At 58.5% G+C, this 57,671-nt stretch carries 45 protein-coding genes and 1 other RNA gene (1 of these 46 cut by a window edge); 32 read left to right on the top strand and 14 right to left on the bottom strand.

Going from position 1 to position 57,671, the window contains the following annotated elements:
- Positions 1 to 34: 34 nt before the first annotated feature.
- From hflX to ACNAOV_RS02585, 3 genes are all read left to right on the top strand, one after another.
- Positions 35 to 1,501 (top strand): GTPase HflX, encoded by a 1,467-nt coding sequence (gene hflX, locus ACNAOV_RS02575; protein ID WP_416518124.1) that lies wholly within the window; start codon positions 35 to 37, stop codon positions 1,499 to 1,501.
- A gap of 98 nt (positions 1,502 to 1,599) precedes the next feature.
- Positions 1,600 to 2,562, top strand: a complete 963-nt coding sequence (locus tag ACNAOV_RS02580) for an L-lactate dehydrogenase (RefSeq protein ID WP_024627229.1) — start codon at positions 1,600 to 1,602, stop codon at positions 2,560 to 2,562.
- A 71-nt stretch (positions 2,563 to 2,633) separates the two neighbouring features.
- Entirely contained in the window at positions 2,634 to 3,563 is a 930-nt protein-coding gene (locus ACNAOV_RS02585; protein WP_416517846.1) for a cation diffusion facilitator family transporter, read from the top strand.
- 3 nt (positions 3,564 to 3,566) lie between these two features.
- Here the strand turns inward: ACNAOV_RS02585 and lexA are convergent, their stop codons facing one another.
- Entirely contained in the window at positions 3,567 to 4,241 is a 675-nt protein-coding gene (lexA, locus tag ACNAOV_RS02590) for a transcriptional repressor LexA (protein WP_416518125.1), read from the bottom strand.
- 412 nt (positions 4,242 to 4,653) lie between these two features.
- Between lexA and ACNAOV_RS02595 the strand changes: the two genes are divergently transcribed.
- Complete coding sequence (locus tag ACNAOV_RS02595; RefSeq protein WP_416517847.1) at positions 4,654 to 4,935, top strand: LysM peptidoglycan-binding domain-containing protein; 282 nt, start codon at positions 4,654 to 4,656, stop codon at positions 4,933 to 4,935.
- 156 nt (positions 4,936 to 5,091) lie between these two features.
- On the top strand, positions 5,092 to 5,574 hold the full coding sequence (gene nrdR, locus ACNAOV_RS02600; protein ID WP_416517848.1) for a transcriptional regulator NrdR: 483 nt from the start codon (positions 5,092 to 5,094) through the stop codon (positions 5,572 to 5,574).
- A gap of 26 nt (positions 5,575 to 5,600) precedes the next feature.
- On the opposite strand, the gene ACNAOV_RS02605 is transcribed toward nrdR, so the two are convergent.
- The gene (locus tag ACNAOV_RS02605) at positions 5,601 to 7,835 is read right to left on the bottom strand and encodes a HelD family protein (RefSeq protein WP_416517849.1); all 2,235 of its coding nucleotides are present in this window, start codon (positions 7,833 to 7,835) and stop codon (positions 5,601 to 5,603) included.
- Between the two features lie 277 nt (positions 7,836 to 8,112).
- Here ACNAOV_RS02605 and mraZ point away from each other — a divergent pair, with 277 nt between their 5' ends.
- The 12 genes from mraZ to ACNAOV_RS02665 all read left to right on the top strand — a co-directional run bounded on the left by mraZ (position 8,113) and on the right by ACNAOV_RS02665 (position 22,587).
- Positions 8,113 to 8,595, top strand: a complete 483-nt coding sequence (gene mraZ / locus ACNAOV_RS02610) for a division/cell wall cluster transcriptional repressor MraZ (RefSeq protein WP_416517850.1) — start codon at positions 8,113 to 8,115, stop codon at positions 8,593 to 8,595.
- Positions 8,596 to 8,606: 11 nt separating this feature from the next.
- A complete protein-coding gene (gene rsmH, locus ACNAOV_RS02615; protein ID WP_416517851.1) occupies positions 8,607 to 9,698 on the top strand; it encodes a 16S rRNA (cytosine(1402)-N(4))-methyltransferase RsmH in 1,092 nt (363 codons plus the stop codon).
- On the top strand, positions 9,695 to 10,186 hold the full coding sequence (locus tag ACNAOV_RS02620; protein WP_416517852.1) for a hypothetical protein: 492 nt from the start codon (positions 9,695 to 9,697) through the stop codon (positions 10,184 to 10,186). Before rsmH ends, ACNAOV_RS02620 begins: the two co-directional genes overlap by 4 nt.
- On the top strand, positions 10,183 to 11,964 hold the full coding sequence (locus ACNAOV_RS02625) for a peptidoglycan D,D-transpeptidase FtsI family protein (RefSeq protein ID WP_416517853.1): 1,782 nt from the start codon (positions 10,183 to 10,185) through the stop codon (positions 11,962 to 11,964). Before ACNAOV_RS02620 ends, ACNAOV_RS02625 begins: the two co-directional genes overlap by 4 nt.
- Before the next feature lie 46 nt (positions 11,965 to 12,010).
- Complete coding sequence (locus ACNAOV_RS02630) at positions 12,011 to 12,892, top strand: UDP-N-acetylmuramyl peptide synthase (protein WP_416517854.1); 882 nt, start codon at positions 12,011 to 12,013, stop codon at positions 12,890 to 12,892.
- A gap of 9 nt (positions 12,893 to 12,901) precedes the next feature.
- Positions 12,902 to 14,428, top strand: coding sequence for a UDP-N-acetylmuramoyl-tripeptide--D-alanyl-D-alanine ligase (locus ACNAOV_RS02635; RefSeq protein WP_416517855.1), 1,527 nt, complete (start codon positions 12,902 to 12,904; stop codon positions 14,426 to 14,428).
- A 74-nt stretch (positions 14,429 to 14,502) separates the two neighbouring features.
- Positions 14,503 to 15,606: a phospho-N-acetylmuramoyl-pentapeptide-transferase gene (gene mraY / locus ACNAOV_RS02640; RefSeq protein WP_029677929.1), complete on the top strand. Its 1,104-nt coding sequence runs from the start codon at positions 14,503 to 14,505 to the stop codon at positions 15,604 to 15,606.
- Positions 15,607 to 15,685: 79 nt separating this feature from the next.
- Positions 15,686 to 17,125: a UDP-N-acetylmuramoyl-L-alanine--D-glutamate ligase gene (gene murD, locus ACNAOV_RS02645; protein ID WP_416517856.1), complete on the top strand. Its 1,440-nt coding sequence runs from the start codon at positions 15,686 to 15,688 to the stop codon at positions 17,123 to 17,125.
- Entirely contained in the window at positions 17,109 to 18,332 is a 1,224-nt protein-coding gene (locus ACNAOV_RS02650; RefSeq protein WP_416517857.1) for a peptidoglycan glycosyltransferase FtsW, read from the top strand. The genes murD and ACNAOV_RS02650 overlap by 17 nt, the downstream gene beginning before the upstream one ends.
- A gap of 70 nt (positions 18,333 to 18,402) precedes the next feature.
- The gene (locus ACNAOV_RS02655; protein WP_416518126.1) at positions 18,403 to 19,635 is read left to right on the top strand and encodes a UDP-N-acetylglucosamine--N-acetylmuramyl-(pentapeptide) pyrophosphoryl-undecaprenol N-acetylglucosamine transferase; all 1,233 of its coding nucleotides are present in this window, start codon (positions 18,403 to 18,405) and stop codon (positions 19,633 to 19,635) included.
- A 97-nt stretch (positions 19,636 to 19,732) separates the two neighbouring features.
- Positions 19,733 to 21,343, top strand: coding sequence for a UDP-N-acetylmuramate--L-alanine ligase (gene murC, locus ACNAOV_RS02660; RefSeq protein WP_416518127.1), 1,611 nt, complete (start codon positions 19,733 to 19,735; stop codon positions 21,341 to 21,343).
- Positions 21,340 to 22,587, top strand: coding sequence for a cell division protein FtsQ/DivIB (locus ACNAOV_RS02665; protein WP_416517858.1), 1,248 nt, complete (start codon positions 21,340 to 21,342; stop codon positions 22,585 to 22,587). The genes murC and ACNAOV_RS02665 overlap by 4 nt, the downstream gene beginning before the upstream one ends.
- Here ACNAOV_RS02665 and dtd read toward each other — a convergent pair.
- Together dtd and ACNAOV_RS02675 are read right to left on the bottom strand one after the other, a co-directional pair.
- The gene (dtd, locus tag ACNAOV_RS02670) at positions 22,580 to 23,080 is read right to left on the bottom strand and encodes a D-aminoacyl-tRNA deacylase (RefSeq protein ID WP_416517859.1); all 501 of its coding nucleotides are present in this window, start codon (positions 23,078 to 23,080) and stop codon (positions 22,580 to 22,582) included. The two genes, ACNAOV_RS02665 and dtd, sit on opposite strands and share 8 nt — an antisense overlap.
- Positions 23,081 to 23,098: 18 nt before the next feature.
- The gene (locus ACNAOV_RS02675; RefSeq protein ID WP_416518128.1) at positions 23,099 to 23,860 is read right to left on the bottom strand and encodes an AraC family transcriptional regulator; all 762 of its coding nucleotides are present in this window, start codon (positions 23,858 to 23,860) and stop codon (positions 23,099 to 23,101) included.
- On the opposite strand from ACNAOV_RS02675, the gene ACNAOV_RS02680 reads away from it, so the two are divergent.
- Entirely contained in the window at positions 23,759 to 24,001 is a 243-nt protein-coding gene (locus ACNAOV_RS02680; RefSeq protein WP_416517860.1) for a hypothetical protein, read from the top strand. The two genes, ACNAOV_RS02675 and ACNAOV_RS02680, sit on opposite strands and share 102 nt — an antisense overlap.
- A 21-nt stretch (positions 24,002 to 24,022) precedes the next feature.
- Here ACNAOV_RS02680 and ACNAOV_RS02685 read toward each other — a convergent pair whose 3' ends face one another.
- A complete protein-coding gene (locus ACNAOV_RS02685) occupies positions 24,023 to 26,341 on the bottom strand; it encodes a beta-L-arabinofuranosidase domain-containing protein (RefSeq protein ID WP_416517861.1) in 2,319 nt (772 codons plus the stop codon).
- Between ACNAOV_RS02685 and ACNAOV_RS02690 the strand changes: the two genes are divergently transcribed.
- The gene (locus tag ACNAOV_RS02690) at positions 26,328 to 28,385 is read left to right on the top strand and encodes a peptide MFS transporter (RefSeq protein ID WP_416517862.1); all 2,058 of its coding nucleotides are present in this window, start codon (positions 26,328 to 26,330) and stop codon (positions 28,383 to 28,385) included. The genes ACNAOV_RS02685 and ACNAOV_RS02690 overlap by 14 nt on opposite strands.
- Before the next feature lie 163 nt (positions 28,386 to 28,548).
- Here ACNAOV_RS02690 and ACNAOV_RS02695 read toward each other — a convergent pair whose 3' ends face one another.
- Positions 28,549 to 28,695, bottom strand: coding sequence for a hypothetical protein (locus ACNAOV_RS02695; protein ID WP_416517863.1), 147 nt, complete (start codon positions 28,693 to 28,695; stop codon positions 28,549 to 28,551).
- A gap of 271 nt (positions 28,696 to 28,966) precedes the next feature.
- On the opposite strand from ACNAOV_RS02695, the gene ACNAOV_RS02700 reads away from it, so the two are divergent.
- Positions 28,967 to 30,406 (top strand): FtsX-like permease family protein, encoded by a 1,440-nt coding sequence (locus ACNAOV_RS02700; RefSeq protein ID WP_416517864.1) that lies wholly within the window; start codon positions 28,967 to 28,969, stop codon positions 30,404 to 30,406.
- 322 nt (positions 30,407 to 30,728) lie between these two features.
- Here the strand turns inward: ACNAOV_RS02700 and ACNAOV_RS02705 are convergent, their stop codons facing one another.
- The 5 genes from ACNAOV_RS02705 to ACNAOV_RS02725 all read right to left on the bottom strand — a co-directional run bounded on the left by ACNAOV_RS02705 (position 30,729) and on the right by ACNAOV_RS02725 (position 34,824).
- Positions 30,729 to 31,007: a type II toxin-antitoxin system YafQ family toxin gene (locus ACNAOV_RS02705; RefSeq protein ID WP_416517865.1), complete on the bottom strand. Its 279-nt coding sequence runs from the start codon at positions 31,005 to 31,007 to the stop codon at positions 30,729 to 30,731.
- Positions 31,000 to 31,254 (bottom strand): type II toxin-antitoxin system RelB/DinJ family antitoxin, encoded by a 255-nt coding sequence (locus ACNAOV_RS02710; RefSeq protein WP_416517866.1) that lies wholly within the window; start codon positions 31,252 to 31,254, stop codon positions 31,000 to 31,002. Before ACNAOV_RS02710 ends, ACNAOV_RS02705 begins: the two co-directional genes overlap by 8 nt.
- A 250-nt stretch (positions 31,255 to 31,504) precedes the next feature.
- Positions 31,505 to 31,903, bottom strand: a transfer-messenger RNA (tmRNA) gene (gene ssrA, locus ACNAOV_RS02715).
- A 111-nt stretch (positions 31,904 to 32,014) separates the two neighbouring features.
- Positions 32,015 to 32,959: a LysR family transcriptional regulator gene (locus ACNAOV_RS02720; protein ID WP_416517867.1), complete on the bottom strand. Its 945-nt coding sequence runs from the start codon at positions 32,957 to 32,959 to the stop codon at positions 32,015 to 32,017.
- 242 nt (positions 32,960 to 33,201) lie between these two features.
- Positions 33,202 to 34,824 carry an NAD-dependent malic enzyme gene (locus ACNAOV_RS02725; protein WP_416517868.1) on the bottom strand — a complete coding sequence of 541 codons (1,623 nt, stop codon included), beginning with the start codon at positions 34,822 to 34,824 and terminating at the stop codon, positions 33,202 to 33,204.
- 301 nt (positions 34,825 to 35,125) lie between these two features.
- On the opposite strand from ACNAOV_RS02725, the gene ACNAOV_RS02730 reads away from it, so the two are divergent.
- On the top strand, positions 35,126 to 36,601 hold the full coding sequence (locus ACNAOV_RS02730; protein WP_416517869.1) for a DASS family sodium-coupled anion symporter: 1,476 nt from the start codon (positions 35,126 to 35,128) through the stop codon (positions 36,599 to 36,601).
- Between the two features lie 102 nt (positions 36,602 to 36,703).
- On the opposite strand, the gene ACNAOV_RS02735 is transcribed toward ACNAOV_RS02730, so the two are convergent.
- The gene (locus tag ACNAOV_RS02735) at positions 36,704 to 37,603 is read right to left on the bottom strand and encodes a carbohydrate kinase family protein (RefSeq protein WP_416517870.1); all 900 of its coding nucleotides are present in this window, start codon (positions 37,601 to 37,603) and stop codon (positions 36,704 to 36,706) included.
- Complete coding sequence (locus ACNAOV_RS02740) at positions 37,593 to 38,870, bottom strand: ROK family protein (RefSeq protein WP_416518129.1); 1,278 nt, start codon at positions 38,868 to 38,870, stop codon at positions 37,593 to 37,595. The genes ACNAOV_RS02735 and ACNAOV_RS02740 overlap by 11 nt, the downstream gene beginning before the upstream one ends.
- Before the next feature lie 420 nt (positions 38,871 to 39,290).
- Here ACNAOV_RS02740 and ACNAOV_RS02745 point away from each other — a divergent pair, with 420 nt between their 5' ends.
- Positions 39,291 to 41,294, top strand: a complete 2,004-nt coding sequence (locus tag ACNAOV_RS02745; protein WP_416517871.1) for a family 20 glycosylhydrolase — start codon at positions 39,291 to 39,293, stop codon at positions 41,292 to 41,294.
- Positions 41,295 to 41,757: 463 nt separating this feature from the next.
- Positions 41,758 to 43,101 carry a xylose isomerase gene (gene xylA / locus ACNAOV_RS02750; RefSeq protein ID WP_416517872.1) on the top strand — a complete coding sequence of 448 codons (1,344 nt, stop codon included), beginning with the start codon at positions 41,758 to 41,760 and terminating at the stop codon, positions 43,099 to 43,101.
- Positions 43,102 to 43,276: 175 nt separating this feature from the next.
- On the opposite strand, the gene ACNAOV_RS02755 is transcribed toward xylA, so the two are convergent.
- Positions 43,277 to 44,305 carry a LacI family DNA-binding transcriptional regulator gene (locus ACNAOV_RS02755; RefSeq protein ID WP_416518130.1) on the bottom strand — a complete coding sequence of 343 codons (1,029 nt, stop codon included), beginning with the start codon at positions 44,303 to 44,305 and terminating at the stop codon, positions 43,277 to 43,279.
- A 287-nt stretch (positions 44,306 to 44,592) separates the two neighbouring features.
- Here ACNAOV_RS02755 and ACNAOV_RS02760 point away from each other — a divergent pair, with 287 nt between their 5' ends.
- From ACNAOV_RS02760 to ACNAOV_RS02800, 9 genes are all read left to right on the top strand, one after another.
- On the top strand, positions 44,593 to 46,785 hold the full coding sequence (locus tag ACNAOV_RS02760) for a glycoside hydrolase family 3 N-terminal domain-containing protein (RefSeq protein ID WP_416517873.1): 2,193 nt from the start codon (positions 44,593 to 44,595) through the stop codon (positions 46,783 to 46,785).
- Between the two features lies 1 nt (position 46,786).
- Entirely contained in the window at positions 46,787 to 48,631 is a 1,845-nt protein-coding gene (locus ACNAOV_RS02765; protein ID WP_416517874.1) for a sialate O-acetylesterase, read from the top strand.
- A 330-nt stretch (positions 48,632 to 48,961) separates the two neighbouring features.
- The gene (locus ACNAOV_RS02770) at positions 48,962 to 50,644 is read left to right on the top strand and encodes an ABC transporter substrate-binding protein (protein ID WP_198205956.1); all 1,683 of its coding nucleotides are present in this window, start codon (positions 48,962 to 48,964) and stop codon (positions 50,642 to 50,644) included.
- A 29-nt stretch (positions 50,645 to 50,673) separates the two neighbouring features.
- Positions 50,674 to 51,708, top strand: coding sequence for an ABC transporter permease (locus tag ACNAOV_RS02775; RefSeq protein ID WP_229281668.1), 1,035 nt, complete (start codon positions 50,674 to 50,676; stop codon positions 51,706 to 51,708).
- Positions 51,709 to 51,717: 9 nt separating this feature from the next.
- Positions 51,718 to 52,731, top strand: a complete 1,014-nt coding sequence (locus ACNAOV_RS02780; protein ID WP_416517875.1) for an ABC transporter permease — start codon at positions 51,718 to 51,720, stop codon at positions 52,729 to 52,731.
- Positions 52,728 to 53,630 (top strand): ABC transporter ATP-binding protein, encoded by a 903-nt coding sequence (locus ACNAOV_RS02785; RefSeq protein WP_416517876.1) that lies wholly within the window; start codon positions 52,728 to 52,730, stop codon positions 53,628 to 53,630. Before ACNAOV_RS02780 ends, ACNAOV_RS02785 begins: the two co-directional genes overlap by 4 nt.
- 5 nt (positions 53,631 to 53,635) lie before the next feature.
- Entirely contained in the window at positions 53,636 to 54,481 is an 846-nt protein-coding gene (locus ACNAOV_RS02790) for an ABC transporter ATP-binding protein (protein WP_416517877.1), read from the top strand.
- Positions 54,482 to 54,504: 23 nt separating this feature from the next.
- Positions 54,505 to 56,880, top strand: coding sequence for a glycoside hydrolase family 2 TIM barrel-domain containing protein (locus tag ACNAOV_RS02795; protein WP_416518131.1), 2,376 nt, complete (start codon positions 54,505 to 54,507; stop codon positions 56,878 to 56,880).
- A gap of 499 nt (positions 56,881 to 57,379) precedes the next feature.
- A protein-coding gene (locus ACNAOV_RS02800; protein ID WP_416518132.1) for a glycoside hydrolase family 2 TIM barrel-domain containing protein crosses the window boundary here: on the top strand, positions 57,380 to 57,671 show its start. 2,849 nt of this gene lie beyond the right edge of the window; the window shows 292 of its 3,141 coding nt (coding positions 1-292); it begins with the start codon at positions 57,380 to 57,382; its stop codon lies beyond the right edge, outside the window.

Consider the following 57,671-nt stretch of genomic DNA (forward strand, 5'->3'; position numbering starts at 1 on the left):
TGCCCATCAGGACCCGCTCGCCCACAAGTCCGAGGTGCTGACAGGCAGTAGGGAGCAGGTCGGGCAGGACCGGGATCAGGAGTGGGAGGAGCGCAGCCGGCGCAATGCCTTCCGCCATGTAGAGGGGCTGGGTGAGCTCCAGGACGTGACCGAGGTGGAGTACCGCAAGGTCCGTCTGGAGCGGGTGGTCCTGGTCGGCGTTTGGTCGGGTTCGCGGACCACGGTCGGTCAGGCCGAGGAGTCCCTGCGTGAGCTGGCAGCCCTGGCGCGTACCGCTGGAGCCGAGGTGCTTGATGGACTGCTCCAGCAGCGGGTCAAGCCGGATCCGGCCACCTACCTGGGCTCGGGCAAGGCGCGGGAGCTGGCCGATATTGTGGCCCGGCTGGGTGCCGATACCATCATCACCGACGACGACCTTCATCCCTCCCAGCGACGTGCCCTGGAGGATGTCACCAAGGTCAAGGTGGTCGACAGGACGGCCCTGATTCTGGACATCTTCGCCCAGCACGCCACCAGCCGAGAGGGCAAGGCCCAGGTGGAGCTGGCCCAGCTGGAGTACATGCTGCCTAGGCTGCGCGGCTGGGGCGGATCCCTCTCCCGCCAAGCCGGAGGTCAGGCTGCCGGGCAGGCCGGCGGCATAGGATCCCGCGGACCCGGAGAGACCAAGATCGAGACCGACCGGCGGGTCATCAGACGGCGGATTTCCCGGCTGAAGCGCCAGATAGCCCAGATGGCCCCCTCGCGTCAGGTCGAGCGTGGGTCCCGGCGGCGCTACCAGTTGCCGGCCGTAGCTGTGGTGGGATACACCAACGCTGGCAAGTCTTCGCTGACTAATCGGCTGACCGGGTCCGAGGAACTGGTGGAGAACGCCCTCTTCGCCACCCTGGACACGGCCGTCAGGCGTACCAAAGCGGCAGATGGTCGACTCTACGTTTATGTGGACACGGTCGGGTTCGTCCGTCGCCTTCCCACCCAGCTGGTGGAGGCCTTCAAATCAACGCTGGAGGAGGTGGGGCAGTCAGACCTGATTCTGCATGTGGTGGACGGCTCTCATCCTGATCCTTTCGGTCAGATTAGGGCCGTGGATGCCGTGCTGGCAGACATTCCAGGAGCCGAGTCCATTCCCCGACTGCTGGTCTTCAACAAGGTGGATCTGATCGACCAGTATGCCCGGCAACGGCTTGCCAACCTTGAGCCTGAGGCCTTTCTGGTCTCGGCCAGGCAGGGGCAGGGTCTGGAGTCCCTGCGCAGGCGGGTGGAGGAACTGTTGCCTGCCCCCGCCGTGCATGTCCAGGCCATCCTGCCCTACACCAGCGGTTCGCTGCTGGAACAGGTGAGGCAGCTGGGACGGGTGGATTCATTGGAATACCGGGCCGACGGGGTTGCGCTGAGCGCTGATGTGGGCGACCGCTTGGCGGCCGCCGTGCTTGATCAGGCCATTGACCAGAAGCCCTTGCAAGCTTCGGAGGGTGACACGCCATCGGCCGGGCTGAACTCTTGAGGGCAGATGCACACCAGGTCACCTATGCTGGGTAGACTACGTATGTTGTCAGCGGCAAACCCGTTTCCCGGGTTCCGATAAGAGAGGTCCATAAAACTATGGCGGAATCATCAATCAAGCCAACCAAGCTAGCGATCGTAGGAGCCGGAGCTGTGGGGTCGACCCTGGCATTCTCGGCGGCCCAGCGTGGCGTGGCTCGAGAGATTGTTCTTGAGGATATCAACGCCCAGCGTGTTGAGGCTGAGGTCCGCGACATGCAGCACGGATCCAGCTTCTATCCCACGGTCACCATCGATGGCTCGGACGATCCGCAGATCTGCGCCGACGCCGACATGGTGGTCATCACGGCCGGAGCCAGGCAGAAGCCGGGACAGACCCGACTAGACCTGGCCGGAGCCACCATCAACATGATGAAATCCATCATCCCCCAGATGGTCGAGGTGGCCCCCAATGCCATCTTCCTGCTGATCACCAACCCCGTCGATATCGTTACCAGAGTCTCCCTGGAGCTGTCCGGACTGCCGGTCAATCAGATGTTCGGTTCGGGCACCAATCTGGACTCTGCCCGCCTGCGCTACCTGATCGGCCAGCAGACCGGAGTCAACGTCAAGAACGTCCATGCCTACATCGCCGGTGAGCACGGCGACTCCGAGGTCCCGCTCTGGAGCTCGGCCACCATCGGCGGCGTGCCCATGTGCGACTGGATGGAGCTGCCCGGCCATGAGCCTCTCGATGCGGCCAAGCGTGAGGAGATCCACCAGGAGGTGAAGAACGCCGCCTACCAGATTATCGAGGGCAAGGGGGCAACCAACTTCGCCATCGCCATGTCCGGCGTGGACATCATCGAGTCCATCCTGAACGGCACTGACCGAATCCTGCCGGTCAGCTCCCTGCTGGAGGATTTCCATGGGATCTCCGACGTGTGCATGTCGGTGCCTAGCGTGCTCAACCGTGACGGGGTCAACACCCACATCAACACCCCGCTGAGCGACGGCGAGCTGGCAGCCCTGAAGCGTTCCGCCGAGACCCTCAAGGAAACGGCAAGCAAGTTCGGCTTCTGAGTATTTCTTAGAAAACCCTTGCCTTGTGTCCCCTGGTGACATACTTTGGTGCCTGATGAATCGGGGTATGCATGAACGCTCATGAAGGTGGTGTCCAGGGCGGCGGATCCGCCCATCGTCGACAGTTGCTGACGACCCTGGCGCTGACGGGATCGGTCTTTGTGGCTGAAGTCGTCGGCGCCTTGGTCACCCGCAGCTTGGCCTTGCTGGTCGACGCCGGACACATGATGACCGACATGGCTGTGCTGATCGCCTCCACAGTCACTGCTGTGTTGATGGAGCGCCGTCCCACAAACCGGCGGACTTGGGGCTGGTCCCGTCTGGAGGTCATCACGGCGGCCGGCGGGGCTTTGGTTCTGCTTGCTGTGGGCATTTACGCCATTGTGGAGGCTGTCTTGCGGCTCTGGTCACCTGGGCGCGACCAGGTCCATCAGCAAGGGCTGCTGCTTTTCTTCGGCATCCTGGGACTGGCTGCCAATGTGGGGTCCATCCTGGTCCTGGCCTCCGGGCATAAGGACAACCTGAACATGCGTGCCGCTTTTCTCGAAGTGGTCAACGATGCGCTGGGTTCGGTGGCGGTTCTGGTATCAGCCGTGGTCATGATGCTCACCGGCTGGGCCGGCTTTGATGCCGTGGCCGGAGGTCTGATCGCTCTGCTGATGATTCCGCGTGCGATCAAACTGCTGGCCAGCAGTGTTTCCGTGCTTCTTGAGGAGACCCCAGCGGACCTTGACATGGCCAAGGTCAGGAAGCACCTGGAGGGTGTGCCTGGCGTACTTCAGGTTCATGACCTGCATGCCAACAGCGTCTCCACCGGCCTGCCCCAGCTGACAGCACACGTAATCGTTCCCAAGGGTACGACGGCCGTTGAAAACGAACGAATTTTGACTAGCATGCAACGCTGCCTGCGCGATCATTTTCCGGTCTCGGTTGAGCACACGACCTTTCAGATAGAACCGCAGGGTCACCGAGACAGCAGCGGTGAGCATTTGGGCATGTAGTCCTCAGACCTTGCGCAGGACGGTGACCACCTTGCCCATGATGACGGCGTGGGTACCGTCAATGGGTGAGTAGGCCGGGTTGTGGGGAATCAACCAAACGTGGCCCTTCTCGCGGCGGAAAGTCTTTACCGTGGCCCCATCGTCCAGCAGTGCCGCGACGATATCCCCGTTCTCGGCCTCCTGTTGACGGCGGACGACCACAAAATCCCCGTCGCAGATGGCGGCATCGACCATGGAATCCCCATGGACCTCAAGCATGAAGAGCTCACCGGATCCCGTCAGACGTTCGGGCAGACGCATGACATCGTCCACATGCTGCTCGGCCAGAATGGGCTGACCGGCGGCGATTCTGCCGACCAGGGGCACGTCGCGCGACTGCATGATCGCCTCGTCGGTCTGCGTGTCGGGGAAGGGCACGATCCTGGCGGTTCCAGCAGTCGGCTCAGGCTGGTCTTGGACCAGCTCTATGGCACGTCCCTTGTTGGCGGTCAGACGAATGTAGCCCAGATCCTGCAAGACCTGAAGCTGGTGCTTGACGGAAGAAGTGCTGCGTAGTCCCGCGTCTTTGCCGATTTCCCTGTAGGAGGGCAGGAATCCACGCTCTGCCAGGTGCCGCTTGATAGCTTCCAAAACCCTGGCCTGACGATCGGTCAGCTTGGGTCGGGATCCCTTATTCAGGCTCTCGGTGCTGACGGAAGTTTCAGCGGCTTCCTGAGAGTCGGCACTGTTGGTGATAGTGGGCTGGTTGAGGGAGCTCGTAGCCGTGGACCCGGTAAAGGGGATGGTACTCACGATGGGCTCCTTTCCTTGCAAACTGCACTCAGTCTAACCTGCCCGGAGTGAAAAATCAAACAAATGTTCGAATCAGCCTTGCCAAACGACTCTCGAAGTGCCACAATAAGAACATCTGTTCGATAGAACAAATGTTCGAAAGAGGTGTGCCATGGTTGTTCGTACCTGTGCCAGTTCCCGCATGTCTGCGTCGTCGAACCTGTTTTCGGCCTGCCGGGCGTATGTAGGTTCTGCGTTCTCGTCCGTCATGGCCCGTCTTCGTGGAGCTGCCAAAGCCTGTGTGTCTGAGCAAGGTTTTGTGAGTGTCATTGTGCATAGATTCGCTGTTTTCCTGGCTGTCGGTGCTCTGACCCTGGCTGGAATCGGATTGATGGCTCGACCGGCCAGCTCCGCTCCGGGACCGCAGGAGGTTATCACCAGAACGGTTCGTCCGGGCGATAATGTCTGGTCCTATGCGACTTCGATCACCCCGCAAGGGGAGGATGTGACTAAAAACGTGGACCGCATCATGCAGATCAACAACATGTCTTCGCCCAATCTGCACGTTGGTGACCGGATTCTGATCCCCAGTGACGATTGAGACAGCGACTTTCGATCCAGGGAATCAATGAAGGGATTCAATGACTTGTCGTATGAATGAAGGCAATAGCCGAATTCGAGGAGTTTGTCCAGGGTTGTACGCTGATAGGCCCGGTATACGTGGGTCTTGCGGTCCTTTGGCGCTATGATATTGCGTATGCACTGTCCTTTCTGCCAGAATCCCGATACCAAGGTTGTGGATACGCGAATTAGCGACGACGGCCATGCCATCAGACGCCGCCGTGAGTGTCCGCAATGCTCGCGTCGGTTCACCACGGTGGAGACTTCGATTCTCTTGGTCATGAAACGCTCAGGTAATGCCGAGCCCTTCAATCGCGACAAGGTCATCTCAGGAGTGAGGAAGGCCTGCCAGGGCAGGCCCATCGATGAGAATGACCTGAAGCTCCTGGGCCAGCAGGTTGAAGAGGATCTGCGCTCACGCGGCCTGGCTCAGGTCGATTCGGAAGAGGTCGGCAGGGCCATCCTGAAGCCCCTCAGGGAGCTGGATGAGGTGGCCTATCTTCGCTTCGCCTCGGTCTATCGCAACTTCAGCAACCTGGAGGACTTCCAACAGGCCATTGACACTCTGCGCGCTGAAGACCAGTCCGCCGAAGAGCAGTCTGCTACTGCACGGTCCTGAAGTTAACTACTCAGGCACCAGGTACATCATCCCAGGTCCAGCAGCCTCTGATCCTCGGAAGTCTGGGCGATGACCAACTCCTGGGTCGGTCGCGTCATGGCCACATAAAGGTCGGCCGCCGCACTCAGCCTGGAAGGGGCTTCGTTCTGGATGGCTCCCGGCTCAACCAGAACCACGGCGTCGAACTCCAGCCCTTTGGTGTGGCCGGTGGTCGTGATCGTGATTTGGCGCTCCTGAGCCTTATCAATATGCAGCCGTGTACTGGCCTCAGCTTCCAGAGCACTGGGAACGATGATCGCCAGGCGTCCGGTACCGTCTTTGCCTAGATGTCGTTTCGCCAGTTCGTTAACCAGGTCAGGCAGCCGATCCAGCAGGCTGGCCTGATCGTCAGCCCGCAGGTGGCTGACCGATCCTTCAACCTCGCGCACGGCCTTGAGTGTTGAAACCTCGAGACCCTCGGAGGCTGCGAAGGCGGAGGCCAGGTTGGATACCTGACGGGGGTTGCGATAGTCGATGGTCAGCTGACGCAGGTCCCACCCGTCCGGACCGAAAAGCTTATCCATGGTGGAGGCCCAGGACCGTGTGCCACCAAGGGCCGCCGTCTGAGCAACATCCCCGACGATGGTAAAGGACCGGGAGGGGCAACGCCTGACCAGCATCCTCCAATCCATGGCCGTCAGCTCCTGGGCTTCGTCGACCACAATGTGCCCGTAGACCCATTCTCGGTCGGCGGCCGCCTGGGTGGCTGCCTGGTTGTCGTCCTGGCCGTTGATGGAATCCAGCAGCATCTGCGAGGTCACGATGCCTGTGCCGATGCCGTTCTGAGCCAAGGTGTCGCTGGCAAACCGGCGTTCCTCGTCGCGGCGGGCCTTTTCAGCCTGGTCTCGATCCGCCTGGCGGGGGTCGGGGCCCAGCAGCTCCATGGCCTCGTCCAGGATGGGGATGTCGGATACGGTCAGTTCGGCGCCGTCTGGGCGGGTCAGCAGGTCAATCTGTTCGGGAGTCAGCCAGGGGGCGAACCGGCGCAGACGGTCCGGCCTGGACCAGAGGTCGTTGACCAGCCAGCGGGGGTTCATGGGGAGCCAAGCCAGGTTGAGGGTCCGTCGCACCTGGTCGTTCAGCCTCAGCAGGGAGGTGACCCGGGCAAGTTCCTCGGCTCCGGGCTGATAGTCTACCCCCTCGGCATAGCGGGTGGTCATGGCGTTCAGGGCCGAGCGCACAAAGGTGTTCCTGGCCTTGTTGTGGGGCTGATGGCTGCGGCGGGCATCGACCAGGGCCTGTTCCAGGTCTACCGCCAGCATGGGTACGGCAACCCCGTCCACCTTGACCGTGGGCAGGGAGGCAGGCACCCGTTCCCGAGATGCGACGGCGTTGGCTACGGCCTCGGCCATGCGGATGTCCCCCTTGAGCCGGGCCACGTGCGGGTCCTCCTGACGTTCGGTGCTGATGCCGGGGATGAGGTCGCCCATGGTGCGGCTGAGCACTCCGGTCTCACCCAGGGAGGGCAGGACCTGGTCGATGTAGTGCAGGAAGGCGTTGCTGGGCCCGACGATGAGCACGCCCGAACTCTCCAGTCTGCGCCGGTGGGTGTAGAGCAGATAGGCCGCCCGATGCAGGGCCACGGCCGTCTTGCCAGTGCCTGGTCCTCCCTGGACCACCAGCGGGCGGGTCATGGGGGAGCGGATGATCCGGTCTTGTTCGGCCTGGATAGTGGCTACGATGTCGGTCATCTGCCCGGTGCGGCGGCTGGACAGGGATGCCATAAGCGCGCCCTCTCCTGCTAGGGTGCCGCCCTGGGCCGCCTTGTCCACCTCGGGGGCGGACAGGTCCAGAACCTCGTCCTCGATGCCGGTGACCTGACGGAAGCTGAGGGTGATGTGCCGACGCATGACGATGTCGCCGTGGTCGGCTGGGGTGGCCTCATAGAAGGGGCGCGCGGCCTCGGCACGCCAGTCGGTCAGAATGGGCTCGTGGTTGCTGTCCAGCAGACCCAGCCGTCCGATATATCGCCGGCCGCCCTGGGCCGTATCCAGTCGGCCGAAGACCAGGCGGTCCTCCACGGCCCGCAGCTGGGTCAGCCGGTCCTCATACATGTTGGCGAAGGAATCCCGTTCGGTGCGCTGGGTGGGGGATCCGTGGGAGCCGGCGGCCCTGACTGCGTCCAGTCTGGTTCGGGCCTGCGTCCGCAGCTCGTCCAGACGGCCGTAGGCCCTGTCCACCGCCGTCTGCTCTTCATGCAGCTGTGAGGAATAGCTCGACATGTGCGTCCGTTCTGTCCAAAGTTCAAAAATCGGATGATCCAATATACCGCTCGACCTCTACTTTTTCGGCTCTGAAGACCCTCGGCCGCGCTCTCTTTGACAGGTGGCGAAACGCCGGGCCGGACCCTCTGGTGAGTCGAATGGTTGGGTTTGGGCCTGAAGTGGTGTCATAGTGGTGAGCAATGGGGACGAGTGGGGTAAAGTGGGGAGCACTGCGTAGGGGACGCTACCCGATGGGGTCGTCCCATGGTTACCAAACTGGCATTGGAGGTGGGGCATGGCCGATACATACGAGGCAGATGCCGCCTCGCCTTCCCTGCCGCCCATGCTTCTGGGCACCTATACGCCCAAGATGGATTCCAAGGGCCGCCTTGCTCTGCCGGCCAAGTTCCGCACCCAGCTGGGTCAGGGCCTGGTCATGGCACGCGGCCAGGAGCGCTGCGTCAGTCTGCTGCCCACCGAGGAATTTCGGCGGATGGCCGTGCGTATCCAACACACCTCAATGGGCGACAAGTCAGCCAGGGATTACCTGCGAGTATTTCTGTCCGGTGCTGTCGACCAGGTCCCCGACAAGCAGGGTCGCATTCTTGTTCCGCCCATGCTGCGCTCCTATGCACGGCTGACCGGCCCGGTCGTGGTCATCGGCGTGGGCACCCGTGCTGAAATCTGGGATCAGGAGTCCTGGACTGCCTACCTGGAGAGCAAGGAACAGGGCTACGCCGACATTGCCGACGATGTTCTTCCGGCGGTGGATTGCTGATGGAGGCCCTCATGGAAAATCGCAATCCGCCCGATCAGGAGGCTGTGGACAGCGGCATGGTCCATCGTCCCGTCCTGCTTGAGCGCTGCCTTGCGCTGGCGCGACCCGCCTTGGATCACCCGGGCACCGTGGCTGTGGATTGCACGCTGGGCCTGGCCGGTCACGCCACCGCCTTCCTCAAGTCCTGCCCTCAGGCCCGTCTTATTGGCATTGACAGGGATCTTGAGGCTCTGAATCTGGCCACAGGCCGGATGCACGACGAGGGTCTGACCGACCGCTTCACGCCGGTGCACGCCCCCTTTGACCAGCTGGACCAGCAACTGGATGCCCTGGGCCTGGGCCAGGTGGACTTGGTCTTCATGGATCTGGGGCTCTCCTCCCTGCAGATCGACCAGCGCGACAGGGGATTTACCTACCGGCAGGATGCCCCGCTGGACATGCGCATGGACACCAGCCAGGAGTTGACGGCCGCACAGGTTCTGGCCGAGTACGACAAGGACCAGTTGACCGACATCTTCTCCCGGTATGGGGAGGAGCGCTATGCAGGACGCATCGCCCGGGCCATCGTGGAGGCCAGGCAGGAGCAGCCACTTACCACCTCGGCCCAGCTGGACCGTCTGGTCGACAGGGTTGTGCCGCGTGGTCATCGTCCCCCGGGTAATCCAGCCAAGAGGGTCTTCCAGGCCCTGCGCATCGAGGTCAATGGGGAGCTGGATCGTTTGAGGCGCACCCTGCCCCAGGCCATTTTGCGGCTGGCTCAGGGGGGTCGTCTGATTGTGGAGTCCTACCACTCCCTGGAGGACCGTATGGTCAAGCGCTTCATGGGGCCAGGGCTGCATGTGGACCTGCCGGCGGGCATGCCGGTGGTGCCTGAACAAGCCCGCCCCTATTTGTCGGATCTGACACATGGGGCCATCAAGGCAGACGCGGCCGAGCAAGAACGCAACCCCCGATCCGCCTCTGTACGCCTGCGGGCCGTGGAGATGATCGGAGCCATCCCGGAGGAGCGTCGTCGTCGGCTTCAGGCCGAGGTCCGTGGTGAGGGTCCAGATGGTCGCCGTCGTCACGTCGGCCACGGTTCGGAATCGAGGCGCCGGTCATGACCATGCCAGCACGTTCAGTCCGTTCCAAGGCCTCGCCGGACAAGGGGCATCCCCGCATCCAGGAGATGCCCACCAGGCCTGAGCTCAGTCTGATCAAGGGCACAGGTAAGACAGGCAAGGCACGCCAGCCCGAACGAGGTCCAGTGGCTGAGGGAGCCCGGCGTCTGATCGGCTGGACCCGGACCCGCGGCAATCCTCTGCTGCGCATCATGACCTCCGTGGTTTTCCTGGCTGCCTGCATGTTCGGCTCCTTGATGCTACGCACCCAGATGGTCCAGGATTCCTTTGAAGCCACCCGGATCCAGCATGAGATCAGCAATCTCAACCAGGACGTCCAGGATGACCAGAACAAGCTCGATCAGCTTCAGGCATCCCTGCCGGACAAGGCCCAGCAGTTGGGCATGCAGCCACAACAGGGTCTGAACTCCATCGATCTGCAGGGTTACAAGCCCCCTCAGGATGCCCAGGGCAAGGCGGCACATCCATGAGTGGCAAGGGAACCAAGCACTCCTGGCACCTGTCTTTCTGCAAACGTTCCTTGTCCGTGGGCCTGATTCTGATCCTGGTGGCGGCTCTGGCCTTGGGCAAATTGGCCTATATCCAACTCTTCGACGGAAGGTCCATGGCCCAGGCTGCTGCGGCGGGTCGCACCGTGCCGCATACCATCAAGGCCCAACGTGGCCGCATTCTGGACGTCAATGGCCGGGTGCTTGCCCAGAGCCTGGAGCGGTATAACATCATCGGCGATCCCGAGGCGGCTGCCTCCTTCATACCCATCAACTGCACCAAGCGCACAGGCAGTGACTGCCACAGCATCAAGGGTCACCCGGTGGGTGCCGACGGTGCTGCCGGCGTGGCACGCCTTCTGGCACCGGCCCTGGGGATGAACGCCATGGAGCTGGGCGGCAAACTCAGCGTCCCCGGACGGTACGTGGTCCTGGCCAAGCGGGTGACTCCCGAGGTCAAGCGCTCCATCGACAAGCTGGGTCTGCAGGGGATCATCACGGCCGAACTGAGCAGCGAACGTACCTACCCTCACGCGGATCTGATGGGAGCCCTGATCGGGGGCATCGACGACAGTGGCAAGGGCGTGGCCGGAATCGAGCAGATGGAGAATCGACGGCTGACCGGCACTGACGGCTATACGGTCTATCAGCAGGGGATGCTGGGCCAGGAGATTCCCGGAACCGTGACCCGTCAGCGCAATCCGGTCAACGGCAAGGACGTGAGATTGACCATCGATCAGGACGTGCTCTGGTACGTCCGTCAGGCCCTCAAGTCAGGCTGCCAGAACTATCATGCGGACTGGGCCCTGGCAGTGGTTCAGGACACCCACACCAACGAGATCCTGGCCCTGGCCGACACCGACGATTACCAGGCGGGCAGCGACCAGGCCAAGGTCAACTCCTCCAGGGCCGTGGCGGAGACCTTCGAGCCCGGCTCGGTCGGCAAGACCATCTCGGCCGCGGGCATGCTCCAGGAGCAGGTGCACTCCATGACCGACCGCTTTACGGTGCCCGACCACATCACCCTCGACAACCAGCAGTACAAGGATTCCTTCAACCATGGGGATGAGCATTGGACGCTGGCCGGCATTCTGCAGAATTCCTCCAACGTGGGCATGGTCATGGCCGGTCAGAACTACCCGGACCAGAAGCGTTACGACTATCTGACCCGCTTCGGCATCGGTCAGGTTTCGGCCCTGGGTCTTCCGGGGGAGTCCAAGGGACTGCTGACCACGCCTCAGACCTGGGACCGGCGCACCAGGAATACGGTCCTGTTCGGCCAGGGCTATGCCACCAACGCCGTCCAGCTGACCAATGCCATCGCTACCCTGGCCAACAAGGGGGTCCGTTCCGACCAGACCATCATCCGCGGTCAAGGGGCAGTCAAAGCCCATCAGGTCAGGGTCGTGGACGAGAAGGTGGCCGCTGAGGTCATGAACGCAATGGAGTCAGTGTCAGAGAAATACGATAAGACGGTCAAGGTGGAAGGCTACAGGATAGCCGCCAAGACCGGCACCGCCGAGGTGGCCGACAGCTCCGGCAGGCTGAGCGGCATCGTCAGTGACTGGGTGGGTATACTGCCCGCTGACGATCCCCGCTTTGTGATCACTGTGGTGCTGAAGAACCCCCACAGCAATGCCGGGGTTTTCGGCGGAGTCACCGCCGGTCCCATCTTTGCCCAGATCGGTGAATTCCTTATGCAGAAATACCAGGTCCCCACGTCCCAGCCCAGAACCGATGCTATCCCGGTAACATGGTGATACCGGCAGGCATCATGGCGTTCCCGGACAAAGGAGAGATTGCAGCATGAGTGCGCTGAGTGAATCAATCTCCCGACGGTTGACCCTGGGTCAGCTCAAGGGGCGTTACGGGCTTACCTTGGTTCCCGACTTCGCTGAACCAGTTACGGTGACATCACTGGTGGATGACCTGCCCTCAGTGCGGCCCGGCAGCCTTTATGTGCCTGCAGATCAGCAGGTGGACCAGGGCATGATCGAGGAGGCCGAGCGCCGAGGGGCCTACGCAGCCCTGTTGCCGACTTCGGCCCGCCAGGAGGTGGGACGAGCCAACATACCCCTGCTCTTCGGCACCATGCACCCCTGGCAGATGGGCCAGCTGCTGTCCAATGCCGCCGGTGATCCCTCGGGAGCTCTGGCTGTCTTTGCCCTGGTCGGTTCCCAGGTGCAGGACCAGGTGGATCTCTTGGCCGACTTCCTGCACGTGCTGGGCAATCCCGTCGGTATTCTCAGCGCCAAGGGCTCATACTCGCTGGACCGGCGACTGGACCTGGAATACCCCCTCAGCATGTTCGATGTGCAGCGCAGTCTGTCCATCGCCCTGGAGGACGGAGCGGCCGCCGTGGTCATCTCCGTGGATGATCAGACCCTGGCCAGGGATGCCCTGCAGGCGGTGGACCTGGATGTGGTGGCCCTGGGCGCCCAGGAGGGCTCCACCCGCGATATGCGGCACGTGCGACTGATCTCCAGGGCCCGCCGATATGGGTTCAGCCTGGGCGGGCACACCATCGTAGCCAGGCGCAACGAGGAATCAGACGTGCTGGCCCGCCAGTCCCTGCCCGCCGATGCGGAAAGCGACGATCTGTCCCTGTGCATCGCCATGACCATGGCCGCCGGCGTCAAACGCAACAACATCAGGAGCGCCCTGCGCGTCTCCCGCGAAATGTCCTGAGAGGTGAGGATGAGTCAGTCTGTAGGGGCCGGGTCCATGCCCATGACCCTGGAAGAGGTCGTCGAATACGTGCACGGTCGGCTGTTCGAGGCCGGTCCCGGTCGCGAACCCGATCGGCGGTCGGTGCGCATGCGGGTGGTGACAGATTCCCGGCAGGCGGGGGCCGATGGACTCTTCGTAGCCATCAAGGGCGAGCATGTGGATGGCCATGACTATGTTCCCGGTCTGGGTGTCAAGGGCTGCCGCGCGGCCCTGGTCGACCACCTGGTTCCGGGCGCTGACCTGCCTCAGATTCTTGTGGATGATACGGTTGTGGCCCTGGGTCTGTTGGCCCGGGCCAACATAGACCGTCGGCGCAAGGCCCAAGGTCCCTTCACTGTCATCGGTATCACCGGCTCTGTCGGCAAGACCACGACCAAGGATCTGTTGGCCTCCCTGCTGGCCCTGCTGGGTCCTGTGGTGGCTCCGGTCGGGTCCTTCAACAATGAGATCGGTCTGCCTGTGACCGCCTTGCAGGTCGGGCCGGACACCCGTTACCTGGTGGCGGAGATGGGCGCCAGCCACGTGGGCGAGATAGCAAGTCTGACCCGGATGGTTCCCCCGGACATGGCCCTGGTCCTTAAGGTGGGAGTGGCCCACCTGGGAGAATTCGGCTCCGTGGAGCGCATCGCCCAGGCCAAGAGCGAGATCGTGCAAGGCCTGGTTCCGGGCGGGACCGCCGTACTCAATGCAGACGATTCCCGGGTGGCCGCCATGGCCGATCTGGCCTCTGGGCCTGTTCTGCGGTTTGGCATGGCCGCTGAGGACGGCGGGCGGGATCGCAACCTGGACGGATCGGCTCGCTATCTGGACAGTGACAGTCTGGACAGGCCGGCCTTCGAGCTGCGCCTGCGCGGCCAGCAGCCGGTTCGACTCCGTCTGGGCATTCCGGGACGGCACAACGTCATGAACGCCCTGGCCGCCGCCACGGTGGCCCACGCCTTGGGTCTGGACGCAGAGCGCATTGCCGATGAACTGGGCGAACAGCGGCAAATCAGTCCGCATCGGATGGCCCTGTCGTCGGTCCGGCTGCCGGATGCCTCCTTCACCCTGATCGATGATTCCTTCAACGCCAATCCCGACTCCGTGCGGGCCGGTCTGGACGCCCTGGCCGCCTGGAAGGGATCCGATGGCCCGGTCTATCAGATAGCGGTCCTGGGGGTCATGCTTGAGTTGGGTGATCGAGGGGAGCAGTTGCACCAGGAGATCGGTGCCTACTGTCGTCGCCAGGGCATTGATGCATTGGTCGCGGTGGGTTGCCGGGACCAACAGATGGATGCTCTGGTCCAGGCCCTGGTCCGTGGTGCCGGTGGCCCATCCGATCCGAGCGAGGATCAGCCTGGGTCCATGTGTGTCCTCTTTGCCCGGGACGCTGACCAGGCCGACCAGATGGTTCGCCGCCTATGCGTCAGGCATCCGGACCGGCAGAATCTGGTTCTGCTCAAGGGCTCACACATGTCTGGCCTGTCCGATCTGCCCGACCGGTGGCAGGGCTGAGCTATGGGTCCACTGGCATCCCCGCAGCGGGGTCTAATATTCAAGGACAGAATCCAAGAGTTGGAGTACACACTGTGATTGCCCTCATCATCGGAATCCTGGTCGCCCTGGTGGTGACGCTGGCGGGGACCCCCCTGCTGATACGGCTGGTCCACCGCCTGCACTACGGGCAGTACATCCGCCAGGACGGACCCAAGTCCCACCTGGTCAAGCGCGGTACCCCGACCATGGGCGGGCTGGTCATCAACCTGGCCATTCTGCTGGGATGGGCGGCCTCGGCGCTCTATCGTTACCTGTCCCGGGGGGAGTCCGTGTCCCTGTCGGCCATGCTGGTCCTGTTCGCCATGCTTTCCATGGGCTTCCTGGGCTTCATCGACGACTTCGCCAAGGTGCGCAAAAAGCAGAATCTGGGCCTGTCGGTCAGGGCCAAGTTCATCGGCCAGTTCATTCTGGCCACCATATACGCGGTGCTGGCTCTGAAGCTGCCCACCAAGAACGGCTATCCCAGTGCCCAGGCGGGCATATCCTTCGTGGAGCAGCCCATCATCGACTTCAGAATGGCAGGCAGCGTCCTGTCCGTGGTGCTCTTCATCATCTGGGTCAATCTGCTGATGACGGCCTGGAGCAATGCGGTCAACCTGACCGATGGCCTGGACGGGCTGGCTTCGGGCTCCTCCATGATCGCCTTCGTGGGCTATACGGTCATCGCCTTCTGGGAGAGCTACCACTTGAAGGGCGGCGGCCATCCCGGCCATGCCTACGCGGTCTCAGACCCCCTGGACCTGGCCATCATCGCCTGCTGCGCGGCCGTGGCCTGCTTCGGCTTCCTCTGGTACAACACCAATCCGGCCTCCATTTTCATGGGCGATACCGGATCCCTGGCTCTGGGAGGGCTCTTCGCAGCCCTGTCCATCGCCACCCATACCGAGCTGCTGGCGGTCATCCTGGGCGGTCTCTTCGTGGGAGAGGCAGCCTCTGATGTGATCCAGGTGGGCTACTTCAAGCTCACCCACAAGCGGGTCTTCAAGATGGCCCCCATCCACCACCACTTCGAGCTGATGGGCTGGCAGGAGTCCAAGGTGGTTGTCCGATTCTGGATGGTGGACCTGATCTTCGTCCTGCTGGCCCTGGTTTGTTTCTATGCAGACTGGGTGGTCCGCTCCGGGCTGCCCATCTGAGTGCGTCCATTCACGGTACCGGACTTCGGCAGCCGGTATCATGCCAAGCAGATGCCGGAGCTAGCGGAATGAGGTGTTCATGGATATGGACTTGAGCCAGAAGCGCGTACTGGTCGCCGGGCTGGGCATTTCCGGACGGAGCGTGGCCGCAGCCCTGCGAGGACGGGCAGCTGGTGCGATCACTGTGGACCAGCGTGCCCCACAGGCTGATCTTCATGACTTCGACCAGGTGGACTGGAGCCAGGTGGATCTGGTCATGGCTTCGCCTGTCTTCAATCCGCGTACTCCATTTATCCTTGAGGCGCAGCGTCGGGGCATCCCCGTGGTCAGCGAGGTGGAGATGGCTTGGCTGCTGCGGGTGCCCTCAACACGGACCGGCCGTCCAGCACCCTGGATCGGGATCACCGGTACCAACGGCAAGACCTCAACCACCAGGATGGTCTCCGCCATGATGCAGGCCAGCGGGTTTACGGCCCCGGCGGTGGGCAACATCGGCAAGGCCGTCTCCACAGCCGTTCTGGACCCTGACAATGACATACTCTGCGTGGAACTGAGCTCCTTCCAGCTGCACTTCACCTTCTCGCCGGCTCTGGAGTGCGCGGCCATCACCAATCTGGCCGACGACCATCTGGACTGGCACGGGGGCTTCGAGGCCTATGCGGCCGACAAGGCGCGCGTCTACCGGGGCGTGCGCAAGGCCCTGGTCTACAACGCAGATGATTCCCGGGTCTCCGACCTGGCCAGACAGGCTCAGCCAGCCCCCGGCTGCCGACGGGTGGGCTTCACCTTGGGTCGGCCCGAGTCTGGACAGTTGGGCGTGGAAGACGGTTGGGTAGTGGACCGCAGCGGATTGACTGGTCAGGATCCTGAGGAGGGGGTCAGGCTGGTCCGGGTGGCCGATCTGACGGACCTGTGCGAGCCCGATGGCACGGTCTACCCCCATCTGCTTGCTGATGCCCTCTGCGCTCTGGCTCTGGCACTGGGCGCTGGGGCCCGTGTCGACGCGGCCATCGAGGCCATGCGCGCTTTCACGCCCGGCGATCACAGGATCAGTACCGTGGCTACCCTGGGCCAGGGTGCGCAGGCCATCCGCTTTGTGGATGACTCCAAGGCCACCAATGCCCACGCGGCTGAGGCCTCCCTGGCCAGCTACCATGACGGCCAGGTGGTCTGGCTGGCCGGCGGACTGGCCAAGGGCGCCCGCTTCGACAATTTGGTCCGGTCCCGCAGATCCAAGCTGGCTGCAGCCGTGATCATCGGTCAGGATCAGCAGCCCATGGTCCAGGCCATCAAGGACCAGGCGCCCGATCTTCCGGTTACCTTGATCGATCCTGGTACAGGCGACCAGGTCATGGCTCGAGCTGTTCGTGCGGCAGGATCCTATGCACGGCCCGGCCAGGTTGTTCTGCTGGCACCCGCCTGCGCCTCCATGGATCAGTTCGCCTCCTATGCCGACCGGGGCGACCAGTTTGCCCAGCAGGCAACACAATGGGTCCACGAGCATGAAGCGCGACACTGATCCGCACACGGCTCCCTCCAGGGAGTCCGGCGGCAAGGGGGACTACCGGGGCTGGCGGGCTATACTCAATCCGCTCTGGTGCTACTACGGCTTTCTGGCTACAGTCGTCGCCACCACGGTCTTCGGCCTGATGATGGTCTTCTCCTCCTCGGCTGTGGATCTGGTGGCCCAGGGTAGCTCACCCTGGAGCCAGGTCATTCGCCAGAGCATATATGCAGTGGTGGGGCTCTTGCTGGCCCTTCTGGCCCTGAGGATCAGCGTCGACCACTACCGGAGTTGGAGCACCTGGTTTCTGATTGCCAGCCAGGGCATCCAGCTGCTGACCCGCACTCCGTTGGGGCGTTCTGCCAACGGCAATGAGGGGTGGATCTCGGTGGGGGGCATATCCATGCAGCCGGCCGAGCTCCTCAAGCTGGCCCTGTGTCTGTGGCTGCCCCAGGCCCTGATTGAAGCCCAACGGCAGGCCGGCGAGGATTCCGATCTGAAGAGCCTGGCCAAGGCCTATGCCAAGCCGGCTGTCGGTTTTATTGTCAGTTTCCTGCTGATCATGCTGGGCAAGGACCTGGGAACGGCCATGATCATCGTCATTATCGGCTTCGTGGCCTTTCTGGTCTCGGGCTTCCCCCTGCGCTGGCTGCTCAGCCTGGCAGTCCTGGGGATGGCCGCGGTCATCGGCTTTTCGGTCTACGGCAACAGTAACCGAACCCAGCGGATCTTGGCCGCCTACGGCAAGTGTTCGGAGGACGACATTCAAGGGGTCTGCTACCAGTCCATCCATGGGCTCTACGCCATGGCCTCAGGGGGATTGACCGGGGTCGGGCTGGGCAACTCCAGGGAGAAGTGGAACTACCTGCCCGAGGCACACAATGACTTCATCTTCGCTGTCATAGGCGAGGAGCTGGGCTTTGTAGGGGCAGCCATGCTTATTCTGGTCTTTGTGGTTATGGGCTGGTGCATGCTGAGAATCGCCCTGACCACCAAGGACCGGTATGCGGGCATGGTGCTGATCTGCCTGGATGTGTGGCTGGTGGGCCAAGCCCTGGTCAACATTTGCGTGGTTCTGGGCCTGCTGCCGGTCATCGGGCTGCCCCTGCCCTTTGTGTCGGCCGGAGGGACCGCGCTGATCTCCTGTCTGGCTTCGGCTGGGGTGGCTCTGAAGATGATTCGGACCCAACCGGACGTGATGGCAGCCACGGACGGGTCCTGAGATGCGGAATGGACATGGCGGAAAGGAAGCGGATTCGCGGATGACGACAGCGACGAGGACCGGGAAAGGGATGCCTGGGGTTGCCCAGGAGCATGCCGGAAAAGGCGTTGGTCCCCATCTGGTGTTGGCCGGCGGGGGGACGGCAGGGCATGTCAACCCCCTGCTCAGTGTGGCTGCGGCTATTCGAGAGTGCTGTCCCCAAGCGGCTGTCAGCGTGATCGGCACTGCTGTCGGGCTGGAGCACGACCTGGTACCGGCAGCCGGACTTCCCCTGGATCTGATTGAGAAGGTGCCCTTCCCTCGACGTCCCGGCAAGGCCGCTCTGGTCTTCCCCCGGCGTTGGCGGCGTGAGGTGCAGCGGGTCCGAGGCTATTTGCAGGCTCGGTCGGCCGACCTGGTGGTCGGCTTTGGCGGCTATGCCTCGGCGCCGGCCTACAGGGCCGCACGGAACCTGGGTCTGCCCATCGTCGTCCATGAGCAGAACGCCCGGGCGGGCATGGCCAACAAGCTGGGTGCCCGCTGGGCTGATTTCGTGGGTACAGCCTATGAGAATACCGGCATACGGGCCCGGTCGGGAGTGCCCGTGCGCCGCGTGGGCCTGCCCCTGCGGCCGGCCATTGCCCGACTGGCCAAGCAGATGGAGGCTGACCCTGCAGGAGCCCGGCGGGAGTCTGCGCAGTCTCTGGGATTGGATCCCGATAGACCCATCCTGTTGGTGACTGGGGGATCCTTGGGTGCGCTCAGTCTGAACAAGGCGGTGGCTGGCGCAGCCCGGCAGCTGCTGGACCGAACCCAGGTCATCCATCTGACGGGTCGTGGCAAGGCCGACCAGGTCAGGAAGCAGGTGGTGGCTGACTTGGGCGATGCGGCCATCAACGATTTGGACCCAGCCCACCGGGGCCAGGGGGACTACCACATGGCCGAATACCTGGAGCGGATTGATTTGGCATTCGCCTGCGCTGATCTGGTGGTCTGCAGGGCTGGTGCCGGCTCTGTCAGTGAGCTGGCCGCCCTGGGCGTGCCCGCCATCTACGTGCCCCTGCCCATTGGTAACGGTGAACAGCGGTTCAATGCTCAGCCGGTCGTCCATGCCAGGGGAGGGCTCATGGTGGATGATGCGGCCCTGAATGCTCAATGGATAGCCGATCATGTCCCTGCCCTCATGGCCGACAGGGATAAGCTGGCTGACATGCGCCGTCGGGCCTGGGAGTACGGGATTCGCGACGCCGCCCAGGTGATGGCCGAGCAGATTCTGACCATGGCCGACCAACACCTTGCCCGCAAGGATTCTGGGAGGGCCTAATCGGGCATAATGGAGGCAGGCGACGGGCGACCGTCTTGAATGGTCCTGAACTGTTGGAGGAGATGCAACTACTGTGCCCAAGCATGAATTGAATACAGTGCCCGGTCGGCAGGACAGCGGTGACCGGTCCCTGCCGGTCCTGGACCCCTGCCTGCCTGCCCTGGCCCAGGCCGGAGTGAGCGACCCCAAGGACCTGGGTCCCACACACTTCATCGGCATAGGCGGGGCCGGGATGAGCGTGCTTGCCGAGATGCTCCACCAGGAAGGGGTTCAGGTCTCCGGCTCCGACCGCGCCGAGGGGGAGAAAACCCGTCGTCTGCGCCAACTGGGAATTCGGGTCACCATCGGTCAAGATGCCAGCAACGTGGCCGGGGCCCGCACGGTGGTCTGGTCCAGTGCCATCAAGCCCGACAATCCCGAGATCCTGGCAGCTCGTGACGCCGGCGCTCGGCTGGTACATCGCAGCGACATTCTGGCCCTGCTCATGGCTTCCAGGATTTCAGTCACCGTGGCCGGAGCCCATGGCAAGACCACGACCAGCGCCCTCTTGGCCCACCTGCTGACCAAGGGCGGCGGTGGGAATCTGGCCGATCCCAGCTATGCCATCGGAGGCAGCCTCCAGAGCGACCAGGGGCCCATGGACGGTGGGCATGTGGGAGCCGGACGGGTCCTGGTGGCCGAGGCGGACGAGTCCGACGGCAGCTTTGGCAAGTACACCCCGGACATCGCCATCATTACCAACGTGGAGCCCGACCATCTGGACCACTACGGCACGGCTGATGCCTTCCACCAGGCTTTTGTGGAACATGCTCGGCATGCCCGCCGCTTCCTGGTGGTCTGTGGGGACGACCAGGGCGCTCTGGAGGTGTTGCGACGGCTTCACGGGGACTGCCAGGCCAGAATTATCGTCTATACTTCGGATTCCCAACTGAATATTGACTCCCTGCCTGGGATTCTGGGCCTGGTGCGCATCGGGTCTGAGTCCGAGAGCAGCGGCAGCGGTCGTGAGCATTGCCGTCTGGCTCTCCCCGCGCAGGTGCTCCAGGCGGCAGGGCTGGAGGTCGGCAAGCCGCTGGATCTGCAGGTGGATCTGGCGATCCCCGGCATCCACAACGCCCGCAATGCCTCCGCAGCCATCATCGCCGCCATCCTGCTGGGGATGGATCCTGGTACGGCCGCCGCTTCTGCCGCCGACTTTCGTGGAGCCTCTCGACGCTTCGAGGTCCGCGGAATCCGGCATGGGGTCACCGTAGTGGATGATTACGCCCATCATCCTACGGAGATTGCCGCCCTGCTGACCGCCGCCAGGCGACGCTATCCTGGCCGGACCATCAGGGTGCTCTTCCAGCCCCACCTGTATTCGCGCACCGCCATCTTCGCCGACCGTTTTGCGGCGGCTTTGTCTCTGGCGGACGATGTGACCGTCACTGACATCTTCCCCGCGCGTGAGCTTGCCAGCGATTTCCCGGGCGTGGATGCCGGAACCATCCCCGCTGCCGCCCGCAAGGCATCGGGCCAGGAGTCTCAGGATTCCGGGAATAGGTCTGCTGGAGCTATCTTCCAGGCCTGCCCGAACATGCGTCAGGCCGCTCTGAATCTGGCTGAGCGGGCGGAGCCGGGTGATGTGATCCTGACTGTGGGCGCCGGCGATGTAACCGACATGGGGCCGGTCATTCTTGACAGGCTGGCTGAACGGGACGAGCAGTGAAGACCGGCAAGGGTCGCCGCGCCTCCAGTGGGGCTTCATCCAGGACCAGGGCCGTCCGGGCTGCCAAGGCCGCACGGACGGCCCGGTCTGGGCGCACCAAGTCTTCGGGAGAGGAACAGCGGACCAGCAGAACTGCCAGATCGGCCAGGTCGACTCTTTCCGATGGTGCAGCACTGTCAGGCCGCCGGTCCAAGACTGAAAAGACCGGCAGCGAGGGCAGGCGTCTCAAGCGGTCGAAGCGCCTTAAGGGTCGTCTGAATCGTACCAAGAATCCAGGCGGATCCCGGACTCGCAGTGCCAGGTCGGCCTCCTCATCCTCCCGATCCCTGGTGAAAGGGAACAAGGCCTCGGCCTCAAAGTCTGCGACCTCACGCACGACAAGTTCGGCCGGAGGATTCGTTGATGCCCGGACCATACCGCCGGACCGGCCTGTCTCAGGCAGGATCGGCACTGATCAGGAGGAGCAGGGGCTGGGGATTTTCGTTCGTCCCAAGGTGCTGGACTTTCAGGCCCGGGTGCGCGAGAAGAAGAAGGTCAGCCGCAGGCTGGTCCTTATCCGGACAGGCGTTGTCATCCTGGTCATGGCGCTGATCGCAGGACTGGCATGGCTGCTCTTCCTCTCGCCGGTCTTTCGCCTGCAGACCGACAAGATCGATGTCAGCGGCGGCAATGCCTGGGTCTCCAACGATCGGGTGGCCTCAATCGTGGCCAATCAAGTGGATCGCTCGTTGCTGCTGGTTTCCACCAATGGCGTCGAGCAGGAGATCAGCGGCATGGCCGGGGTGACCGATGCCAAGGTCCGCAAGAGTTTTCCGCACGGTCTGGAGGTGACCTTCGATGCCCAGGAGCCCACGGCGGTCTTCAAGGATGCACAGGGCAAGCTGACGGCCGTCGACAGGCAGGGGAGGGCGCTCAACACTGTGTCCAAGCCGGTGGACGGGGTGCCGGTCATCCAGGTGGCCACCGTCAAGCGGGCCCAGCAGGATCAGGCGGTCAGGCAGACCCTGCGGATTCTGTCGAGCATGCCCGAGGCCATGCGCCATTCGGTGACCAAGGTGACTGCGGAGACCCAGGACTCGATCACCACCGAGCTGGATCAGGGCAGGCATGTCATCATCTGGGGCGACGGCTCCGACCTGAAGCTCAAGCAGGCCGTGGTCGACAAGATCATCAATGATCCGTCCAAGATTGGCGACAAGCATCAGTTGGACGTATCGGCGCCTCTGCGACCCATCGTTAAATAGTCGCTGGAGGAACAGCCGTCTTCATCAGCCTGTCGGTGTCCAGCAGGATGGTCACAGGGCCGTCGTTGACCAGATCCACTCGCATGTGGGCACCGAAGCGACCTTCGGCGACAGGGACACCGGTCGCGGCCAGGGCCCGGTTCAGGTCCTGCCAGATGCTCTGGGCATGTTGGGGCTCTCCGGCCGCCATGAAGCTGGGACGGTTGCCGCGACGCAGATCAGCATATAGTGTGAACTGGGAGATGGAGAGGATGGAGCCGCCGCAGTCCAGGACCGACCGGTTCATCCGGCCCTCCTCGTCGGCGAAGATACGCATCCGGGTCAGCTTGCGGACGGCATAGTCCACCTGGTCAGACGCGTCGCCATCCTGGACGGCCACCAGGAGCAAGAGGCCCGTGCCGATGCTCTGGGGTTTGAAATCGGGATCCGGCTGCCCCTGTTCGTCGACCACATCGACCCGGGCATGGCTGACCCGCTGTATGACGATTCTCATGCTTTCAGTCTAAGGACTTCAGGCGTTGTTGTAGTGCCGCAGGGAAAAGCTGGAGCGGTACCTGGTTGGTGTCAGGCCGGAGAACCGTTTGAAGACCCGCATGAAGTACTTGGGGTCGTCATACCCGCAGGCCTCGGCGATTTGGCTGACGCCCATGCAGGTCGACAGGAGCAGCTCCTGCGCCCTTTCGATGCGCACCCGCCTGATCTGCCCGGTGATGCCTATGCCGAACCGCCGCTTGTAGATGGTCGACAGGTAGGAGGGCGAGTAATTGAAGTTCTCCGCCACGCTGGCCACACTGATCCGGTCGCAGGCGTTGATGCGGATCCAATCCTGGACCTTCTGGAGGGTGCTGTCCTCGTCGTCCGCTTCCTGAGAGTCCTTGGGCGCGGGCCCTCCCATGGAGATCTCCATGAGCAGACAGGTCATGAAATAGCTGCAGTAGGGGCTGGGCTCCGGGTAGGTGCGCTGATAGATGTCCAGCAGCTGGTTGAACATGACGGTCACCCGGTTGTTGTCTGCCAGACGAAAATCCAGGGGCAGCACCACGCGTGCCACGCCCTGGCCCTTTCCATCCCTCTGTTCGTCAGTCAGGCCCTGAACCCCTTTCCAGTCGGGCAAGGTGAAGTGGGCCCAGTAGAAGGTCAGCGGCTCTTGTCCCAGCCGTCGACTGCCCTCATGAGGGGTGCCGGGCGGGATCAACAGCAGACCGCCTGCCTTCAGATCACGTTGTCGTCCGGCTACGGTCAGCGGGAGGACACCCTCTTCAACCAGAATCAGCTCAAAGCTGTCAACGGTGCGGCGCTCATGAATCCATCCTGGGGTGCCGATGAAGCGCCCTGCGGATTTGAAGACCGCCGCATCGTTGGGGAAACTGGTGATGATTGCCTGATACGTGCTGACCGTCCTTACTGTCTGTGAAATCTTGGCCTGAGGACGCGGTCAGTGGCTGGCCACCTCGACGTAGGCATGGTAGGGCTGGTCATGGTCAATGGTCCAGAGGGGGACGAACTCCAAGCCGCTGTCCCGGTGACGGAAGACCAGCTTTTCGCCCTGGCGTTCAAAGGCGGACCCGGGATCCTTCCGGTCGATGTTCAGGCTCTGCATGTCGGTGCTGGGGCTCAAGGCGGCAAGCATGTAGGGGCCCCAGGCCACGGCGGCCAGGGAGGGCCTGTCAGGGGTGCCGATCAGCCGGATGGTCGGGTCGAACGTCAGCGTGACGGTGGTTCCTGACCAGGAATCCAGACCGCAGGCGCTCGCATCCAGGACCGCCACAGCCGGGTCGGTACCCATGAGATCCTGGGAGACGGGGGTACCATCGATGTCGATGTGGAACCTGCCGCGGGTCCAGACGGGGATGCGCAGGGCCAGGCGCGGCCTGTCCAGAGCCTCTATGGTGATGGTCACTTTCTCGGGGTGGCGGTCGTCCACGTCCACGTTCAGGGCGATCTTCCGGTCGATGTCGTTCAGGCTGCAGGGCAGATACTGCTCGATCCACAGGGTCGTCTCGTCCGTGTAGAAGGCTCCATCGGCGTAGTAGAAGTGCGATTCCAGGCCGGTGCCGTGGCAGCAGCTGTTCTCCTCATCGAACTCCTTGCGGCCGCCCGGTTGGGTGGGGAAGAAGTAGAGGCTGCCGCCCTGGGGCACATGGTCGGTGCTGGCGGCGATGTGGTTGAGTGTGGTCAGCTCGGTGTAGTCTGCATACTCCTGGTCTGGGTCGAAGGAGAACAGGAGCGCCGACAGCTTGAGCAGATTGTAGGAGGCGCAGGACTCGGCGGTGTTGTCCTTGAGCAGGGCGCCGATCACGTCGGGCTGCTGGAACATCTCCCCTTGCCCGGTGCCGCCCATGGCATAGATGTGGTGGCCCATGACCGACTTGAGGAAGAACTCGGCCTGCTGCAGGTAGTAGGGCAGTCCGGTATGGCGGAAGAGCTCCACCGAACCGATGACCTGGGGGATGTGCTGGTTGCCATGCAGCCCGCCAAGGGCATCCACCTTCTGACGCATGGGGACCATGAGACGGTCGTTGTCGAAGAGGCGGGCGGCCTCCAGGTGCTCCTTACGGCCGGTGATGGCGTACAGATGGGCCAGGGATTCGTTCATGCCGCCGAACTCGCCGGCGATGTACATGCTCCACATGTTTTGCAACTGCTCGTGGGGGAGACGGTGGACGCGGTCATAGACCCAGTCGCCCAGATCCGAGGCCACGCGCAGAGCCGTTTCATTGCCGGCAAAGTGGTAGGCGTCGATCAGCCCCGCCAGGATCTTGTGCAGGGTGTAGTAGGGCGCCCAGATGGTGGGGTAGGGCGCGTACTGTTCCAGCTTGTCGAACTGGCTCTCGTCGTAGGCCGACAGGAAGCCCGGCTTGGTGGCTCCGCTCTTTGCAAAGGCGGCCTGGACCTCGGCCAGACCGTCGACCAGGTAGGTCAGCTTGGTCCGAATGTCCTTGTCGCCGGTGGCGGCATACCCCAAGGCGTATGCGGACAGGACGTGGCCGGTGGTGTGGCCGCGCAGGTTGGAGTCCGGAGCATCCCAGCCGATCATGGGCTTGGCGCCCTTGGTGTCCAGGTGGGCGGCCCGGCGGAACTCCACCAGGAGCTGATCGTCGTCCAGGGTCTTCAGGAAGGCTATCCGTCGGCGCTGGTTGCCCGCCAGCATGCCATCACCGTGGAGCCGCACCCGGGAGATTGGCACGCGGCGGACCCTGGGGCTGGAATCCACAGGCTGTTCTGGGTCTTCGTCAACCACCTGAACCTTGCATTGCAGGCGGATGTCGCTTCCGTCGATGGACCCCTGGAAGTCGTGCTCGCCGATCTGCTCGTCCCGCTGTCCAACGCCTTCGTCCCAGTTGACCCGCTGGGAGACCTTCTGCCCGTCCTTGGTCAGCACGGCCGTGAACATGGGCAGATAGTAGGTGGCGCCCTTGTGCGCTTTGATCTCGATGGGGTAGACCTTGCGCACTTCAATCTTGTTGGGCATCTGCAGCACGGTCACATCGAAACTGCGCTGGGCCCTGGCACCGCCCTTGGTGACGGTCGCGGTCAATGTCACGTTCCGGTCGCCTAGGCCGTATTCGGGTTGGTTGACCTTGCCTTGAGGGGTCACCCATCGATCGTCGCTGCTGGCCCATCCGATGGTGGTTCCCTCCATCCCTTCGGTCGGCAGTTTCAGGTCGAAGTCCACGGTGCCCGTGTTGCCGATGTAGATCTGACGGGCCGCTTCGTCGACGCAATCCTGATCAGTGTGCATGGATGATGTCATGATGAATTACCTACTTCCTCCGTTGACAGGCGGATTCTGGCCGGTCATGCTTTCCGTCGGGTCGTCTCCGATCCGTCGGCGCCGCTCTGCCCCGACGCCTTGGTGCGCCTTACCTCATCAGTCTATGGACGAAAGCCCGATTGTGAAGGTGGGGGAAATCGTCGAATGGGTGGACAATCTTGTGTCTTTGGCCTGGAGTGGTTCAGGCTGGCTTCTATTCTCTTGCAATCCGTGCAATGGCGCGCTTTCTGAGCAAGGAACGTCCTGCCAGGGGAACTTTGCCGAGCAGCTGCCGGATGGTATTACCGAGAAATATCCACCTTTTTCCATTCTCTTTGCACCTAAGGCCGAGGGACAGAAGATTTACCGTTCACAGTGGAACAGCCTGTGGTTCCACGCAGAGCAAAAGGGTGCCGAACAACGAGGGTCGGTGCCATTGAGAAGCGAGGAGAAGCGTATGGCAACATCATTGGAACATGTCGACGAGCAGTCGGACAAGGACCAGCAGGATTCAAACCTGGTGGTCGATGAATCCGGTCTCAAGGTCGATCATCGTCAAGAGGAGGAATTGGAACATCTAAGATCAGATCGTTCCTTCTTCGGTTATCCCAAGGGCATTGGCATACTGGCAACGGGCAACCTTTTCAACTCCATCTGCTGGGCCTCTTACGGGGCTGTGATGATTTACTATCTCTACAAGCCCTGGACCAAAGGATTGGGATTCACCCAGGGTGAGGCGGCCCAGCTTATCGCCATCGTGGCGGCCATCAATTCCATGTTCGAAATACTGGGTAGCTGGTTGGCTGATCGAGTTTTTGGCGCTCGCAAGGCGCTGGTCATTGGCAATATCACCAAGGGGCTGTCCTGCGGCCTTCTTGCTATCCCTGCATTCTCAATCGGTCAGGGTCGCGCTTTTGCCATAGTGGGCATGGTTCTCATGAACATTCCTATCGTCGGTGCCTCCAACGCCTCGTTGACCGGTATGCTCTTCCACCGCGATGACAGTCGCCGTGACGGGGCCTTCGCCATTCACGCCATCGCGAACAACATAGCGGGCTTTATCACTCCTGTGATTTCTGCTCAATTGGGGCTGGTCAACTATCACTACGGCTTTGCTATCGGGGCGGTCGCGGCCCTGCTCTATGCCGCTATTATCGGCTTGCCCGGTAATCGTTTCTTCGGATCCTTGGGTTCAAAGCCGTCCAGGCCCTTGAGCGCCCAAGAGAAGAAGCGCTACAGTCTAATCGCACTGGTGGCCCTAGTTGTCATTGGTGCTTTCATAGCCGTGTTGCTCTTGTCCAAGAAGGTCAGTGTGAACAGCCTGGCCAATACCGTCAGTTCATGCACATTTGTGGTGGCGATTCTCTTCTTTGCCATTATCTGGCGTTCCAAGCGCATTAGCAGCACTGAACGGCATCGGTTGCGTGCAGTGACTCCACTGTTTATCATGCAAATCGTGATTGGTGTGGATTACGCCATCCAAGGAACCACCTTGCTGATGTTCTTGGATCAGCGGATCAACCGCAAGTTCTGGGGCATCGAAATCGCGCCAGGATCTTTCACAACTATCGTGGGTATTATTTCTTTGCTTTCGGGGCTCTTCTTCAGCTGGTTCTGGGTCACTGATCTTGGCAAGCGTTGGAAGTCGACCAGTCGTCTCTGCTTCGGTTTCTTTTTCTCTGGCATTGCTAATTTCGTCCTGATTGTGCCGACTGTCGTGCTCAATCCTCACGCCGGAAAATACTCGGTGGTATGGCTGTTGGTTTATTACTTGGTCAGCAATTTCGGTGGATTCCCTTACGGTGTTGCAGCTAACTCAACTGTTGCTGCCATTGCTCCGAAATCTTACGAGACGCAGATGCAGACCTCACTAACCTTGTCTGCAGCCATCGGTACCGCCATCATGCTGGTCGTCTACGGAAGGTTGAAGTCGCTGGATCAGCAACTTCCTCTATTCCTCATCATCGGCACTTTGGAAATTGTTGTTGCTGTTGTGGTAATGATGTTCAGCAAGCGTTTTGAATCCATGATTCTCGATGATTGATGAGTGGACTGGTCTTTGTCGAGCGATGATCTCGACAAAGACCGCGTGATAGTAAAGAGGCGAGCATTTTCGCAACAGCCCTGTGCTAGTTGTTGATAGCGGCACCGGAGGTCATCAGCAATTTTGCGGCTTCCGGTGCCGCTCATTTGTACGGATGCAGCCATTAATTGATTGCTGCGGTCATCATCCGGTCGGTATTAATGTCCTCGCCCAAGGTGAAGGTGTGCTCGCCGGTCCGCATGGAGCCCATGACTTGGTAGAAATATTGGGCGGGCTCATTATGCTCCCATATGCATACGTCCGGCCACATTGTGCTCAGGATTCTGAGACTGCCCAGGGTGGTGGTCAGTACGGTCCACGAGGATATGGTTCCCTTTTCGGCCCGTTTTGTGGCTGTTCGGGAACCTGAATCAGATTCTGAGCAGGGGAGTGGTCGACGGTCCATTGCAAGAAGGAATCGGGGTTGATTCAGGGGCAAATCAGGGGTTTGCCGGATGTTATCTTCCGCGCAGATCGGCTATTCATATACATAGAGGTGGATAGCAGAATGTACGCACGAGGACGTGGCAGGTGAATGAAACATGACTTGGGCCTTACGTGATTTGAAAGCCAATAGTGGCATCTGGGCTGGCGTCTTTATCGTTCTTGTGGTTACCCAAACCCTGCTCTGCGCCATGAGTGTGAGTATGGGAGTCAACAGCTATTACCAGGGTCTGTCGGTCAAGACCAGAGATCCCGCCAAGAGTCTGGCTTCGGCCCTGAGTCTGGTCTTCCTCACGGTCATTGTGCTCGGCTGCTTGGTGATCAAGCAGACACTGCAGGCATCAATTCGCCAACGTCGGCGAGGCCTGGCCCTTATCTCGCTGTTGGGAGCCACGCCTAAGCAGATCCTGCTACTTACACTTTTGCAGGTGATCATTCTGGTTCTGCCGGCCTCCCTTGTTGCCGTGGCTCTTTCACCTGCGCTGGCTGGAAGGATCCTCGATTGGTATTCCACCGGGATGCGAATACCGGTGCATTTCGCTTTTACCTGGCGCGGTTTTCCGAGGTCTGCCCTGACTGGTCTCGCAGTGGGGTTGGCCACGGCCGTCTTGGCGACCAGCCGAACATTGCAGGATTTGGGAAAGATGACACCAGTCCGGGTGGTGCGCCGTGCTGAGGAGAGCGAATCGATTGACCGCCCCCGACATGGACGTGGTCTTGTATCCCTTTTTCTTGGGCTGGCCTTGCTGCTGTTGCCGTTGCCTGTCTTTGCCTATCTTTCGCACAGCGGCTCTGGGCCCTTGGATCCTAAGCAAGTCCAGGCGGTCATAAGTGCCGTTGGAAGTGGACCGCTTTTCGCCATTCTCTTGCTTCTGATTGCCTTGGCACGTTCTGGGGGACCAGTTATAAGCTGGGTCACTCAACTTTGGACTGCTCTGGTGCCGTCATCGTCTGCCGTCTGGCGGATAGCGCGTTCACAGGCTGTGGTCAGGAGTCGAGACACTACATTCGGCTCAACAGTTATAGCTCTGACTGCCTGTATGTTTCTGGTCGGCGGTCTGTTGGCTGCCGGAGGCACCAGTACCGTCGCCATGAACAAGGTACCGGGAATAGCGAATGCCACATCAGGTGGAACCTTGGAGTTGCTCTATGGTTTCTGGGCAGCGTTGCTTGTCGCCCTGGTCGGCGTGATCGCGGGATTCGCTATCGCCGCTCGGGATCGTGACCTCGATCTGGCGCTCCTGTCAATCGCTGGGGCAAAACCGCAGCAGCTTACTGCTATATCCACATTGGACGGCACCATCGTGATGACTACAGGCATTATCATCGCAGCAGGCGGCACCGGACTGGTCGGACTGAGCACAGCTATGGTCTACTGGCCCCTTATACACAGTCTGTGCGTAGTTTTTCCTTGGCAGTTTTTCCTTTTCTGCGGGTTGCCAATCATCGTCGTCGGGTCGCTGGCAACCATGCTGACGGCGCGGCCTGCATTGAGACGCTCGCCCATAGCTATTCTGCAAGGTGCCATAGGCGAATGATTGACAATGAACTTTTACTCCTGGGCTCGCGATGCGTAATTGAGCGGTCTTGCCAAGCACTGATCTCGGCCATGGCTGTGTGACATATTCATCAACCTGCAGTTCCTTGCTGTATTGACCAGTGCTGGTCAATACAGCAAATACATGTTGGCTGCTCGAAGATGGGTATCGCCATTATGGCACGTTAATCTTGAGGAGATCCTACTGACGATTAACTCTTTAACTGAGAAGTGGATAAACAATTGGCGGTCAAATTTGTGTATTGAGTACAGTGATTCGTGTCAGTCGGAACAAGGCTCGATCACCCAGACTTCCACATATGTCACAGTGTTTGATCGTGGTTGCCGGTGGTCATCAAGGTAAGAATCATTCGATTCTTATCGCGCTTGTACACCAGGAGCCAGTCTGCGTCGACATGTAGCTCCTCATATTTGGACCAGCGTCCTTTCAACTGGTGATTTCGGTATCTACGTTTAAGCAGTGCTGAATTGTAGTCGGCCAAATCGTCGAGCACTTGATCGAGCCTGCTTAAGTCGAAATGCTTCTTCTTGATTTTCTTGACATCACGCAGAAACTTCTGTGTATATGCAAACTCATACATGATGGATGATGTCTTTCATATTCTCTACATGACCCGCACGAGTGACCGGCGAAGCCTCAGCGTCCTCCATTTCCATGTCAAATTTGGAAAGTTGGGAGCGAAATGGAAGTCCTCCTTCGCGCAGGGACTGAGAGAGAAACATGTTAATCGCCGTGCCGAGATCAAGACCTAGATCTTCGAAAAGCTGTGAGGCTCGACGCTTCATATCTTCGCTGGTGCGAATTTGAATTCGCGCTGTCTCTTTCATTACTTTCACCTTCCGATTGCTCAATTAGTCCTCGTTATCTCCAGAATTATATCATTCTTGCTCCGATTGGAGTTGTCTTGGAGTTGTCTTGGAGTTATTTTAACTCTGAAAATAAAGCAAAGAGATGACCAAGAATTCATGAATAAGATTGTATGGACAATATGATGCACTAGAAATGCAAAGATATGGATTCTTGAACCGTAAAGCGGTATGAAAAGGGCCAGCCAAGTTGCCTCGGCTGGCCCTTGTCTTGTGGAGCTGCGGGGAATTGAACCCCGGTCCGGTGACCGCACCCTCAGTCTTCTACGTGCGTAGTCTGCTGGCCTTTGTGGCTATCTGTCTGCCCCCACCTGTGTCGCAGACAACCGGTGGCGGGCATAGCCGCAGTAAAAGTCCCCGAACCGCCCTGTGGCGCGGCAGTTCAGGCAAGTCTTCTTAATGACGCTCAGCATCCCCCCGAAGGCGAAGGGGAGTGAACGGAGCAGCTGCTCACTGGTTAATCCTGGCGCGAAGCTCAGGCAGCGAGAGCGAACTCAGTGCGGTTAGATTTAGCACTTGTTGTTTGCGGGAGGACATTAACGAGCGGACCCCCGCGTTCTCGGCACGCTTCCCTGCGACGAACAGGTCACCGTCGAAACCGATCAGCCCCAATCTTGAATTATCAAGCTCCGCTGGCGCCAATTTGGGCCAGCCTCGTCAGTATACAACAGATGGACGCTGCGGATATTCCCGTTCTCCCTCGGCATTGACTCCAATTCGGTCAAGCCACAGAGCCCAGTCGGCTGGTGGCATAGTCGCTGAAGGCATGCACCTCCTCCACGTCCTCGTGGAAGGCCTCGCGCTTGGTGTCGTTGAAGAGGAAGACGTTGAAGCGAGGCATGTCATCACCGGCAAAGGGGATGAAGCGCAGGCCGTCGCCGGGATGCACGCCGGCCGAGGTGATCAGGCTGCAGACCAGGCCGGATGTGGTCACCATTTTCAGTGTTTCCACGTCGGAGACCTCAATCAGATGACTGACCGGTTCAGACAGGTGAATCAGCCGTTGGGCGGCCTGGGCATGGACGAAATCGCGGTTGAGGGTGGCGAAGGGGACATCCCCGGGAAGCATGGACAAATCCTCGGGGTGCAGGCTGGTCATTCCCGCCGTGCCCAGCCGTTCGACCATGGACTGGGTGCAGACCATGCCGAAGGGGAAGGAGGCCAGCTTGGTCGTCTCCACACCATCCACGCTCAGCGACTCGTTGACGCTGGCAACCGCCCCGTAGTCCACACGGTGGGCCTCTATCTGGCTCAGCAGCTTTTGGGACCCTATGGTTTCTACGGTCGTGTTCTTGTCTGGTTCGCACTGCCCTTGCCGCCCCTGCCCGGAGCTCAGCAGTGAAGAGATGATGGGTGGCAGGCCGATTGTGCGCCGTCGAATCCCGGTCCTCGCAGCCAAGGCCTCAGGCAGGGAGTTAATAAGGTCCAATGCCTGGCCGACGTGGTCCACCACTGTTCTTCCGGATTGGGTGAGCTGTGTGCCGTCACCTGCGCCGAAGCGCTGCCTTTGGACCAGCCTGGTTCCCAGACGTTTTTCCAGTCTTCTGATGGCCTGTGAGACGGCAGGCTGGGAGATGCCCGCCTCCAACGCGACGTCGGTGAAACTGCCGTACCGGGCCAGCATGGTAAGCAGCTCGAGGTCGCGGACATTGTCCATATAGGTCATGAGCCGCTTCCCTTGATTGGTGCTCAGATTATTGCTTGTCTTTATTGCTTATCCGTCAACTTTGGCGAAAGACTACTTATAAGAACCATATCATTATCATCTGGACTTGAGAAGATTGACCCTTGAAAATATTGACAGATCATGACTCATGACTGGGGTCCGGCCGCCACGATTATTGATTATCAATCGTGCCGGCCGGACCCCAATTTCAATGTCGCAAGAAGCGAAGATGCAGATTTCGCTCAGGCGTCGTAGTGCCACTGTGCCTTGGCAACGGCGGCATCCACGTCCTCAATCGGCTCACGGTTCAGGCCTTCCTGGACCGCCTGTGCAGCTACAGCAGTGGCGACTCGACGTGAAATCTCCTTGAGATCGGCTACCGGCGGCAATACGGCGGTTCCGGGCTTGTCCACGTCGATCATGTCGGAGATGGCGTAGGCTGCGGCCAACAGCATCCCCTTGGTGACCAGCCGTGCCTTGGCGACGATGGCCCCGAAGCAGATGCCGGGATACATGAGGGCGTTGTTGCCCTGTCCGATGGAATAGGTGACCCCCTGGTAATCAACAGGCTTTGAGGGGGTGCCGGTGATGACGAAGCCGCGGCCATGGGTCCAGGCAATCACGTCGGCAGCCTTGGCCTCGGCCAGTTCCGTGGGGTTGGAAATGGGGCAGATCAGAGGCCGCTCCACATGCTTGGCCATGGCCTCAACAACATCCTGGTTGAAGGCTCCGGCCCTGGTCGAGGTGCCGATGAGCACCGTGGGCTGGAAGGCGTCGACAACCTGAGCCAGTGAGGTCTTGTCGGTGACTGAGGCGAACTCATCCGGCTTGCGGGCGTAACGGGTCTGACCCTCGGTCAGATCATCCTGACCCTGCTCGATCAGCCCCTGACGGTCGAAGAGCAGGACCCTACTGCGTGCGGTCTCGGGATCCATGCCCTGACGGATGATCAGGTCGTCCACGATCTGGTCGGCGATGCCCACACCGGCGGTCCCTGCGCCGAAGACCATGATCCTGGTGTCCTTGGGGTCGGCTCCGGCGATTTTCCTGGCGGCGATCAGGGCGGCCAGTACAGTCACGCCGGTGCCCTGAATGTCGTCATTCAGGGTCAGGATCCGGTCCTGGTAGCGCTTGAGGACAGGCGCCGCCTCGGGCCTGCCGAAGTCCTCCCAGTGGATCAGGGCCTCCGGGTAGCGCTGCAGGACCTGCTGGACGAAGTCATCGATGAAGTCGTCGTAGCGCTTGCCTCTGACCCTGGCGAAGTGGTTGCCTACGTAGTCTGGATTGTCCAGAAGGGCCTGACGATTGGTACCGACATCCACCATCACCGGCAGAACGCGCGAAGGGTCGATGTTTGCGGCGGCGGTGTAGACCGCCAGCTTGCCCGTCAGAATCTCAGCACCCTGTGCACCCCAGTCGCCGATGCCGAGAATGCCTTCCGCATCGGTGCAGACCACCAGGTCGATGGGTCGGTCGCCGGCGTACTGGTCCAGGGCGTCGCCAATCCCCTCGGGGTGATCAATGGAGATGTAGGCCACGTCGCTGCCCGAATAGAATTCGTCGTAGCGTTGGATGGACTGGGCCACAGTCGGGGCGTAGACGATGGGCATGTACTCAGTCAGGTGCTTGTCCATGCTCCTGTAGAAGAGCCGACGGTCGGTGCGGCAGACGCTCATCAGGTAGAGCCGCTTGTCCAGATCGGTGGGCTGGGCCAGGAAGCGGCGGTAGACGATGCGCTCGCGTTGTTCGTCATCCTGCACAGCGGCAGGCAGCAGCCCGTCCAGCTTCAGCTCGCGCCGTTGCTCATAGTCGAATCCCAGTCCCCGGTTGGCATAGGAATCGTTGATGGTATCGAATCCTGTCATGGTCTCACTTGTCCTTCACGATCGGGGCCGGCCGCGTTGCCGGACCTCTGCAATCAGCCTAGAAAAGCCCCTTGCTGACCGGCAAATAAGCATCGTCTATATGTTGCTAAGGGGATCATTTCAGTCTTTGACGGGTCTTTGAGGTCATCAACGACTGCCGGTTATGGCTTCCTACATATAGGCAGCGCTTATTTGTCGCCCCTGTCGCCTGCCGCATAGCATAAGTCCACATGAGCAAGCCGACGAGGAGGTCGGCGGTTTTCAGGCGGTCATACGCCGAACCATGAGCGAAGGAGCAATGATGGGTGAAGCAGTACGAACAGGCGGGGGCGGGGGAGACCCCCAGACACGGGCCACTCAGCCTTTCAATACGGGCCAGCTGGTCAAGGCTCTGATTTGCGTGGCGGTAGGGCTGGTCATCTTCCTGATTCCGCCTCCCAAGGGTCTGACCCCCCAGGGCATGCACATGCTGGGAGTCTTCGTGGGCACCATCCTAGGGCTGATTCTGCAGCCTCTGCCCACATCAGCAGTGGCCATCATCGGCATGACCGTGGGGATGCTGACCGGGGCGCTGGATCCCAAGAAGGCGGCTTTCAACGGACTGGGCAGCGCCTCCATCTGGCTGATTGTGGCGGCCTTCTTCATCGCCCAGGGATTTGTCTCCACAGGACTAGGACGCAGAATCGCGCTGGTCTTTCTGTCTAGATTGGGCAAGTCCAGTCTGGGCATAGCATACGGGCTCTCGGCCGCCGACCTGGTCCTGGCTCCGGCCACTCCGTCAAACACAGCTCGTCTGGGCGGCATTCTTTTCCCAATCATCACCTCCATAAGTGACGTGCAGGATTCAAAGCCGGACACTGATGAGTCCCGGCGACGCATCGGCGCTTACCTGGCGATTACGGCCAACAATGTCAACGCCATCACATCGGCCATGTTCCTGACGGCTATGGCGGCAGGCCCGGTCGTCGGGCAGCTGGCCCAGAAATTCCATGTGGACATCGGGTGGGGCACCTGGGCCCTGGCCGGCATCGTGCCCGGCCTAATCTGCCTGATTCTCATTCCCGCCCTGATCTACCGCATCTTCCCGCCCACCCTGCGGAACGTGCCCCAGGCTCAGGAGGATGCCAAGGATGAACTCAAGGGACTTGGTCCGCTGAGCATGCACGAGTGGATCATGGCCGTGACCTTCCTGGTCATGCTGGTCCTCTGGGCGACCGGCTCGGTGATACACATCAACTCCACCACCGTGGCCTTCCTGGGCGTGGCCGTGCTGCTGTGCACCAAGATCATCACCTGGCAGGACATGGTGGCCAACAAGTCGGCCTGGTCAACACTGATCTTCTTCGGCGTCCTGGTGGGCATGGCGGAACCGCTGAACACCCTGGGCGTCACCACCTGGGCAGGGGAGATCATTGCCGGACTGGTCAAGGGCATGCCCTGGGTGCTGGTCCTGGTCATTCTGACGGTCTTCTACTTCTTCATCCACTACATGTTCGCTTCGGAGCTGGCCCAGGTGGCGGCCATCTACACGCTCTTCGTCAGCGTGGCCGTGGCTGCCGGTGTCCCCGCCATGCCTGCGGCGCTGATGCTGGGATGCGCCAGTGGTCTGATTGGCGCCATGACCCATTACGCTTCCGGGCCGGCGGCCTTGATTTACGGTGCCGGATATGTCAAGACCTCCGAGTTCCTGCGGATTGGTCTGATCTGCGGACTGGTGACCGTGGCCATCTTCCTGACCGTGGGCCTGGGCTGGTGGCGGCTCATCGGCATCTGGTAAATTCCGGATTCCGTTGATATAGATCTGGTGCAGATATAAGTTTGGTCCCGTCCAGTCGACAGTTCGACCGGGTGGGACCAAATCTTGTTCAAAGTGCGTGAATCATTTACCCTGCTGGCCCAGGTAGTCGGGGATGTGTTCGGGATACTCGGGCCAGGCGCCCTGCTGGGTGCAGACGAAGGCGGCGGTGTTGACGGCAGCCCGGTGGGCCTGAGTCAGGGAGGCTCCCAGCAGGCGATTGATGGCAAAGGTGCCGGAGAAGGCATCGCCGGCCCCGACCGTGTCAGCCACGGTGATCTCAGGCGTGGGCAGGTGGGAGGACTGGCCGTCCGCCAGGTAGATCGTGCTGTAATCGCTGCCGGCGGTCAGCACGATGGTGTCCAGGTGCCACTGGTCCATGAACCAGTGGCAGAGCTCGTCGTCGGTGGCTCCGGGAACGTGGAACATGTCGCGCAGGGTGACCAGCTCCTCGTCGTTGAGCTTGAAGACCGTAGCCATGTCCAGCAGCTCCTGGATCAGATCCTTGCTGTAGAAGGTGCCACGCAGGTTGATATCGAAGAAGCGCATGGCATGGCTCTTGGTGTGGCGCAGCACCTGCAGGCAGGTCTCGCGGGACTGGCTGCTGCGCATGCCCAGCGTGCCATAGCAGACCGCATCGGCCTTGCTGGCCAGCCCGGCCAGGTCATCCGTGTATTCCAGATGATCCCAGGCAACATCGGGCTTGAAGACGTACTGGGGAATGCCCTCGGTCAGTTGGACCTCGACGGTGCTGGTGGGGTGGTCGTTGTGTTGCAGGACGGCATCGACGCCGGCCTTGTGAACAGCCTCCTCAAGCTCCCGGCCCAGGTCGTCGCGTCCCACGGCGCTGATGGCATAGCCTTCCGCCCCGTTCTTTGCGGCGTGATAGCTGAAGTTGACCGGTGCGCCACCGGCCCGCTTGCCTGTTGGCAGGACGTCCCAGAGGATCTCGCCGATGCTGAGGACCACGGGTTTACTGGTCATGGTGTTCCTTTCCTGATGACGGACGATGCGCCCGCTTTGTGCTTGTTGATTTCACAGCTGTGCGGCCCATGCTGGCCGGGTGTTCCAAAAATTGGTTGGCTGCTACTGCGGCGGCCCCGGTCAGCGTGGCATCGGCAGGTAGGTTGGAGAGCAGGATTTGCGTGTGCTCGCGCAAGCCAGGCAGGGCTCGCTGGGACACCATGGCCCGAACACGTTCCAGCAGATGGTTTCCGGCGGCGGCTACCATGTCTCCGATGACGATCTGGGCGGGGTTGTAGGCGTTGACGATGGTCACGCAGCCATACCCCACGTAGTCGGCTATCTGATCCACCAGGGCCTGTGCGAGCGGCTGACCTGATCGGGCCTGGTTGAACAGACTTGCGCAGGCCTTGGCGTGGGTCATGGCCTCGACTCCAGGGAAGTGATCCCGCATATCCGGCCGGCACAGGCGGCGGTGGATGGCTACCGCCGAGCAATAGCATTCCAGACAGCCACGGTTGCCGCACTCGCAGGGCAGACCGTTCAAATCGATGCTGACGTGGCCTATCTCGGTGGCCGCTCCCTGGCTGCCGTCCACCAGGGCGCCTCTGTCGATGACTCCCAGCCCAACGCCTTCGCCCACCAGGAAGTAGGCCATGCTGGATGCGCTCACGCGGGGGTCGAAGAGGCTCTGGGCTAGCGCGCCGGCTCGGGCGTCCTGCTCGATGAAGGTAGGTACACGGAAGGCCTGACCGAATTCGTGGATAAAGTCCACCCCACGCCAGCCGGGCATGCTGGTAACCAAGGCGATGCGGCCGGACTCGCGCAGGTAGGGGCCCGGTACGGCCACGCCCACGGCCACGATGGCGGGATTCGCCTCCAGTCGTCTTTCCACTCGAGTTCTGACCTCGGATACGGCATCGGGGATGTCATCGGGGTTGACGGGGGGCAGCTCCTCCGAGCTCAGCAGACGACCGCTGATGTCGAAAACTCCGATGCTGACCAGGCTGCGGGCGAACTTGACTCCGATGACCTGGTAGCGGTCGGCGTTCAGGGCCAGGCCGATGGATCGGCGGCCGCCCTCTGAGCCCAGGTTGCCGGTCTCGCTGATCAGGCCCAGGCCGATCAGACGGCCTACCAGCTTGCCCACCGCAGCTGGCGTCAGATTGAGGTCCCTGGCCATCTGGGCTCGTGAACTGGTGCCATGCTGATGCAGATACTGCACGATGCGTGACTGGTTGAGCTCGGATAGGGCCTTTGGTGTGCTGGCGTATGGACTGCCGCGCATGTCAACCTCCTCCTTGAGTGGTACAGCCACGCGATCTCCGCGTACTTTATGAACAACGTTTATACATTAACATCGTTTATTAATCTTGCGCAACCTGTATCAACTCGTTTCAACCTGTTAAAGGTTTCTCGACAGAGGCAATTCACCGTTGGCCGCGTCATCATCAGCTTAAAAAGTTCGTCAGCATGTACCCCTTACCATTGCGATGGATCGTAGTTCTTGCAGGCTCACCGCCCTGCGCAAGCTGCTTATGCGTTGGATATTAGATTCTGCCAGTGCCCGCTCGTACTGGGTGCTGGTATCTCTCCTCGTCCCCGGCGTATGGGTAGACTGATGCGGTGGCCATCGATGGTCGTGGCTGGAGCATGCCGTTGATGGTGTCGTCAATGGTATCAGTCTGTTTCGGGAAAGGTCTGCAGCATGAGTCTTGAAAATGGTATCGACGCCGTCGCCGATCCGCCTAGGGAGCGGCCATTGGCCCTAATTCCCCGGCCGCTCCACTTGCAAAGGGATCGGGGCCAGTTGCTGTTGCCAGTGGCGGGCAGAATTGTCTGCGGTACGGTGGTTGACCAGGAGCTGGGTTCCGTCCTGAGCGACCAGTTGACAGATACCATTAAGCAGGCCACGGGAATGGTCTGGGATCATTCGCGAGGGCAGGCGTGGAACGGCGCGATCAGTCTGGATCTGGACCAAAAACTTGATTCCCAAGAGTATCTTCTGCGTATCGCCGATCAGGGAGATCGCCACCCGATCGTGGATATCCGCGGCGGCGACGGTCAGGGACTGCGATGGGGGGTGCAGACCTTTCGCCAGATCATCATGCAATGCGGTCCTGTGCTCCCGGCCCTGCACATCCAGGACCGCCCCGCCTACCCAACGCGCATCTACAGCCTGGATGTGACCCGCGGCCGGGTGCCCACCATGGACTGGCTGCGGCACTGGGCGGACATATTGGCCCTGTATAAGTTCAATCAGTTGCAGCTCTACATCGAGCACACCATGGCTTTCCCAGGCATGAGCGAGGCTTGGAGGGGCACAAGCCCTCTGGAGCCAGGGCAGATTACCGACTTTGATGACTATTGCGCCCGCCTGGGCATCGAGTTGGTCCCTTCGATTTCCACTTTCGGTCACCATTACACCAACCTTCGCACTCGCGGATTCAGGGATCTAGGCGAGTTTCCCGAGCAGGCGGACCGGACTTACTCTTTTATAGAGCGCCAGGAGCATCACACCATCAATGTCAACCATCCGAAGGCCCTGGCATTCTCTACAGGGCTGATTGATGCCTACGCACCGCTTATGCGTACGCGAAATTTCAATATCGGCGGAGACGAGACCTTCGATCTGGGCAAGGGACGCTCGCGGCAGGACGGTTCCAGCAAGGATCCTGCTGATATGTATGCCGATTATCTGATCAGTCTGTGCAGTCACCTGCATGCACAGGGCCGCCATCCCATGTTCTGGGGCGATGTCGCTGTGTCCATGCCCAAGGTCTTGGACCGGTTGCCTAAAGACTGCACGTTGCTCAACTGGCTCTACGACCCACAGGTGGAACCTGACAAGGTTGCCCTTGTGGCCTCCACAGGAGCCCGGCAGGTAGTCTGTTCAGCCGTTCACGCCTGGAATCTTCTCCTGCCCGCAATTGACGATGCATGGAACAACATCAGCCGTCTGAGTCGATACGGGATCCAGTACGGTGCAGTTGGGGCCATGGTCACCGATTGGGGCGATTACGGGCACATCAATGATCCGCGCATGAGCTTGCCCGGTATGGCCTACGCTGCCCAGTGCTTCTGGAACCCCGATGACGATGATCGAGCCCAGGTGGATAGGGATATGGGCCTGCTGATTTATGGGGATGCGACAGGGGACTATCTGCCGGCACTGATCCAGGCGGGCTCCAGTGCGGTCTTTGGCTGGGAGGATATGGTCCGCTACTGGGAACTGGATGACGGCCATGGGGGCCTCAACCAGGATGTGGCTGATTTCCTGGCCTCTGCATTGCCAGGCATGAATGGGCTAAATTCATCTGCCGATGTCAGGGAAGCACGCCGGAATATGCTCATGGCTTTGCGTAATCGTTTTGAGCAGGTGGATCAGCGTGACGCTCTGCTGGTCGACGCTGCTGCACGCATGGGAAGAGCCGCCGCAGAATGCCGGGCTGATGCGCGCAGAACTCTCCAGGCTCAGTTGATGGCTGTCCATGGTCAGCGCCTCTTCAACGCGCTGGGTCGCAGTCTGGCCGTTCGCCATGGCGTTCTGCCCGGAGCTAAGGATGCCATGGCCGACGGGGACTTGGCCGATGCTTTGGAGATCTGGTTCGAGTCTTACGCCACGGTCTGGCGTCAGGTCAGCCGCGAATCGGAGCTGGGGCGGATCGCCTCTGTGATCTGGGGCTTCGCCGACATTCTTCGGAAGGGATGAACTCCTGATTAGATCGGTCGCGATGGTCATATTGAAAGATGGGAAAAATGCGAGAATGACCATCAATGAGTAGAGGATTGCTCTGCGGCATTTTGAGCTTTCCATGCATAGTGTCTTAGGTTTGCATAGATGTCGAGTTGAACAAATCGCTCAAGCATCTGCCCGTCGGTCATCGCCTTGGCTGGTTTCTTATGTCAAGGTTTGAAACCGGCGGGACAGATTATCGGACCAAAAGGAGTTCGGCTTTCGTCGTCGGGTACCTGTTGGGTAATGGACCCTATGCGGTGAAGGAGCTTCTTGAAATCAACTGAGTGGAACCAAGGGCGGAGATACTGAATCTACATAATTTAACGAATTGACAAAATCAATCCGTCCCTCTACCCTAATGTTCAGGAGGCAGGAATTGGTTTCCTCCCCTGTGAACGCCGTAAAGGCAACTGCATTAGGCAAAGGAGCATTTCGGATGGGTCTGTGGGACATTGACAAGATCGAATACGTGGGTCGCCAGGGCGTCAAGGAAGGCCTGGGCTTCCGTTACTACGACAAGAACAAGGTGGTGGCCGGCAAGCCAATGAAGGACTGGCTGCGCTTCGCTGTGGCCTGGTGGCACACCTTCAACCAGGGTCTGGTGGATCCCTTCGGCGATCCCACCGCGCAGAGGCCCTACTACCGCTACACCGATCCCATGGATCAGGCGCTGGCCAAGGTGGATTACGCCTTTGAACTCTTCACCAAGCTGGGGGTCGAGTTCTTCTGCTTCCACGATCGCGATCTGGCTCCCGAGGGCGACACCCTGCGCGAGACCGACGCCAATCTCGACAAGGTGATCGACCGCATCGAGGCCGCCATGAAGGACACGGGCGTCAAGCTGCTCTGGAACACCTCGTCGCTCTTCACCAATCCTCGTTTCGAGGCCGGGGCCGGCACCTCGCCCTTCGCTGACATCTATGCATACTCGGCAGGCCAGCTCAAGCACAGCCTGGAGATCGGCAAACGGCTCGGTGCCGAGAACTACGTCTTCTGGGGTGGCCGCGAGGGCTACGAATCCCTCTGGAACACCCGCATGAAGGAGGAGCAGGACCACATGGCCGCCCTCTTCCACATGTGTGTGGACTACGCCAAGGAGATTGGATTCGACGCGCAGTTCCTGATCGAGCCCAAGCCCAAGGAGCCCACCCTTCACCAGTACGACTACGACGCGGCCACCACCATCAACTTCCTGCGCACCTACGACCTGCAGGATAACTTCAAACTCAACATCGAGGGCAACCACGCCAACCTGGCCATGCATACCTATCAGCATGAGGTCCGAGTGGCCCGTGAGGCCGGATTCCTGGGATCCTTGGATGCCAACCAGGGTGACAAGCTTATCGGCTGGGACATGGACGAGTTCCCCTCGGATCTCAACGATGCTACCGCAGTCATGTGGGAAGTGCTGGCCAACGGAAGCATCGGCCCCCGCGGAGGTCTGAACTTCGACGCCAAGCCGCGCCGTTCCTCCTTCCTGCCTGAGGACCTCTTCAGGACCCACATCGTGGGCATGGATACCTATGCTGCCGGTCTGCTGGTCGCAGCCAAGATGCATGAGGACGGCTACATCGAGCAGCTGCAGCAGGAGCGTTACTCCTCCTTCGAATCCGGTATCGGCTTGACGGTAAAGGACGGCACGGCCACACTGGCCTCCCTGGAGGAATACAGCCTTGACAAGCCGCAGGCCGAACTGATCGCCGCCGACAAGTCCGACCATCTTGAAGTGGTCAAGGCCACTATCAACAACTACATCGTTGAGACTCTGGCTCAGGCCTGAGATTCTTTTCGCCACATTGCAGATCCTGCGTGAGCTGTCAAACGTATCGCGCAGGATCTTTCTGGGTGTCCGCTCATCATGAGTTGTGTAGACTTATTGTGATTTATGAGTAGTTGTATTCCGCGTCGTGATTTTGATTCAATCAAAGAATGGCTGACATGACGCATCAGGGCTGTCAAGAATGTTCGATTGTGCTAGAGCGCACGACCAGCCTGGTGGGGAAAACGACCTCATGACTGACTTTCTTCCCCATATGCATGTCAAAGAGCATTGAGGCTGCCTGGGAGGCCATCTCAGCCATAGGCTGTCTGATCGTCGTCAGCGCTGGTCCGAGAAACGCGGATGCCTGTATGTCGTCGAATCCTATTACTGATATATCATCCGGTATGCGTAGATGGAGCCGACGAGCAGTTTCGTACAGGCCCATGGCCTGAAGATCGCTTCCCGCGAAGATGGCAGAAGGTATGGAGCCGTTTGATAAAAGCGAAAATGCTTCGCGCCTGCCGCTATCAACGGTAAAGTCGCCGTACCGGACAAGACTTGGATCAACAGCGATGCCTGATTCTTCGAGGGCAGCACAGTATCCATCGTATCTGGCTTTGGAACACATCATCTTCCTGGGACCGTTGATGATGCCGATTCTTTTATGCCCCTGCCGGATAAGAAACCGGGTGGCAGTCAAGCCACCTGTCCAGTTATCGGCTCTTACAGAGGCAGTTGATACTGAAGGATTGCCATAAGGGTCCAAGATCACATAAGGTATTTGACGCGACGAGAGGAGTTTGCGCTCTTTCTTGGACAGATCTGAAAAGACAAGAATCACACCCAGAGGCCTGCGCTCGAGGACGCCGTTGACCCAGGCTGAAGAGGGGGAACGTCTATTGCCGCTTTCGGCTATGGTGACGCTGCAGTTGTGCTCTCTGGCCGCTCCACACACGCCTTGAAGGAGTTCCATTCCCCAGATGCTGTCGAATTTCTGAAAAACGATTTCAATATTGTTATTGGTCTTTTGCGCTCTAAGCGGCCTGGAATAACCGACACTTTCCAGGAGAGATTCCACATGTTCTCTTGTGCCATCCGATACATCCGGCCGGCCGTTGATGACTTTTGAAACTGTAGCTATAGACACTCCTGCTTGTTTGGCGATGTCCGTCAAACGTGGCTTGACTCCGGAAGAGCTAGTGGGCTTACGCCCATTGTTCATATTCATAGTTATTATTATATCTCGAAATTTTCGCTTTCAGAAATTCCATATAGAGAATCAGTTTATTTGGATAAATGTCCCGTGTTTTAATAAACACAAACTTAAGTTTTGAATTTGTTAGCGAAATATAATATAATCTCATTCGATAATGATGAAACTGATCATGATGAGTGTTCATCTGGTGCGAGCCATTGGAGTCTTTATTTCAAAGCCAATTCCACGTGGTGCTGAAGCGATAGGGCTCTTACTTGTTGGCACAATCGATCAACTTGCAGTGAAAGGCAGAGATGGCTGGAATGAAAAGGTTGTCGCGTAAGGAAGCTGCTGTCCAAGCAAAGGCGTTAGTTGCGGGGATGTCAGCACATGAGTGCGTGGAACAGCTTAATTATGATGCACCTGGTATAGAACGGCTGGGCATTCCGCCTTACAACTACTGGAATGAAGGTTTGCACGGAGTAGCACGGGCCGGGACCGCGACGGTTTTTCCTCAAGCCATTGGGATGGCGGCAAGTTTTGATCCGGATCTTCTCCACTCTGTTGCGGAGGTGATTGCTACAGAGGGAAGGGCTAAGTACAACAGTTCCGTACAGCTCGGTGACAGGGATATCTATAAGGGGCTGACCTACTGGTCGCCGAATTTGAATATCTATCGTGATCCAAGGTGGGGAAGAGGACAGGAGACCTACGGTGAGGATCCTTATCTGACTTCTCGTATGGGCGTGGCCTTCATACGTGGCCTTCAAGGAGAGGGCAAGTATCTCAAATTGGCTGCGGCCGCAAAACACTTTGCCGTTCATTCAGGTCCTGAAGCCATACGGCATGGTTTCGATGCTCGCATAAGCCTGCAGGAATTGTACAGAACCTATCTTCCAGCTTTTAAGGCAGCAGTGAAGGAAGCTGATGTCGAGTCAATTATGACCGCTTACAACTCGCTCAATGGTGTTCCCTGCAGTGTCAATGCTGAACTGATCAATCATATACTCCGTCAGGAATGGGGTTTCCAAGGTCATGTCGTTACCGACGCTTGGGCATTGGAAGACGTTTATGGAGACCATACCTATGCTGCAGACGCTCAGGAAACGATGGTTTTGGCTATCAGGGCAGGCGTGAATCTATGTACAGGAAGATGCTCTGGGGCCACTGCAGATGCGCTGGCTGCAGGTCAGCTTGGTGAAGAGGAGGTCCGGGAGGCTCTGGAACCGGTTTTTCGGACTCGGGTTCGTCTCGGTATGTTCGCGGACGACTGTCCGTACGACTCTATCGGAATAGATCAGTGCGACACGGAGGATCACCGGGATTTGAGCATGCACATGGCCCAAGAGACCTTCGTCCTGCTCCATAACTCAGGAATTCTGCCCCTCGATACTAATGCGTACGGTTCTGTCTGCGTGGTGGGCCCCCTGGCTGACTCAAGAAGTGCACTTCTTGGCAATTACTTCGGCACTCCCACCCACTCCACGACGATCCTACAGGGTATGGAATCGGCTTTGAAAGGCATTATGCCTGTCCGCTATGCCCAGGGCTGCTCTCTAACGGGTAATCATGCCAGGTCGGAACTGGCCCATGAGGATGAAGGCGAATCGGAAGCTCTGGCCATGGCAGCAGCCTCCGATCTGGTAGTTGCGGTGATGGGGATGGATTCCAGCATTGAAGGCGAGCAGGGCGATGCAGGCAACTCTATGGGGGCAGGCGATAGAGGGCAACTAGGTCTTCCTGGACGTCAGGAACATCTGCTCCGCGCTCTCTTGGATGTCGGCAAACCTGTCGTCCTTCTTCTTGTTGGCGGTGGCGGCTTCGCCCTGCACGGGTTGGAGGATCACGCAAACATGGCGGCCATTATGCAGATTTGGTACCCGGGCGGTCAGGGCGGCAGAGCGGTGGCAGGCGTGCTTCTGGGGGAAACATCGCCTTCTGGCAAGCTACCGATTACTGTCTATAGAACTCATGCCGGTCTACCCTCCTTCCAGGAGTATGAGCTTGGGAATCGGACTTATCGTTTCCTCGACAGGCTTCCTCTGTATCCATTCGGTTATGGGTTGACATATTCACAAACCAAGGTAGACAGGCCTTCGGTCGTTCTTTCCGGTGGCTCCAGGCGTATTTCAGTCGGTGTCCCGATTCGGAATGAGGGTGATTACCCCGTGAGCGAAGTGGTTCAAATATATCTGGCCCATCATGAGTCTGGATTGTCGGTGCCGAACTGGAATCTTGTGGCTTTTACCAGGGTTGATCTTTCGCCAGATGAACAAGTTGTAGCCGATCTGGAAATCGGACCAGAGGCCTTTATGGAGTTTGATAGCCAGGGAAAAATGGTTGTCGATGGGGATTTCTTCACTCTCTATGCAGGTATCAGTCAGCCGGATGCACGTTCAGTGGAATTGTTGGGTCAAGCTCCCTGGCCAGTCGAAGTCAACTTTGCTACGGGCGGTGTTCGAATACTGAAACCGGGTCCTGCGGCCGTAGCAGGGAAAACGGAGTGATATGAAAAAGAAACTCTCAGTGTCGCCGCTCTTTGGCAACGGCGCCATTCTCCAGCGTGACCGCATTCTTAAGATTCGCGGGCTTTCCCGGGCACATGCGCGGGTCCGCATCGCAGTAGACGGAGCGTCCGATACTGTCGAGAGCGATCCATCCGGGCGTTGGGAGGCTTGTCTGCCTCCCCATGAAGCTGGTGGCCCTTTTGCCATGACCGTGGAGAGCCAGGACGAGTCACTGACCGTCGAGGACTTATATTACGGCGATGTTTGGCTTCTTGGGGGCCAGTCAAACATGGAGCTTCCAGTCAGGAGGATTTTGACCAGGTTTCCTGATGCGCCAGCATGCGGGGATTCTTTGATCAGATACATCAAGACAGATGCAGGGGTCGATTTTCTTAAACGTCATCGTGACTTTGTCGGCGGTCCTTGGCGAGCTGCCTTAAAAGAAGATATTTATGATGTCTCGGCTGTCGGATTCTTCTTTGCCCTGGATATTCGCCGCGAGGAAGGCGTTCCTGTTGGCCTTATAATGACGGCTCTGGGCGGATCGAGCATAAATTCTTGGCTCAGTGAACAGACCTTGGCACGAGTGGCAGCTCTGCCTCCGGATTTGCATGAATTGGACCAGGAGCACATTCATCGGGAAGAAGAGGCGTTCGCTGCTGATGAGCATAAGTATTACTCGAGATTGGACAGTCGGGATCCGGGCCTGAGCAACGGATGGGAACAGCCTGGCCTTGATGATGCGTCTTGGGAGCGAATCGAGCCCGCAGATATAAGCAGGTTCAGCTTTACGGGTTCAGGATCCGTCTGGCTGAGGCGATACGTACACGTGCCCAGACAATTTTGGGGGAAGAAGGCTCAGCTACGGCTAGGCACTATGGTCGATGCGGACCAGACTTTCGTGAATGGCCGTCAGGTTGGCGCAGTCGGCTACCAGTATCCTCCACGGAATTATTCGTTGGAAAAGCTGGAGGGCGACTTCCAACTGACCATAAGGCTGAAGATGGTTCACGGGCAGGGGGGATTGACTGAGGGCAAACGTCATGTGCTGGCTTTGAGCAGCGGTAATCTTATCGATTTGGATCGTCAGGGGCCTTGGGCGGTCAGGAGAGGGGCTGATATGCCCGATCTGCGGGCACAGACTTTCTTTACCCATCTGCCTGTCGGGGACTTCAATACGGTCATCAATCCCTTATCGGGCTATCACGTTCGTGGTGTGCTTTTTTACCAGGGTGAAGCCGATACCGGTAATCCTGAGGCCTACGCGCGAAGAATGGTTGCTTTGATCGATGAATGGCGTCGGATACTGGATGATTCATCTGTTCCATTTATTTTCGCCCAGTTGCCTAATTATGGTTTAGAGCACCAACGTTACTGGCCCAGGCTGCGTGATGAGCAGAGGAAGGCATCCGAAGTTCTTCCTAACACTATGATGATTGTGACTTTGGGGATGGGCGAGGACAATGACCTGCACCCATTGGATAAAAAGTCCATAGCCCATTCCTTCGCCAAGGCCGCAGGCGTTATGTCTTATGGAAAGTCGGGTGAGCCGTGCGGCCCTATGCCGCTTCTTGCTAGCTGGTGCGCGGAAAAGCATACGGTCAGGGTCTCTTTTGCTCATGTCGGAGAAGGATTGGTGCAAACCGGGCCGTTGCCTATGGAAGTCCCCGGCGTTGGCTTGATCAAAGCCGATATCCGCGACGGAAGTATGGTGGAGTGTCTGGTGCAGGACGGTTTCGATCCTCGTGGGAAAACGATACGATACGCATGGTCTGATACGGCCAAGCCGGTGCTCTACAATTCGGAGAATCTTCCAGCCAGCCCCTTTGAGCTTGAGATCCATTGATCAGGTAATAGACGGGTCTATGGCATGTCCATTCAGGTATGGACATCGGCGTGATCATGCATTTTTGCATCGATGGACATATTAGAAAGCCGCCTCAGAATTGCGATCAGTGTAAGGGCGGTCATTGCGTAATATAGGACATCGAAAGTTTCGTCTACATAAATGCTTGCAATAGTTGGTTTTCATGCGTAAAAGACGATAGAACGATAAGACAACTTGACTTTTTTCGGAAAACGAATCAAAATTAAACCGGTTCTCGAAACTGTCTTTCGGGAATCGCCGAGATGTCTATGATGGCAAATCTGGGTTCGAAGATGAACGGAGTTTGTAATGAAAAAGGGTTCAATTTTCAGGGTCGTTACGGCGGGGTTAGCCGCCGTTGCGACCCTCCTGCCACTATCGGCCTGTGGTTCCGCACAAAAGAGTGCTGAGAAGAAGGATGTCATCATCAGCGCACCCACGAACGCGACCACGGCTCTTACAATCAATTACAATCCTTTCTCCTCCCTTGCTCTTACGGGGACAAACGGAGGCTTGTATGAGGGGCTGTTTTTCTGCAACAGCTACGGGACCAAAGGGCTGGAGCCTCTGCTGGGGACTTCGTATAAAATGAGTCAGGATGCCAAGTCCATCCAGATCAATTTGCGTAAGAACGTGGTCTGGTCGGATGGACAGCCTTTTACTGCGGATGATGTGGTATACACCTTTGACTTGTTGAGCAAGAACAGTGCTCTGAACACGGTTGGTTTCCACGGGAGGGCATCCAAAATCAACGAGAACGAAGTTAAGCTGGACTTCGACCAACCTCAATCCGCCAACGGGTTCACTTTCCTCACAACGGTGTATATAGTTCCTAAACACGATTGGGAGAAGAAGAAGGATCCAGTTAGCGATACCAACGAAAAAGCCGTTGGAAGCGGTCCTCTGACTGTTGAAGGCGGCAACTTCTCTTCCATGTCATACACGCTGAAGAGAAATAAGCACTATTGGGATAAGGGGAAGCCGAAGATTGCTGGTATCAGGTACATTGTTTATTCCAATACCCAGTCGCAGCAAGATGCGCTTCTTGCCGGTCAGTTGGACTGGGCAAACCTGAATATAGTCAATGCCGATCAGGTCCTCTCGAGCAAGCCTGCCATCAAGCAGGTGAATTTGCCTTCCAGCCAAGTCTCACTGATTACTTGCTCAAATGCAGAGTTGGGTTGCAAAGGGCCGATTACAGACCCTGCTGTTCGCAAGGCGATCTACTACGGGATCGACCGTGGACAGCTCAATAAGCTCTCATTCAATAATTCATACCTGAAAATCAATGGCTCGCTTTACCCGACTGAACAGTATGAGAAGTATTTCGACAAGTCAGTTGAAGATTCCCCGGTACCTATGAAAGCAAGGGCCGATAAGGCTGAGCAAATTTTGAAAGATGCCGGATACTCCAAGGGAAGCGATGGGCTCTATCAAAAGGATGGACAACCGCTGAGCTTCGAGGTCGCGGTCACCAATGGAACTTCTGACTGGATTAGCGCTATTGATGTGGCGAATCAGCAGCTTAAAAAGATTGGCATTGAGCTGAAAACCAAGCAGGTTTCTTCCAATGAGTGGGGCCAGGGACTACGCAAGGGAGACTACGATCTGACTATTTACGGCCTGTGGTTGCCAAATGCGACTGAAGCTTGGAATTTCTACAACCAGTGGTTCAACGGGGCGAAGACCGCGCCAAAGGGCCAGACAGCCTACCCAGGTTATGCCAGGTACAATAATGAGACTGTCAACAAAGCATTGGAGACCATCAACAGTACAACCGACTCAGCGGTCAAAAAGAAGGCATACTCGCAGATTCAAAAGCAGGTCTTCGAGGACATGCCCTATATTCCGCTGCTGCGGCAAGGTGGCCAGGTTCAGACCTGGACCGATAAGGTCAATGGATATCCGACCAAGGATAATCTCTATGCAAATCCGCAGACCTGGGCCAATCCCGATCTGGGTATCGTCATCAAGAATCTCAATCTGAAGTAACATCGCTTTCCACTGGTGGGGGAGGTCGGATGGCATCCCCCACCAGGAAAGCATCCTGGGGTGGAAACAAAATGAAATTCTATCTTCGAAAAATTGGGTTTTACCTGGTGGCCTTCGTGGCGGCGATTACTATCAATTTTGCCATACCGAGAATGATGCCGGGTAATCCTGTTGACTCCCTCATAGATAGGCTTGCTGCCAAGGGCGGAGCAATTGCTCCAGAGACCAGGGCGGCTGTTCAGTCTATGCTGGGCGATACCCAGACGGGAATTGTGTCGCAGTATTTCGAATATGTAAAGAACATCTTCACAGGGCATTGGGGTGTTTCAGTCACATTCTTCCCGACGCAGGTTACCGAGTGCATCGCTTCGGCGCTGCCGTGGACTGTAGCGCTGGTCGGATGCACGACTGTCATTTCCTTCTTTATCCAGCAGCTTTTGGGTATTGCAGCAGGATGGCGACATGGCAGGCTCTTCGATAATATCGTCTCTCCGGTGGCAACGGTTTTCCAGTCCGTTCCATACTTCTGGCTGGCTTTGATTTTCATCTGGCTTTTTGCCAAGACCCTGAATATCTTTCCCTTGTCAGGCGGGTATGACTATAGAAGCGTCACTCCTGGTTTTTCCTGGGATTTCATATCCAGCGCCCTGTATTATGCGTGTCTGCCGGCCTTGGCCATTCTTGTATCTTCTTTGGGAGCTGGGGTAATCGGCATGCGCAACATGATGGTTTCAACCCTGTCTGAAGATTACATCACAACGGCAGAGGCAAAGGGGCTTTCTCCACGCCGTATAAAGTACGGCTACGCGGCGCGAAACGCAATCCTGCCTTCTTTTTCGGGGTTTGGAACTTCGCTTGGGCACGTAGTGGGGGGATCGTTGCTGACAGAGCAGGTATTCTCCTACCCGGGGATCGGCCAAATGATGTTGCAGGCTGTACAAAGCAATGACTACGCACTCCTCCAGGGGCTCTTCCTGATCATTACCGTTACAGTGCTGGTGGTCAATTTCATAGTTGACCTGCTCTACGGTCTTGTGGACCCCCGTACAAGAATTCAGGATTGAGGTATCACCATGCCAGAGGAGAATACTAACCAGTTGAATTCTGTCGACAATACAAAGCTTGTTGGCAACATGAATAGGGCGTCTAGGAACAGCCGCTTGGCCATAATCAAGGGCATGCTGCCCAAACGCTCCGCTCGTCTGGTCGCCGGCCTTTCCATTCTTGGGTTGGTCCTATTGGTGGCCATTTTCCTGCCCCTGTTCGCGAAGGAGCCCAATCAGATCAGCGATATCGGTCTTACTGGTCCATCGGCTTCGCATCTACTGGGAACGACCAAGTCGGGACAGGATGTCCTGGCACAGCTAGGCTATTCCACCCGAGGCTCATTGATCATAGGGTTCTCGGTCGGAGTCATCGCCCTCATACTTTCCACAATCTTTGGCGTGCTGGGGACCTATATCGGTGGATGGGTGGATGAGACATTTGCGCTCATAACCAATGTCATGCTGGTTATTCCAGGGCTGCCGCTGACCATCGTCATAGCTGCGATGATTCCGAATAAAGGCACAGGCATGCTCGTGGCTGTAATATCAGTGACGGCTTGGGCCGGCGCTTCCAGAGTTCTCAGGGCACAGACGCTTTCAATCAGAGGCCGTGACTACGTTCTTGCTGCACGAATTGCCGGTGAACACCCCCTGCGTGTCATCTGCGTAGAGATTCTTCCTAACCTTCTGCCCGTTATGGCTTCCCAGTTTACCTTCAGTGTCCTCGGAGCCATACTGAGCGAGTCGTCCCTTTCTTTCATCGGATTGGGATCCTCCAGTCAATTTTCTTTGGGAACCATGCTGTTCTATGCCCAAAATGGATCAGCCCTGAATGCTGGTGCATGGTGGTGGTTCCTGCCGCCGGGATTGATGATTGCCCTGGTCGGCGCTGGTTTGTCCTTCGTCAATTTCTCCATTGATGAGGTTATTAATCCGCATCTGCGCAATGCAAGTGTAAAGACCCCTAAGGGGCACAAGCATGGACGAAAAAGGACATCCGCCCCGGACAAGACCCTGGAAGGAAAAGGTGGCCAGGAATGATTGAGAATAACAAGGGAACGAATATCATGAACGGGTCTTCTTCTTCAGTTGAGCGAGACCAGGTACTCCTGAGCGTTAACAATGTTGATGTCGTATATGAAACCGACTCACCCGTCCATGCCGTGCAGAATGCCTCTTTCGAACTTCATCGAGGCGAGATGATGGGCCTTGCCGGTGAATCAGGCTGTGGGAAATCAACGCTTGCTTACAGCATCAATCAACTGCTGAAACCCCCTGGGACCATTAAATCCGGGACGGTCATCTTCCACGATAAGAGCGGTGAAGATATCGATGTCCGTGCTTTGCAGGGTCAGTCACTGAGGAACTACCGGTGGGAAAAATGCTCCATGGTTTTCCAAGGCGCTATGAATTCTTTGAGCCCTGTGACGAGAATCGGCAAACAGCTTGGAGATGTATACAAGACGCACCGACCGTCCATGAAGGCCAAGGAGCGCCAAGATAGATGCGCCCATCTTCTTGAGATGGTGCACGTGGACCCGAATCGATTGGCCGCCTATCCCTTCGAGCTGTCGGGGGGAATGAGACAGCGCGTAATGATAGCCATGGCTCTGGCGCTTGAGCCGCAATTGATTATCATGGATGAACCGACAACAGCACTGGATGTGGTTGTACAGCGAGAAATCATAGAGGAGATTTCCAGGTTAAGGCGCGAGCAGGGATTTGCCGTTATTTTCATTACCCATGACCTGCCCATGCTTTTGGAGATTACAGACACGATCACCGTCATGAAAGACGGCAAGATAGTGGAGCATAATGATTCGCACGAGATATATCGACATGCCAAGCACCCATATACCAGGAAACTCCTGACCTCTTTCCCGTCCTTGACAGGCGACAGAGGTTCTTTGCTTCGCTCCTATCAAGAGAAGGACAGGTGATTTTGATGGCCAAGCTGAGTATCGAACATGTCAGCAAGGATTTCGAGCTGCGCAAAGGCCTGAAGCACACAACCATCCATGCTGTGCAAGATGCCAATTTCATCTTGGAATCAGGCAAAACCGTTGCTTTGGTCGGTGAATCAGGTTCGGGCAAATCCACTATTGCAAGGATGATCACCTGTCTGGAATCCCCGACATCCGGCCAGATAAAACTGGATGGCAGGCTGGTTCCGCATAAGGGGCGCGAACTCTATCGGTACCGGCACAATGTTCAGATGGTGTTCCAAGACCCCTTCGCTTCTCTCAATCCGTACCACAACATTTATCACCATCTTGTTCGACCTATGAAGGTTAATGGAATGGCATCCAGTGAGGAGGAGTATGTGCAGAAAGTTGCAGATCTACTAAAACGAGTGGATCTATATCCTGCCGAAGAATATATGTGGCGTCGTCCACACGAGTTGTCAGGCGGTCAAAGGCAGAGGGTGGCCATTGCCCGCGCTCTTGCGCCCGGTCCTAAGATTCTTATAGCGGACGAGCCGGTTTCCATGCTTGATGTGTCCTTGCGTGTCGGGGTTCTGTCCATGCTGGCGAAAATTCAGCATGAAGATCATTTAGCAATGCTTTATATCACTCACGATCTGGCTACGGCCAGGCATTTCTCCGATAAGATTATGGTCATGCAGAAAGGCCGGATTGTAGAGGCAGGGCCTTCCGACCAGGTCATCCTGCACCCGCAGAACAGCTACACGAAAATTTTGCTCAACGCTGCCCCGGATCCCGAACGCTACTTTGAGCGCCAGGAAGAAGCGAAGAGGCAGGAGAAGGAGCGTCAAGGGGGTATTTCCTGATGAGGCGCACTGTCACAAGCCTGATGGACGGATGGGAATTCTGCGATGATCGGGCACCTGGGCAATGGAGGGAAGTCGAGCTGCCCCATGATTGGGCTATCGAACGACCGGTCAAGGAGGACATGCCCGGGGGTGGTGAACAAGCATTTCGTGATCGTTGGGGGATTGGCTGGTACCGCAGGACCTTTCATATGGATGAAAGACCTGCGAGCAAAGCCTGTTGGATTCATTCAGACGGGATATATGAATGTAGCTCAATACACGTGAACGGGGTCTATGTAGGAGGCCATGACTACGGGTATTCGCCTTTTTCCTGTGATTTGTCGGACGCTGTGCACCCAGGGGAGAATGAGATTCTTATTCGTGTAGACAATACTCGGACCCCTCCCGACCGATGGTACAGCGGCGCAGGAATATATAGGCAACTAAGTATAGTAGAGGCCTCGAACCCTCATTTGGACCAGGATAGGGTCAGTATAAAGCAGCATATCGATGTGGAAAGTTCTCGGGCAGACCTGTCATGCAGAATTCCTCTGGTCCATTCCACCCGAGAACATGAACCGTGCAATCTGCACATCAGGGCATCACTGGTTGATAAAAACGGCATCGTTGCAGCATCGGGCGAATTGGAGAACCTGGATGGAACGCTGAAGTTGAGTGTGTCGCATGCACATCTGTGGAGCGCCGAAGATCCATATCTCTATAAGTTGCATATAGGACTGTACTCTGACGATCAATTGATAGATGATCTTAAGCTGCATATCGGATTGCGCCGAGTGAGTTTTGATGCTGAACAGGGGATGTTGGTCAACGGAAGCAAGGTCATCTTCAAGGGGGTGTGCCTGCATCAGGATTTAGGATGCATGGGGTCCAGGACTTCCAGTGATCTATTACGCCAGCGGTTGCTTTTGTTGAAAAAAATGGGTTGCAATGGCATTCGGGCGGCGCATCATGCCCATCCTACTGAATTGTTGGATCTGTGCGACGAACTGGGTTTCTATGTTTATGACGAGGCCTTCGACAAGTGGTTCAGCGGGCATGATGAGCATTTCTTCGCTGAGCACTGGAAGGAAGACCTTGCAGCACTCATGTACAGGGACAGAAATCGCCCCTCGGTGGTCATGTGGGGTCTGGGCAACGAAGTAGAGCACCAGGCCCAGCCGGCTATGCTTAGGACCCTGTCAACGATGGTCGATTATGCCCACGGACTTGATCCAACCAGGCCTGCCTGTTGTGCCCTGAGCCCCCATTTCCAGCGACCCGATCAGAGCAATAATGGGGATGGCATAGTCCAGGCCACGGATGATGTTTCGGCCAATGAGGAAATCTCCGACCTGGATGAAATTGTCGGATGCATCAAGGCTGTTGCAGATGTCAGCGACATGGTGGTAGTCAATTATGCAGAACAATGGTATGAGCGGATCCACAAGGCAATCAGCGATAAACCGATTTTTGGTTCTGAGGTCTACCAATATTTCTCGGGTCACCCCGATCAGATGCAGAACTTCACTGACGCCAACCCCAATCTTGTACCTTTTGAACATTCCTATGTTGTAGGCGGGGCCATATGGGCAGGATTCGACTATCTAGGTGAATCCATGGGTTATCCTTCCAAGGGTTGGAGTGGAGCCTTGATTAGGACTGACAACATTCCCAAAACCGGTTATTTCCTGATGCAGAGTTACTGGTCTCGGGAACCGATGGTCCATTTCTGTGTTCTCGACTATAGCCAGCCTGACGAGATAGTCAAAGAACATTGGGATATGCCCCCATACCTGCATCATTGGGACTTTCCTGGAACCAGAAGAAGAGTCCTGCCTTTCATGATTGCCACCAACTGCGATACGGTTCGTCTGTTCCTGAATGGGAAGGAATTCCACCTAGAACAGCCGAATGAGGAGAGGAACCGTTGCATTAAAGGCTATCTGCCCTACATACCCGGCTGCGTACATGTGGAAGGCTACAGAAATGGGAAGAAGGTCTGTCAACAAACAGTGCAAACCCCAAGCAAACCCGCGAGGCTTCTTTTTGGTCCAGATACCAAATCGGCCAGTATTGGGCTTTTTGAGTCGGACAAGACGGATTCTGGCATTATGCAACGTTTTCCCGCTGATAAAGGTTTCAGGTGTCTGATCGGACTCAGGTGTGTTGACAAGGACCGGGTCCTGTGTTTTAGAAGCAGTCCTTTAATTCATTTCGAAATTCAGGGGCCGATTCGAATGGTTGGGCTGGACGATGGGTGTCTGCTAAGCAATGGTGATTATGGGGCAAAGCAGGTGCGTGCCTATCAGGGGCAGTGCGGCGTGGTGATAGGAGGGACGGGTGAAGCCGGGCCTGCAAAAATCATGGCCCAGGCTGAAGGCATGGAGCCTGCTGTCCTTGAATGTCTGATGTCTTGAACGGGTTTTGCAAGTCGCTTCCATACTCACCCGCATACCGAAGACGGTAGGGCGGCTTTCAGTGCTTTCTGGTGTCCGAACGCCTGAAGTTGAAGGAATCGTCCTTGATGCAATACAGCAGAACTGAAATGAGGAATATGCAGATCTCCTGGTAAACCGAGCATTCGGTGAAGGTGTGAAAGGTTCTCTGATGATATTTCCTGGGTCATCGCGAATTTGTCTTTGACAGATTCGGGATGTTTCGAGGTTACTTTTCGAAACGCAAGGCCGAGATATCTTTTGACGGATAAACTTGGTCAGGTGTCTAGGGCTTGAATGCATGCTGGCGTAGCGTCGGCCTGGTTCGAACCCAAGCACCTGGCAACCGATAGGACCTGAACCTGTGGATCACCGATGAGGATGAGGCTTTATGTTTATTCCACGCTACTATGAGGACCCTTCCAGACTGCATGTGGGGACTGAACCCAATCGTTCCTACTTCATCCCAGCCTCAGTGCCGATGGATTCCAGGGGTGACAGGAGGAGAGAGTCGGATCGTTTCCTGGATCTGGACGGTGACTGGGATTTTCGTTATTATCGCAGTCTTTATGATCTTGATGCTGAGGTAACCTCTGCCCAGGAGGCTGGTGAACCTGTTTTTTACCAGGAGGACTTCAATCCCGAGGCTGATGCCGGTCATAGGGTGTTCAAGCCTATTACTGTGCCTGGAGTCTGGCAGACACAAGGGTATGACAATCCCCAGTACACGAACACCAGGTATCCTTTTCCCTTTGATCCCCCGTATGTCCCTC

This window comes from Bifidobacterium asteroides (genome assembly GCF_048001765.1).
Lineage (GTDB): Bacteria > Actinomycetota > Actinomycetes > Actinomycetales > Bifidobacteriaceae > Bombiscardovia > Bombiscardovia asteroides_K.

Bases quoted from the DNA above. Each gene is read 5' to 3' on its own strand.
- ACNAOV_RS02580 (WP_024627229.1), top strand. From the start codon at position 1,600: ATGGCGGAATCATCAATCAAGCCAACCAAGCTAGCGATCGTAGGAGCC.
- ACNAOV_RS02585 (WP_416517846.1), top strand. From the start codon at position 2,634: ATGAACGCTCATGAAGGTGGTGTCCAGGGCGGCGGATCCGCCCATCGT.
- nrdR (WP_416517848.1), top strand. From the start codon at position 5,092: ATGCACTGTCCTTTCTGCCAGAATCCCGATACCAAGGTTGTGGATACG.
- ACNAOV_RS02605 (WP_416517849.1), bottom strand. From the start codon at position 7,835: ATGTCGAGCTATTCCTCACAGCTGCATGAAGAGCAGACGGCGGTGGAC.
- mraZ (WP_416517850.1), top strand. From the start codon at position 8,113: ATGGCCGATACATACGAGGCAGATGCCGCCTCGCCTTCCCTGCCGCCC.
- rsmH (WP_416517851.1), top strand. From the start codon at position 8,607: ATGGAAAATCGCAATCCGCCCGATCAGGAGGCTGTGGACAGCGGCATG.
- ACNAOV_RS02620 (WP_416517852.1), top strand. From the start codon at position 9,695: ATGACCATGCCAGCACGTTCAGTCCGTTCCAAGGCCTCGCCGGACAAG.
- ACNAOV_RS02625 (WP_416517853.1), top strand. From the start codon at position 10,183: ATGAGTGGCAAGGGAACCAAGCACTCCTGGCACCTGTCTTTCTGCAAA.
- ACNAOV_RS02630 (WP_416517854.1), top strand. From the start codon at position 12,011: ATGAGTGCGCTGAGTGAATCAATCTCCCGACGGTTGACCCTGGGTCAG.
- ACNAOV_RS02635 (WP_416517855.1), top strand. From the start codon at position 12,902: ATGAGTCAGTCTGTAGGGGCCGGGTCCATGCCCATGACCCTGGAAGAG.
- murD (WP_416517856.1), top strand. From the start codon at position 15,686: ATGGATATGGACTTGAGCCAGAAGCGCGTACTGGTCGCCGGGCTGGGC.
- ACNAOV_RS02650 (WP_416517857.1), top strand. From the start codon at position 17,109: ATGAAGCGCGACACTGATCCGCACACGGCTCCCTCCAGGGAGTCCGGC.
- ACNAOV_RS02655 (WP_416518126.1), top strand. From the start codon at position 18,403: ATGCCTGGGGTTGCCCAGGAGCATGCCGGAAAAGGCGTTGGTCCCCAT.
- dtd (WP_416517859.1), bottom strand. From the start codon at position 23,080: ATGAGAATCGTCATACAGCGGGTCAGCCATGCCCGGGTCGATGTGGTC.
- ACNAOV_RS02680 (WP_416517860.1), top strand. From the start codon at position 23,759: ATGAGGGGTGCCGGGCGGGATCAACAGCAGACCGCCTGCCTTCAGATC.
- ACNAOV_RS02690 (WP_416517862.1), top strand. From the start codon at position 26,328: ATGGATGATGTCATGATGAATTACCTACTTCCTCCGTTGACAGGCGGA.
- ACNAOV_RS02685 (WP_416517861.1), bottom strand. From the start codon at position 26,341: ATGACATCATCCATGCACACTGATCAGGATTGCGTCGACGAAGCGGCC.
- ACNAOV_RS02695 (WP_416517863.1), bottom strand. From the start codon at position 28,695: ATGTGGCCGGACGTATGCATATGGGAGCATAATGAGCCCGCCCAATAT.
- ACNAOV_RS02700 (WP_416517864.1), top strand. From the start codon at position 28,967: ATGACTTGGGCCTTACGTGATTTGAAAGCCAATAGTGGCATCTGGGCT.
- ACNAOV_RS02705 (WP_416517865.1), bottom strand. From the start codon at position 31,007: ATGTATGAGTTTGCATATACACAGAAGTTTCTGCGTGATGTCAAGAAA.
- ACNAOV_RS02710 (WP_416517866.1), bottom strand. From the start codon at position 31,254: ATGAAAGAGACAGCGCGAATTCAAATTCGCACCAGCGAAGATATGAAG.
- ACNAOV_RS02720 (WP_416517867.1), bottom strand. From the start codon at position 32,959: ATGACCTATATGGACAATGTCCGCGACCTCGAGCTGCTTACCATGCTG.
- ACNAOV_RS02725 (WP_416517868.1), bottom strand. From the start codon at position 34,824: ATGACAGGATTCGATACCATCAACGATTCCTATGCCAACCGGGGACTG.
- ACNAOV_RS02730 (WP_416517869.1), top strand. From the start codon at position 35,126: ATGGGTGAAGCAGTACGAACAGGCGGGGGCGGGGGAGACCCCCAGACA.
- ACNAOV_RS02735 (WP_416517870.1), bottom strand. From the start codon at position 37,603: ATGACCAGTAAACCCGTGGTCCTCAGCATCGGCGAGATCCTCTGGGAC.
- ACNAOV_RS02740 (WP_416518129.1), bottom strand. From the start codon at position 38,870: ATGCGCGGCAGTCCATACGCCAGCACACCAAAGGCCCTATCCGAGCTC.
- ACNAOV_RS02745 (WP_416517871.1), top strand. From the start codon at position 39,291: ATGAGTCTTGAAAATGGTATCGACGCCGTCGCCGATCCGCCTAGGGAG.
- xylA (WP_416517872.1), top strand. From the start codon at position 41,758: ATGGGTCTGTGGGACATTGACAAGATCGAATACGTGGGTCGCCAGGGC.
- ACNAOV_RS02755 (WP_416518130.1), bottom strand. From the start codon at position 44,305: ATGAACAATGGGCGTAAGCCCACTAGCTCTTCCGGAGTCAAGCCACGT.
- ACNAOV_RS02760 (WP_416517873.1), top strand. From the start codon at position 44,593: ATGGCTGGAATGAAAAGGTTGTCGCGTAAGGAAGCTGCTGTCCAAGCA.
- ACNAOV_RS02765 (WP_416517874.1), top strand. From the start codon at position 46,787: ATGAAAAAGAAACTCTCAGTGTCGCCGCTCTTTGGCAACGGCGCCATT.
- ACNAOV_RS02770 (WP_198205956.1), top strand. From the start codon at position 48,962: ATGAAAAAGGGTTCAATTTTCAGGGTCGTTACGGCGGGGTTAGCCGCC.
- ACNAOV_RS02775 (WP_229281668.1), top strand. From the start codon at position 50,674: ATGGCATCCCCCACCAGGAAAGCATCCTGGGGTGGAAACAAAATGAAA.
- ACNAOV_RS02780 (WP_416517875.1), top strand. From the start codon at position 51,718: ATGCCAGAGGAGAATACTAACCAGTTGAATTCTGTCGACAATACAAAG.
- ACNAOV_RS02785 (WP_416517876.1), top strand. From the start codon at position 52,728: ATGATTGAGAATAACAAGGGAACGAATATCATGAACGGGTCTTCTTCT.
- ACNAOV_RS02790 (WP_416517877.1), top strand. From the start codon at position 53,636: ATGGCCAAGCTGAGTATCGAACATGTCAGCAAGGATTTCGAGCTGCGC.
- ACNAOV_RS02795 (WP_416518131.1), top strand. From the start codon at position 54,505: ATGGACGGATGGGAATTCTGCGATGATCGGGCACCTGGGCAATGGAGG.